This window comes from Adhaeribacter soli (assembly GCF_008727925.1).
GTDB classification, from domain to species: domain Bacteria; phylum Bacteroidota; class Bacteroidia; order Cytophagales; family Hymenobacteraceae; genus Adhaeribacter_A; species Adhaeribacter_A soli.
The window spans coordinates 576,507-634,177 of record NZ_VTWT01000002.1 but is presented as its reverse complement, the minus strand read 5'-3'; the positions used below and the strand labels follow the sequence as shown (position 1 = coordinate 634,177).

Below are 57,671 nucleotides of genomic sequence, written 5' to 3'. Positions count from 1 at the left end.
ATACGTGTACAACTCCGGGAACCTCTTTTTATGTACGTACGCCTGTAAAGTCAAAGCTTTCCTGGGGGCCATTCGTTGGAGTTAATTCTTCGAATCTTAAAATAACGGGAGATATTTACTTAAGTAAAGCTGATTCTTATAAATCTAAAATAAGTTATCATGGTGGACTTTTTTTCAATAAAACCCTTCCCAAGGTAAATGAAAAAATCTCAATTCAAGTAGAAGCTTTATTTACCCGCAATAAATATATAGCGACGTTTGCTGAACAAGGGAACTTTGGTAGAATGAGCAATTATGACATCACTTTTGATATCAGTTATTTAAACTTCCCTTTATTAGTTCGATACAGAGCCGCTTCAGGAAAATATAAACCTTTCCTGAATGTAGGCATTGTAAACGGATTTGCTATTAAAAATAAACAGGAAGAAGTAAAGACGAGCACCTTTGGAAGTTCTTCCTATACAGACAGAAATCAACCTTTTAAAGAATTTAGAAACTATAGTCAGGCTTTAGCCTTAGGAATTGGAAGTTATGTGCCTATGGCTGGAGCCGAAAAGCTCAACCTTGAATTAAGGTATGAGATTGGAAACGGCTTTTCTAAAGCAACACAGATAAAAACAGCTGTAAATACTCTTTCAGTTAACTTGGGCTGGCAGTTTTAATTTATCCGCAAGTTTAGCAATACTGTAAATGTGGGTAAGCCTGATTGCAAGTTTGTAACTTGCGGAATTTTGGGGGTGCTGCCCAGGATATTGCCGAACTGCCTTCTGCAAACGTTTTGCCTTTCAGGCAAGGCCAGTTACAAACTGGCCAATTTGAAATCCACAAGTTACGCTGTCGCTAAACTTGCGAAATGCTTAAATATAATTCAATTCGCTGCCACTTTCTCCAACTTCCAACTTTACTTTTCTGCCGCAAACCAAGGCTAAATTATGCGCTTCGTGGCCGACCGGGAAATCGAAGCAAACGGGGTAGTTGTATCTGGCGGTGTGTTCCCTGATAATTTCGTAAGCGTTCCGGCCGAAAGGAATAGTGTTGTCTTTCATGTCGCTCATGTGGCCGATGATGAGACCGGCCAGATTTTCGAGCTTGCCGCAACGGTCTAAATGTACCAGCATGCGGTCGATGTGGTAAAGGTATTCGTCTAGGTCTTCTAGGAACAGGATCTTGCCGCTGTAATCGAAGTCGGAGCGGGTGCCGATAATGGTGTGCAGGATGGATAAATTGCCGCCTACGAGTTCGCCTTCGGCCGTGCCAAACCGGTTAAAAGGATGAATAGGAGCATTATAGCTGATCTCATCTCCGAATAAAATGCGGCGGAGGCTTTCGATGGCGGCTTCGCTGCCTTCGCGCGGGAACAGGATGGGCATAATGGCGTGCAGGCTTTCGAAACCGAGCTTGTATAAATGCGCGTGCAAAGCCGTTACGTCGCTGAAGCCGATAATCAATTTTGGGTTTTGCGCAAACTTCGTGAAATCCAGATGATCCAGAATACGCGCGGTGCCGTAGCCGCCGCGGGCACAGAGAATGGCTTTAATGGAAGGATCGTCGAGCATGCGCTGCAGGTCGTTTCTTCGGAGTTCATCCGGGCCGGCAAACTGGTGGAAGTCAGCGCCGACCGTTTCGCCTAAAACTACTTCCAAGCCCCAGCTTTGCAGCACGGAAATAGCGGACTGCATTTCTTCCGAACTTACTTTTCGGGCTGTGGAAACGATCGCAATTTTATCGCCGGGCTGCAGGTTTTTCATGGTTTTAGTAGAAGGATGAAAGTAGAAAGAGGAAGGATTGGAAAAAGTTTAATTACCACGATTGTCATTCCGGAGGAAGCTTTGGGCTGAAAAGCACAGAAATCACAAGGTTCTTTCAGAATGACAGAAAAACATGGAGGCTTCAGCATTAAATTTATTTGGTTTCTTATAAAAGCTGAAAGTAAAGTGCTTCCTGACAAATTACCGGCGTTTTTTGAAAAAGAGAAAGTAGATTCCCAGTACCAGCGAGGCCAGGATCATGGCGTAGTAGTAAAGCGGTTCGCTTAGTTTTTCATGGGAAATATCTTTGATAGTGGCATACAGGTTGAAGGCGAAAATAAGCAGAAGCAGCACGCCGAGAACTTTGTAACGCATAGTTGAAAACGGTAGGGTTTGGGGTAAAAAAGGAGGAACGCACCGGGGCGCGTTCCTTTGTATTTTGCAGCCGAAGCTACGAGAAACTTTAAACTTACTAGAACGACATCAGCAAACCGGCCAGCGTGGCTGACAGGTAAGAAGCCAGCGTACCACAAATTAAGGCGCGCACGCCGAGCTTGGCCAGGTCGGTGCGGCGGGTTGGGGCAAGTTCGCCGATACCGCCGATCTGGATGGCAATCGAGCTGAAGTTCGCAAAACCACAAAGGGCAAAGCTGGCGATCAGGAAGGATTTCGGATCGAGCTTTTCTTTCATGGCTGTCAGGTCGAGGTAGGCTACGAATTCGTTCAGCACCATTTTAGTACCCATTAAAGAACCGGCATCGAAAATATCTTTGGTTGGCACGCCCATAGCCCAGGCAAAACCGGAGAAGATCACACCCAGGATGGTTTTCATGCTCAGCAGGCTCAGGTTAATACCGATACCACTCAGATCTACGCCAGCTGCTACTAACAAATGACCGATAGAACCTAAAATATAATCGAGGAGGGCGATGAGGGCGATAAAGCCTAAGAGCATGGCAATTACGTTCAGGCCGATGCGCAACCCTTCGGAACAGCCGTGCGAAATGGCTTCGAGTAAGTTGGAGTGCGCTTTGGTTACTTCCAGTTTTACTTTGCCTTTGGTTTCAGAAGGTTCGGTTTCCGGGTACACGATTTTGGAAATTACGAGCGCCGCCGGAGCTGCCATTAAGCTGGCTGCAATCAGGTATTCGGCTGGTACGCCTAAGGCAATGTAAACCGCCATTACGCCACCCGCAATACAGGCCATACTACCGGCCATGGAAGCTAATAATTCCGAGCGCGTCATGCCGGCCAGGTAAGGCTTGATCATGATCTGGGCTTCTACCTGACCCACAAAAGCACTGGCCACGTTGCTCAGCGCTTCGGAACCGGAAACACCCATCAGCCAGTGTACGCCGCGGGCAATAACCGCTACCACGCGCTGCATCAGGCCGATGTGGTAGGCAATATTCACAAGCACCGCTACGAAAATAATGGTAGGGATAATGTTGAAAAAGAAGATAAAGCTGTTTTCCGGGCCAAAGATCTTCGCCATCAGGTCGCGGTTTACGAGCGGACCGAATACGAATTCCGCGCCTTTACTCGAGAAATCGAGGAGCTTGGTTACGCCGGCGCCGATCTTGCCGAAGATAACTTTCCCGATAGGTACTTTCAGAATAAAAACCGCCAGCCCTAACTGGACAAGCAACCCGACGCCAACAAGACGGTAGTTAATGGCTTTGCGGTTATTCGATAATAAAAAGGAGATGCCCAAAATAAGCACCACGCCAATCAGCCCGGTAAAACGGTCCATACTAAATTGTTGAAATAAGAATTAATTTGCCGCTGCAGAACCAGATACCCGGGTAAAAAAGAAATGCCCCGGCAGGAAAATTTGGTTTTTTAGCCGTCAAATATAACAATATTTCTGTACTCCAACGGTGCTTTATAGATCCCGAAGCGGCGGAAATGGAAAATAAAAAAGTCTTCCGGCTTTCACCAGAAGACTTTTTAGCTGAAATTAATACGGTTTGCTTATTGGCCGCTGTATAAACGGTTCACTTCGTCCCAGTTAATGATGTTGAAGAAGGCATTAATATAATCCGGACGACGATTCTGGTAGTTCAGGTAATAGGCGTGTTCCCAAACGTCCAACCCCAGAATTGGCGTGCCGCCGCAGGTTTGTGCATCCGGCATCAGCGGATTGTCCTGGTTAGCGGTAGAGCAGATCTGCAGGCTGCCGTCTTCCTGTTTGCATAGCCAGGCCCAGCCGGAACCAAAACGGGTTGTGGCTGCCTGGGTAAATTGGGTTTTGAATTCTTCGTAAGAACCAAAGGAGTTGTTAATGGCAGTTGCAACATCCCCGGTTGGATCGCCGCCGTTGTTCTTCAATAATTTCCAGAAGAAGGTATGGTTCCAGTGGCCGCCGCCATTATTCCGAGTAGCCATAGACAGACCAGACTGGCGCATTATTTCATCCAGGCTTTTACCTTCCAGATCGGTGCCTTTTACGGCATTGTTCAGGTTGGTTACGTAGGCCTGGTGATGCTTGGTGTAGTGAATTTCCATGGTGCGCGCATCGATGTGCGGTTCCAGGGCATTATAATCGTAACCTAATGCAGGTAATTCGAAAGGGTAATTCGTTACGCTCATAGTTTTATTGTTAAGGTTGTACAATTAGTTTTTACTGAAGAGCAGGTTTAATTTCTGAAGTTTAATTTACAACAGAATTTAAATCCGCGCTCTTTCAAAGGTATACTAAATTCGCTTATTCTGAAAAAAAGAGGTCATTAAATTCGCGCACTCATGCTGCAGAATACCCGTTTCCAGTTCGGTTTTGGGGTGCAGCAAATTGCCGAACCGCCGGTAACCCCGCTTCGGATCGCCGGTAGCATATACCACCCGCTTTATCTGCGACCAGTTCAAGGCGCCGGCGCACATGGGGCAAGGCTCTACGGTTACGTAAAGCGTGCAATCGTGGAGGTATTTATTTCCAAGATTATTAGCTGCCGCCGTTATGGCCAGCATTTCGGCGTGGGCCGTTACGTCGTTCAGCTTTTCGGTCTGGTTATAAGCTTTTGCCAGAATTTTGTTGTTGCAAACCACAATGGCCCCAATCGGGATTTCGCCTTCTTCCAACGCGTATTGCGCCTGCTTAAAGGCTTCTTTCATAAAGGTTTCGTCGGAATAAAGGCTAAGCATAATGGTAATTCAGGTAAGCAAAAAAGTAAGCGTAATGGTTATGAACGGAAAGCCAATGTAAGCGTTGACCTGCCGGTGGTTTTTGTTCTAAAATAATAGCGTTTTATTGGCAGTCCCAAATGCCGTTGGCAGCAGTAAGGATTACGGGCTCCCCATCGGTAATTAAAATGGTGTGTTCGTGCTGCGCCACAAAACCGCCTTTGTTGCCAAGTAAGGTCCAGCCGTCCGGTTGTTCCTGGGCAATAGTAGAACCGGTGGAAATAAACGTTTCGATGGCTACTACGGAGTTCTTTCGAAAGCGCTGATTATTAAATTTTTCATAGTAGTTCAGTATATCATGGGGTGCTTCATGCAGGCTGCGGCCAATGCCGTGCCCGGCCAGATTCTTAATTACTTTATAACCGGCTTTCCGGGCTTCGGTTTCGATGAGTAAACCAATCTCAGAAATTTTTACCCCGCCTTTTATTTTGCTGATGGCCTTGCAAAGGATCTGGTTAGAGGCATTTACGAGCGGCTGGTGGTTGTGGACGTCTTGGCCCAGCACAAAAGAACCGCCGTTATCAGACCAGAAGCCGTTCAGTTCAGCCGATACATCGATGTTCACCAGGTCGCCTTCCTGCAGAATTTTTTGAGCAGAAGGAATTCCATGAGCGATCTCGTTATTCACGCTGATGCAGGTATGGCCGGGAAATTTATAAGCCAGTTTTGGTGCAGAACGGGCACCGTATTTATTCAGGATCGCGCCGCCCAAAGCATCTAGTTCCCTGGTGCTCATGCCTGGCTGGGCGTGTTCGCGCATTTGCTTCAGCGTAAGGCCAACAATTTCGCTGATCTGCTGCATCCCCAATAATTCCGATTCTGCTGTAATCGACATATCTCCTGTTTTAAAGCTTAATGATCGTGAAAAAACAAATTAATTGATCTTCACGGAGTTCATGATCTCCTGGGCTAGCGGCTGCCATTTGTCTTTCAGCAGGGCCGGGGAATTGAAGGTGAAAATGGTAACGTTTCCGCCTTTCAGGTAATACTGCACAATGGAATACTTTTTAATAGGCGCTTTGTTGCTGTTCGGGTTTTCGTCTTTTACAGTAGAAACGAACTCGAATACGATCATGTCCTTTTTGTTGATCGTTCTGATCTCGTCGCGGATAAACTGTACATCGCTGAACATGCGCAAAATAGACGCTTTGTAAATGTCTTTTACCAGGGGCAGGTCTTTGGGAATAAAGGTGGTCGGTTTTTCGGAAACACTGAAATCGATCTGGCCGTTCGGGCTGGTGTACACGCCTAATGGTTTACGGGCAGCCGGGTATTTACTGGCAATGCCTTCGTCGGGCATTACGGTGAAGTCTTCGGGCACCGAAACGGTTATTTTTTTGGCAATGGTAACTTTTACGAGTTTAGCAGGTTTTTGCGGTGCGCCGTACGTTTTTTTCTGGGCATTGGCGGTAAATACAAAAAGCAGGAAAAAGCCGGAAAGCAGGTAAAGGAAATTTTTCATGTTAAATTAATTGAAGCGGCAAGTTAGCCAACAAACGCGTAGTTTTTAAATTTCGCGTTTAACCGTTCAACAAATTTCTAGCCAATTGCAGTTCGCTGCTTTTATAATTACTTTTTCCGGGTTTTGGGGTACTGTTTTGTGGGGATGGGGAATGGGTTTTCTGATAAAAACGTTGGCTTTCTGACTGGGGAAATCGGGAAAGAAAAAGGGCGCCCACAAGGAGCGCCCCTACCTTATTGTCCGGTATCTAATTGATAATTTTAATTTGACCGGATTCTATGCTTTGGTGACTGCTTTCAGGTTGTCGTCCGGGGTGCGGTCTATTAATTTGTTGTATGGGTCTATGCCGGCTTTGCTTGGCTTTTCTTTTACGAAAATCTCCAGTTTGTTCTGGCCGGATTTCAGGCGTTTCTTTTCGAAATAAACCGGAACATCTTTGCCTTTGGCGGCGCCTTTTTCTTTTTTGTACGTAAACACCGCCACATCTACAAAGTCATTCATTTTGGCTTCTTTTTCGTTGCCCAGGCTGTCGGCGTAGTATTTTTTAGCGTCCAGAGTCAAGGTTACTTTGTAGCGGCCGTCTTTGAGTTGGGTGTAGGTTGGTTCGTTGGCTTTGTTTTCGTAGAGGGTAATGTTCTCGAACATATCCTTTACTAAATACTGCAACGAATCCGGCGTGGCTTTTTTAATGTGACGCAGGAAATCGAGGGAGGTAGTGTAAGGCGCCTGCTGGAATTTTACTTCCTGCAGGTATCCTTTAATTGCCGCGTTCAGTTTGTCTTCGCCTAAGTAATCAGCCAACGCATACATTACTATACTGCCTTTCTGGTAGTAAATGTAGTCCTGGCCTTCAACTTTATACAAGGGTAGTTCTTTCTGGCTTTCTCCGGCCCGGCCACTTAAATAACGGTCCATTTCATACTTCAGGAATTTCTTCATCCGCTCGTTGCCATAGGTCTGTTTCATTACCATTAAAGAGGCGTACTGGCTCATGGTTTCGGAAATAAGCTGGCAGCCTTGTACGTAGGCGCTAACCGCCTGGTGTCCCCACCATTGGTGGGCCACTTCATGGGCGGTAACTTTAAACGGATAATCCACATCTTCTTCATCGGTATCGTCAACATCGGCAATAAAACCAATGCTTTCGGAGAACGGAATGGTATTCGGGAACGATTGCGCGAAGCTGGAATAGCCGGGGAATTCCAGGATCCGTACCTGGCGGTGCTGGTACGGGCCGAAATTTCTGGTGTAATAATCCAGGGACGCCTTCATGCCCTTCATCATCCGATCGAGGTTGTATTCGTGGCCCTTGTGGTAATAAATTTCCAGGTTTACATCATTCCATTTTTCTTTCTTCACCTGGTAGTCGGCGCTCAGGAAAGAATAAAAATTCAGGATCGGGGCGTCCATTTTATAATGGAAATACCGGCGGCCTTTGTCAGTCCATTCCTTTTGCAAATAACCCGGTGCCAGGGCGATCTGGGTTGGAACGGTACTTACAATTGCCTCGAACCTGATCCAGTCGGAATCGCCGGAAAACATGTTCTTGCTGTAAGCGGAGGTGTCGTAAACGGAGGGCATGGATTTTTTAGGAGCCAGGCCGTACTCTTTGCGGGTTTCATCGTCGGATATTTCGTCGTTGCTGCTATAGCCAATGCTTGGGAGATAACTGCTATTAAAGAATGAACCGTTATGAACAATGTGGTTATTGGGGTTGCTGTTTACAAAGCCCTTCGATTCATAGAACAGGTCCATGAGGAGTTTAATGGAATCGCCGGGTTGCAGCGGTTGGCCAAGGCGGTAAATGTAATAGCCCATTTTCTCGTCGCGCCATACATTTTTGTACGAGCGGTCGAAACCCAGTTGCCTGATGTCCAGGTCGGTAAAGGCGTTTACGTGAATGGAATCGATCGCGACTTTGGTTTTGTTTTTCAGCCAGAAATACCCTTTAAAACGGATATTGCGCTCTTCCGGAAAAATATCGACGTTCAGGCTGGCAGCTACAATGCGTGGTTGGGGAATGCCGTCGTATTTTTTATAGGCTTTTTCGAAATCTGCAATGGCTTTTTGTTTCTCTTTTTCGGGCTTGTATTTATTCAGCACATTGGTATTGTAGAAAATAAAACCTCCGGAAGTAAGGAAAACCAGAATAGCCAGAGTTGAAATTAAACCCGAAGAGCGGCTGAATTGCGTACGGGCTACTTTTAAGCGCCATTTCATGAGCGTTTCCGTGCCGCGGATCCAGAATAAATTGGCTGTCAGGGCCAGCAAAATGGCAAAAGCGCCCCAATAGATTTTAAACAGCAGGAAAGGCGTAATAAAATGCCCGTAGCCGTTCATGTCAGAATATATTACCGTTGGGCTGGCGTTAAATTTCAGTAAGTTATGCTCTATGCCCATTTGCCCCTGAAATAAGGTGTACAGGTAATAAGCGATCATAATGAAATGCCCCAGATATTTGTTGTTCACAATTACCTGGATAAGCATAGCGAGCACGCAAAGAAATAATAAGCTGGGTAATATTAATCCAAAAAGTCCTTTTAAGTAAAGGGCTGGCTCAAGATGGAAATAGCCTTTGGAAAGCTGAATAATAATGCCACAAACCATAACCAGAGCCAGCAAAACTACCTGCACCAGCATTAACGCCGAAAGTTTGGAAGCAAAAGGAACCCAGTTGGGAATAGGCAGGGCATCGTAGATCTGGTTCATGCGGTTATCGCGTTCGCGCCAAACCAGTTCACCGGCATAGTAGGTAATAATAATGAGCTGAAATAAACCAAATTGGCTGATTAACCCTTTGATCATCTGAGCAGTAACCGGGAAGGTGGTGGTGTCATACCATTTTCCGATCTGGGAGCCAAAGAAGAAAAGGGCAACCAGGCCGGCAAACAAAATGGCAATAAAATAAACGCTTTTTACAATGCCTTTAAATTCCAGGTTTACCAGACGAAGGTATTGGTTCAGGCTTAACCCGAACGAAAAAACGGGCTTTACAACCGGCAGCAGAAAGCGGGTGGCAGGCGCCAGGTTGCTCTTTTTTTCCAGGGTTGGTTTATAGGCTGCTTTGCCTTCGGAAGCGAAAAAGGAAAAACTGAAACGGAAATAGCAGAAAGCCAGCATCATTAATCCGGTGCTCAGCCAAAGGGCCCGGTTAAGAGCAATCTCCAGATTAAGCGGCAGCAAGCTGTTGTTTTGTTCGGCTACGGTCCAGTACTTGGTAGTGAACTCCATGGCAGCATATCCCATCGGGTCGAGCAACGTAACCAGAAACTGGTTATCCAGGTCCCGGGCAAAGCTTTGGGATATACTGTACAGTACCAGGAAAATAATGGAGCCGATATACGTGGAAAGTACACTTCGGGTAAGCGTAGCCAGGGTGAAGAAAATTGCTCCGAGGAACAGGATATTCGGCCAGATAAAAAGCAGGTAGGGTTGCAGGTAAGCCATAAAGTTGAAAGGCCCGAATTTTTCCGGCTGCAGCCATGGCCACGGAATTTCTCCTGCCATTAAGCCCAGGCCAATTCCCGACAAAACCAGCAAGGTTATTACCAGCGAACCCAGGAAACGGCCGCCAAGGTATTCCCACTTTTTTATGGGCGTAGTGAAAAGCAGAGAATGGGTGCGGTGCTCAAAATCGCGGTAAACGGCGTTACCCATTAAAGCCGATATTATAAGCACTCCGGGGAAAGACAGGTAAAGCATTATATTACTCAGGGTGGCCGGGGCGTTGACCTTCACTTTGTTGCTCATTACAGCGGTAGCACTGCTAAAGGCGCCGCCCATCGTGTTTATTACCAGGAAGCCCATTAAAAACAGCAGGGCAAAATAGATGTAGGTAGCCGGGCGTTTGAGGCGGTACTTTATTTCAAAGCGGAATATTTCTGAAAACATGATCTTATTCAGTTAAAAGTTATGAGTTAAGCGTTATGAGTTTAAGTCCGGTTTGGATACCGTTTTTGCGATTAGTCACCTTTCGGAGGGGTAGGGGAAGACAGGAGAATTATTTTATATCTCTTTCCAATATTGTAGAACCTCTCCCTGCCCCTCCAAAGGGGGACTCCTTTAAGCTTAACTCATAGCTTTCAGTACCTCATTCATGCCCGGGGCAGCCGCGGCGGCGGTGATCTGGGAAAAGTAAACATCCTCCAGGCCGGGTTGTACCATTTCGAAGGAATAATCGGGACGCTGGTCGCTGTAAATATGGATCAGGGTTTTGCCGGCAAACAGGCGGGAAGAAATTACGTTGTATTGCAGCTGGTATTCCATGAGCTCTTCTTTGCCGATCATTTTCTTCCAGATCTTGCCGTTAAGGTCGTTCATTACGCGGAGCGGATCACCGGTAAGCAGTACTTCGCCTTTGTTGATGATGGCCATCTGGCTGCACAGATCACTCACGTCGGAAACAATGTGGGTAGAAAGGATTACCACGCGGTCTTCGCCGATCTCGCATAATAAGTTGTGGAAACGGTTGCGTTCGGCCGGGTCGAGGCCCGCGGTGGGTTCGTCTACAATAATGATCTTCGGGTCGCCGAGCAGCGCCTGGGCAATGCCGAAACGCTGTTTCATGCCGCCGGAATAACCGCCCAGGTTTTTCTTGCGCACCTCGTAGAGGTTGGTTTGCTGGAGCAGCGCCGCTACTACCGCATGGCGTTCCTTTTTATGGAGAATGCCTTTTAAAACGGCCATGTGGTCGAGCAATTCTTCGGCCGTAACCTTTGGATAAACCCCGAATTCCTGGGGCAGGTAGCCCAACACTTTCCGGACCTCTTTTTTCTCCTTCAACACATCCAACTCGCCGAGCGTTATACTGCCGCTATCTGCTTCCTGCAGCGTGGCAATGGTGCGCATGAGCGAAGATTTTCCGGCACCGTTCGGGCCCAGCAAACCAAACATGCCGGACGGAATAGTAAGGTTTACATTTTTGAGCGCCTGCACGCCGTTAGAATAGGTTTTGGAAAGATTGCGGATCTGTAGTTCCATAAATTTCAAGGCAATGGTTTCGGTTTAAATTTTGAAGGCGCACGTATTTTTCCTGCAGATGCAAAAAGAAACTGATCCGTTGCCTGGGCTTCGAAAAATTACTTTTTGGTTGAGGAATTGTGCTTTGGAAAGATAAAAATAAAAGTGGAGATGATCATAACAATAGTGTAATTATTTTGTTAATTGCCCATTTTTCGGGTAAATGCTAAAGACGAAAATGGGGAGGATGTTCTTCAGGGAGTACAAATTGATGCAGCTTATTTCAAATTGCTTTCTATTTATGTTATAAAACTTCCCGCAATTGTTATATCTTTTATTTCCATTTATATGAAGTTATAACTAATACAAATCCTAATCTAATTGGCTCTTTTGCTGCCATAACTAATTTGTTATCAATTATATGTATAATTTTAATATTTTTTGTATCCTGTTTTGGTTATAATTACTTAGTTTTGCTCTTTCTAATTATTAATTCATTATGAGTAATCTTCCTCGCATTACGTTAGCTAAGGGCAAAGAACATTCCTTATTGCGTTTTCACCCCTGGGTATTTTCGGGCGCAATAAAGAAGAAGGCCGATGGCTTAGCCGATGGCGATGTTGTAGAAGTGTATTCTGCACAAAACGAATATTTGGGTACCGGGCATTACCAGCAGGGGGGCTCCATTACGGTCCGTATAATTTCTTTCGAGCAAATAGAGCCCAACCTGGAATTCTGGGAAAGTAAAATTGCCAAAGCGTACCAGTTCCGGACGGCCATCGGGTTAACCAATGGCACCGATTCCGATGTTTACCGGCTGGTTTTTGCTGAAGGCGATGGTCTGCCTGGTCTGGTGGTGGATGTTTACGGCGATACGGCCGTTTTCCAGGCGCATACTGTGGGCATGTACCGCGCGCGCCACGAAATTGCCCAGGCCATTAAAAACGTGATCGGTGACAAGCTGAGCGCGGTGTACGATAAAAGTGCTGAGTCGCTTTCTCAGAAATCCGGCATTGAGGCGGAGAACGGTTTCCTGATCGGGGAAAATTCCGGCGAAACCATTGTGCAGGAAAACGGCAACCGCTTTTACGTAGATTGGGTAAACGGCCAGAAAACGGGCTTCTTTATCGATCAGCGGGAAAATCGGGAACTGGTAGCGCGTTATTCGGCAGGTAAGAAAGTGCTGAATACGTTTTGCTACACCGGCGGCTTCTCTATTTATGCCCTGAATGCCGGCGCAACGGTTGTGCATTCAGTAGATTCTTCGAAACGGGCCATTGAACTGACGGACCGCAACGCCGAACTTTCCGGCCACGCCGATAAGCACGAATCCTTTGCGGTAGATACCTTCGATTTTCTGAAAAACCCGCTGGAAGATTATGACATTGTAATTCTGGACCCTCCGGCCTTTGCCAAGCATTTAAGTGCGCGCCACAACGCCGTAATGGGCTACAAGCGCCTGAACGCCGAAGCGCTGAAGAAAATGAAATCGGGCAGCATCCTGTTCACGTTCTCCTGTTCGCAGGTGGTAGATAAATACCTGTTCGAAAACACGCTGATGGCAGCTGCCATCGAGGCCGGGCGTTCCATAAAGATCATTCACCAGTTATCGCAACCAGCCGACCACCCGGTAAGCATTTTCTGCCCGGAAGGCGAATACCTGAAAGGCCTGGTGCTGTACGTGGAATAATTTAATATTTAATTGCTGATTGTTAATTGCTGATTGATTTTATCTGATTGCTTGAACCACTTGCTGTGTTTTTTCCTCCGGGTCATAGCGTTTAAGGAATTAAACTAGAAGCTATCTAAAAAATGGGTGTCATGTTGAGCGAGAGCGAAACAACTCGTCTGCTACTGGTAAAGCTGTTAAATCTGGCTTTGGTGCTGAGAGCTAACGAGGTCCTTCACTAGCGCTCAGGATGACAAGTGGGTTTTTGAGATAACTTCTAGCAATTACCAATAAACAATAAAAAAGCATCCTGCTATTAAACAGGATGCTTTTTTATTTCTTCATGTCCGTAATGCGAGGAATGGCGCTAAGGCTTTTTTTAGAATTCGTCGTCGTCGTCCACGTTCGAGAATTCGTCATCCTCGTCGTCGAAATCATCCAGATCGTCGAGGTCATCCAGATCGTCTACGTCTTTGAAGTCGTCACCTTCGTAGTCATCATCTACCAGCAATTCTTCTTCAAAATCATCGTCATCGAGGTCTGCCGCATCATCGTCCAGGTCATCGTCATCGTCGCCACCGGGCATGGCTTGCATTGCCGGGTAGGTCATCATCATGATGTTCGCATTAACTTCGAACGGGTTGTTTAAGCTGGTGTTGGTGTACATAGTCTTCGGTTGAAAATTATGGGTTAGGTCTTGGTTTTTCAGTCGCAAAATTAGCAAGTTGAACTTACAAAAAAATTGCTGTAAGCCGCCGGAGCACGATTTTTAAGGTAAATACGCAAATAATTTCCGGACCGCTGCCACTACTTAAAAAAAAATATTTTATGTGCAATAGCACGGCCGGGCGGGGAATCTGCCTATACCGGAAAAATAAAAATGGGTTTCAAATTCCACCGGAAATACTTTTCTGCTTACTGCCGATACTGTTTTTTTTCGGTTTAAACTGCTTTAGTAAAATCCGCGCCCGTGCCTGTATCGCAAAACTTTCGTGTTCCAGGGCTGCTTCCAGCATTTCGGTAACTTCGGGTTGGAGCCAGCTATGTTTTAGAGCCAGCAGGGCAAGCGTTTGCAGACAATTCACTTTTACGAACTTGTGCGGAACGGAATCGAGCCAATGGAAAAGTTTGTTTACCGCCAAAGCCAGATCGTCGCCTTCCGGGTTTATATAGCCCAGCAGCAAAGCCACATGCCAGATAGCTTCGTTGTTCAGCGGTTTGGTTATGGCTTCCAGCATTTCAGCTCTGAAGGGCAGCAGCAAGGCAGGGTTCTTCCGGGCAGCTTTTTCTACCGCATTACCCGCCCGTAACCGTATCTGGCTTTTCGGGTTGTCCATCATTTCCCGGAAAAGTATCGGGAAGAGCTCCGGGTTTTGTTCGAGCAGGTTGTAAAGATGGGAAACGGTGCCGGTGAGGTCGTATTCGGTAAGGGTTGAAGTTTGCGTAGCGGAGTTCATTTAATGAAAAAGAGCATGGGTTGACCTGTTATTAGTGGCGTTGAGAAAGCAGGATTGTCTGAACACGATTTTATGGATTGATAAGATAGACAGGATTTTTATTTTGAAAAAGAATTAATTCGAATCCGGAAGAAAGGCAGGGTGGGAATAAATAAAAGCGAGGCACTTCAGATCAGCAATTCCAAAAGCGTTTTAAACCGACGCTGCACTTACTAAAGCAGTTTCAGCTACTCTGAAGCCCTTCTTTTTTAATCCACTTTGGGTTCATAGTATTCCTTTTTGGCGAAGAATCATATGCATCTTTTAATCCTATAAATCATAGTTCAGACATACTGCCTGGCGTAACGTCCGTTTATAATTTCATGGCTGAAAATAAATTCTTTTCGAGTAACAGGCAAGATAAGTAAAAGAACAAAATTGGTTTCATACTACCCATATTGTCATTCTGGAAGAAATTTATGAGTTCAAAGCTCAGAATTCACAAGATCCTTCCAGAATGACAGAAAAGGGATGGATATTATTATTCAACTAAATTCGTCCACTTGCTTAGGAACGATCCTTACTTATGCGCGTCCAGCAAATCCAGCGTATGCTGCAAAGCGCTGGTGCTGTTCCAGCTTTGGTGACCGGGCACTACCACTTCGGTATCCGAAAATACAGATTTTAACCTTCTTATCGCAAAGGGCCATTGGTACAGGTCGGCATCGGCAACGTTGCCCAGGTCTTTGGCCTGGTTACTTTTTACAAGGCAGCCGCCAAACAGTACTTTTTCCTGCGGAAACCATACGGTTATGTTTTCGCGGGTGTGGCCGGGACCCGGATAATACGTCCGGATGGTAGTATCGCCGACCTTAAAAGTGGTATCGGCAGGCAAGATGCCTTCCGGCGAAGGAAAGCCGGCCCTTACGGCTTTGGTGGCTGTAGGGCGGGTACTGAGCACGCGGATGTTTCGGTTCTGGAGTACTTCTATGCCGCCCAGCCGGTCGTCGTGGGAGTGGGTTACAATGCAGTAGGCTACCGGCTGACGGAGGTTTTCTTCCACCCACTCCAGAATCTGCCGGGTAGGTTTTTCGCCCCAGCCGGTATCAATCAAAACTACGCCTTCGGTGGTATTTACAATTAAGCCGTTGGAAGGAAAGGGTGCGCCGCCCAGCATTTTATAGGAGGTGTGCACGTAAATTTCTGAAGTAAGCGGCGTGATCTTTACTTTCAGCTTTTTTCTGCTTTGCGCCGGGCAAATGCTGGTTATTAAAAGGAAAAAGAGGGTGGTGGAGAGCAGCTTTTTCATGAGCGGGGATTTTAGAGAGACAAACGTAAAAAGAAAACGCCATGAATTAATTACGGGAACCCGGTTTTTCAGGCCGAAACGCTACCGTTGTTACACTAAAAAAGTACAGTTTCCGGCTAATTCGATTAACGCCAACTCTTCCAGCTTCCGAAACTATGCTTACCTTTGCTTTCTTAAAGTTAACAGGAATTTACCGAACGAATTTATATGTTACGAACGCATACCTGCGGCGAGCTCCGAATTGAAAATGCTGGCCAGGAAGTAGTTTTAACCGGTTGGGTGCAGCGCTCCCGCGACAAAGGCGGCATGCTCTGGATCGATTTGCGCGACCGTTACGGCATTACCCAGCTCTCTCTGGAAGAAGGCGTAACCGCGCCGGAAGTGCTGGTTGCCGGCCGCGAACTGGGCCGCGAATACGTGGTAAAAGCAACCGGTACCGTAATTGAGCGCGAAAGCAAGAACGATAAAATGGCTACCGGGGCGATCGAGATCCGGGTAAGCAATCTGGAAATTCTGAACGCGGCCAAACTGCCGCCTTTCCTGATAGAAGACGAAACCGACGGCGGCGACGACCTGCGCATGAAATACCGTTACCTGGATTTGCGCCGCAACCCAGTGCGTAAGAATTTAGAGTTGCGCCACCGCATGATGCAACAGACCCGCGCGTATCTGGATTCCCGCAATTTTATTGAAGTGGAAACGCCGGTGCTTATTAAGTCTACCCCGGAAGGTGCCCGCGATTTTGTAGTGCCAAGCCGCATGAACCCGGGTGAATTTTATGCCCTGCCGCAAAGCCCGCAAACCTTCAAGCAATTGCTCATGGTTTCCGGCTTCGATAAGTATTTCCAGATCGTGAAATGTTTCCGGGACGAAGACCTGCGCGCCGACCGGCAGCCGGAATTCACCCAGATCGACTGTGAGCTTTCGTTTGTAACCCAGGAAGATATTCTGAACACGTTCGAAGGCCTGGCGAAGCATTTGTTTAAAACCGTACGCGGGGTTGAAATAGATACTTTGCCGCGCATGACCTACGCCGATGCCATGAAATACTACGGCAACGACAAACCGGACACCCGTTTCGAAATGAAATTCGTGGAACTAACGGAGGTAGTGAAAGGCAAAGATTTCAAGGTATTCGACGAAGCGGAACTGGTAGTGGCTATTAACGCCAAAGGCGCTGCTTCCTATACCCGGAAACAATTAGATGAGCTTACCGAATTTGTAAAACGTCCGCAACTGGGCGCTACCGGCTTGATTTATGCCCGCGTAGAAACCGACGGCAGCGTAAAATCTTCGGTAGATAAATTCTACAACCAGGAGGAGCTAACCAAATGGAAAGCTGCTTTACAGGGCGAACCGGGCGACTTGTTCCTGGTGTTGGCCGGCCCGGCTGATAAAACCCGCAAGGCTATGTCGGAGCTGCGTTTGGAAATGGGTACAAAACTTGGCTTGCGCGATAAGAATGTATTCAGTCCGCTGTGGGTGGTAGATTTTCCTTTACTGGAATGGAACGAAGATGCCCGGCGCTTTTTTGCCATGCACCACCCGTTCACTTCGCCGAAACCGGAAGACATGCACCTGATCGAAACCGATCCGGGAGCCATCCGGGCCAATGCCTACGACATGGTAATTAACGGCGTGGAAGTTGGCGGCGGTTCGATAAGAATTCATGACCGGGAGCTGCAAAGCCGCATGTTTAAACTGCTGGGTTTCTCGGAAGAAGAAGCGCAAAACCAATTCGGCTTCCTGCTGAACGCGTTTGAATACGGCGCGCCGCCGCACGGTGGTATTGCTTTTGGTTTTGACCGGTTATGCTCTTTATTCGGCGGTTCCGAATCGATTCGCGATTACATTGCCTTCCCGAAAAACAATGCCGGCCGCGATGTAATGATCGATGCCCCATCGGCGATTGCACAGGAGCAGCTCGATGAATTGCAGATAGACGTGAAAGCATAAGAAGAGGCATTTTCAGATTCCGGCTTTCATTTTTGATCTCAATAGGATAAAGCTCCCCGAAAACGGGGAGCTTTATTTTTTTATAAATTTTATTCCTGATAATCAGGTTGTTGTAGGTTTTTTATGGATTTTTAAAAAAGCCATGCAACGGTTTGGACGAGATCCTTGTCTGCTTGAATGTGAGAGTTTTATTGTTTGTCAACCAGCAGGAAAATTGCTCTGAAATGGCCTCCATGCCGCGTTTGGAATCGTTTCAAAGCAATATTTCCTGTTGATTCTCGCCTCTTCGAAGTTTTTCCTGTTTTATTTCATTTTCTTCATAGTTGAAAAGCCCCGTCGCCCCGGGGCTTTTTCTTTTTTTAGCCCAAAGCATACCGTTTTAGATTTTTTTCAGCTTCAGGCAACCGTTTGCTTGTAGTGCTGGTCTAGTGGTTTGTAAAAGTGTTATTCATTAAACAGCAGGAAAGCCGCTACTCGATAAGTTCGTGTCCTGAGCTTTTTGCCGGAGGGGTTAATTCCTGCTGTTTTCTAAAACGCTGCCTTTGGTAAAAAACAGTTCATCTTATTCCGTTTTTGTAAAAGGCATTGCCCAGCACTGGCTTATAGTTTACCCTCAGAACAGGAGCGTTCTTCAGAAGCAATATCGGTTACATGAAAAAAACTGACGGCATAAGCAGCCGTTTTTTTGTTTCCGGGACTTAATACAAGCCTGGAAATTATTTTCTGGAACTCAGGCAACCATGTTATTAAAATTCGGGTCTAGTTGGTTAAATGGAACAGGCCATGGGTAGGTAAGGGCGGGAGCTAGGCTTGTGAAGCTTTTCAGACTTTGAAGAAATTAATCAGGAATATCACGCATCTAAACCCTTCAACCTTATGGCTCCATTACGCTACCGAAAACAAATTAGTGTCATTGTATGCTGGATTCTGTTCCAGGCTTTCTTTCTGCTGCCGGAAGTTCAGGCGCAAAGCTATTGCACCACTAACCTTTATACCAACGGGTGTTCAGTTAACGACAGGATCGATCTGTTTACCTTCGGCACTATCAATAATCCGACCTCCACATGCGGTACGGATGGCTATTCCGATTATACCAATCTGGTGGCAAACGTGAACAAGAACGGCATCTATAATATGAGTATGCGCGCCAATGCAGCTTCTGCTCAAGGCTTTGCGGTATGGATCGATTATAACCAGGATAATGATTTTGACGATGCCGGGGAAATGGTTTACAGTACAACCACTACCGGAACGCAGACATATTCTACAACGGTACAAATCCCGGGAACAGCTTTAACTGGTGCCACCCGTTTAAGGGTGCGCTCCATCCGGGGCGGGCTGCTGATTGCAAGCAGTTCCTGTACCCAGTTCTCTTACGGCGAAACGGAAGATTATACGATTACAATTGCAGCGAATACCCAATATTGCACAACCAATCTTTATCAGTATGGCTGCGATACCGATAATATGATCTATGAAGTACGATTTTCCGGAATAAATACTTCAGATGGTTCTTATTGTAACAGTTACAATGGCTATGTCGACCGCACCAATCTTACTACTACTGTTCAACTGGGAAATACTTATGCTATAACGGTTAAGAGTAAACCAAATGGGGGCTATATTGGGGTATGGATAGACTATAACCAGGATAAAGATTTTGATGATCCCGGGGAGTTTGTTGCCAGTAATGGTCACAGCAGTACACTCAATGCCAGCATCAGAATTATCCAGAATGCGTTGCCTGGCCCTACCAGAATGCGGGTAAGGTCTGCTTCGATGGCGTTTCAGGCTGCGGATGCCTGTAAAAGAATGAACGGGGGCGAAACGGAGGATTTTACCTTGAATATTACCGGTAGTCCCCAATATTGCACCGTAAACCTTCATAATAATACATGTGGAAGTTCCCTGGCCAGAATGATTACTTCATTTAGTTTAGGTAACTTTACGAATACCAGTACATGCGCCACAAATAACTACGAAGACTTTTCAGCTTTATCTGCTTCAGCGGTCAGAGGGCAAACGTATCAATTATCTATTACTGCCAACAAGAACATGGGGTTTGGTATCTGGATTGATTTCAACCAGAATCTTAATTTTGAGAACACCGAGGTTGTTTATCTCTCGCCGGTAAGTAATAGTCCAACCGTAAATACAACAATTACACTTCCGGCAACAGGTCCGCTAGGAACTTTCCGGATGCGCGTGAGAGGGTTGGAGAACCTGGTGCCTACGGGTACAGAAGGCTGTATTCTTCATAGTTATGGTGAAACCGAAGATTATACTATTCAGGTAAGTGCTCCTCAAAGCCCTGTAGATGCCGGGGTCACCGCTATTACGAGAGTAAAAAGTTCGTGTGGATTAGGCGCCGCCGAAACGGTAGGCGCAATTGTAAAAAACCTGGGTACCACCACCCAAACGAATTTCCCGGTAAGTTTTGCAGTTAACGGAACCGTAATCGGTACAGAAACAGTAACCAAAACACTAGCCCCCGGCGATACCACAGCCATAACTTTTACCGCAAAAGCGAACCTGAGCGCCGTTCAGATCCATAAAATTAAAGTCTGGACCAGCCTGACCGCAGATAACCAGCTTGCAAACGATACCACTGCTGCTCAGATAACTAATTTTGGTAACGGCATTTCCACTTTCCCGGCATCCGAAACTTTTGAGTCTTTTGTAGCACAGTTAGATGGGATGGGAAATAATATTGTACCTGGCCTTTTTAAAAACGGGTGGAGTAACATAAACGGTGATGCCGGCGACTGGATGGTTTCCGGGCCGGTAACCCGGGCAAGATTGAACCCCAGTGCCTCCGGCGATCATACTACCGGTACCGGTAATTATCTGAATTTTTTCAGTTATGGTTCCAATACCGGCATTGCCGATCTGGAATCGCCTTGTATTACGTTAACTTCCCTGCAAACGCCAACACTGGAATTCTGGTACCACTTATTTGGCGGCACCAACGGCTCCTTAGCGGTAGATATTAATGAAGGCGGAAACTGGAACCTGAACGTTTTTACGTTAACCGGCAGTCAGCAGTCCGCTAAAACTGATCCGTGGCTGAAAGCACAGGTATCTTTGGCTGCCTACGCCGGTAAAAGCATTCGCCTCCGGTTCCGTGCCACGATCGGGAGCTCCAATTCCCCGGCTATCGCCATCGATGACATCCGGATCCTGGACCTGACGGCAACCTTGAGCGATGTAGGGGTAAGCAGTATTGTAAGCCCGCAAACAGGTTGCGATCTAAGTGCAAATTCAACCGTTTGTGTTACTGTGAAGAACCTTGGCAATACCGTTTCCAGGAACTTCCCCATAGCTTATAAGATCAATAATCTGGCTGTAGTTTCAGAAACGTTTGCCGATTCGCTCTTACCCGGCCAGACCAGGCAGTTCTGTTTTGCGACAAAAGCAAATCTGGGCGCCGCCGGAACCTACAGGCTCAGAACATTTACGCAATTAACCGGCGATCAGGATCTGGTAAACGATACTGTTAAAGCAACCATAACCAATACGGTTTCATTGGCAAACTTTTCTTTCTCCAATACAACCAGTACTACTTACCAATTTACCCCCCAATGGATAAATACAGGCGCTTTTATTAAGTGGTATTTCGGAGACGGGGATTCGACTACTACCATGATGCCTACTCACCAGTATCAGGCTCCCGGCACTTATACCGTAACCATGAAGGCCATAAATTTCCAGGGATGTTCTGTAACAATCCAGAAAGTGGTAACGGTTACAGGGGGCACAGCCTTACACGATATTGGCGCGGTATTAATTACCAAACCTGCTTCCGGAAATCACTGCAGCCTTACTGCTAACGAACAGGTATGCGTAAATCTGACCAACTTCGGGAACGTGAAGCAGAAGAATTTCACAGTGTCCTACAAAGTTAACAACCAGGCAATCGTTACCCAGCAGTATACCGACTCTTTAATGCCGAACCAAACGAAGCAATTTTGCTTTTCCGCTAAAGCTAATTTAAGTGCCGCCGGAACCTATTCCATTAAAGGCTTCACCAATCTGCCAAACGACCTGAACCGGAATAACGACACCGCAAGGGTAAGCGTAACGAACAAAGTGCCGAATTTAGCCTTTACTTCTACTGCTATTTCGCCAACAGGCTTTCTCTTTTCGCCCCAAAATTTAAGCGCCACAGCTCCGGTAAAATGGTACTTCGGTGACGGTGATTCTGCCACTACGGCTTCTCCAACGCATTCGTATGCAGCACCAGGAACTTACACAGTAATATTAAAAGGAACCGACCAGCAAGGCTGCCCGGCTACGGTTCAGCAAACAGTAACGATCCTGACCACCGGTCTGAAAGAAGAAGCGGCCAACGCTTTTAAACTTTATCCGAACCCGGCTACTGCCACTGTAATCCTGAAGTTTTCTGAAAGCAAGTCAGCTAAAGAAGTTGAAGTCGTATCCGTTTTAGGCCAAAAAGTAAAGTTGCAGAAAGTAGAAGCGGGTGCAGAAGAAGTAAGAATAAATGTACAGGAGCTTCCGGCCGGAACGTATCTGGTGCGGATCACGGATGCCGGTCATACGTTTGTAAAACCGCTGGTTATTCAGAAATAGCATTCGATCTACTTTTCACCTCCCAAACGCTACAGTTTTTAGTGATAAACCCCGGCCGCACCAACAGCCGGGGTTTATTGTTTCCGGGGCTTAATAATAACGCTGGAATTAATTTTGGGGACTGAGGCAACCATGTAATAAAAATGCGGGTCTGGTTAAATAATTGGAGCAGGCGCTTTGTAGGTAAGGGCAGGAGCCAGGCTTATAAAGCTTTTCAGACTTTGAAGAATTTAATTAGGAACGATCTCTCATCTTAACCCTTCAACTCTTATGACGCCATTATTCTACAGGAAATCAATTAGTACCATAGTCTGCTGGTTGCTGTTCCAGGCTTTCTTTCTGAAACCTGAAGCACAGGCCCAAACTCAATATTGCACTACGAACCTTTATACCAACGGCTGCTCAGCCAACGACCGGATCGATCTGTTTACCTTCGGCACTATCAATAACCCGACCTCTACTTGCGGTACTGATGGCTATTCCGATTATACTTCTATTAGTGCAACTGTAAGTAAAGGTAGTACTTATCAGGTCAGTATGCGCTCAAATGCCGCTTCATCGCAAGGGTTTGGCGTTTGGATCGATTATAATAAGGATTTTGATTTTGATGATGCAGGTGAGATGGTTTACAGCACGACTACTACCGGGACCCAGGTTTTCAGCGGTTCCGTGCTTATTCCAGGTACCGCTTCTACCGGTGCCACGCGTTTAAGGGTGCGTTCTATCCGGGGAGGATTGTTTATTGCCAGCAGTTCCTGTACGCAATTTTTGTTTGGCGAAACCGAAGATTATACCATCAACATAGCTGCGCCACAACAATACTGCACCACCGGACTTCACAGTGGGTATTGCTCCGGAGGGACTGATAATTTAATAACAAATGTAACTTTCGGGACTATTAATAACACCACCTCCAGTTGCCCGCCCAGTAGCCGGTATTCCGATTTTACCAATGTTAGCACCACGGTGCAGTTGGGCACTACTTATCCGTATTCCATTTCAACTCCCAGTTCCGGTACAGGCCAGCAAACTATCGGAATCTGGATCGATTATAACCGTGATTTCGATTTTGATGATCCGGGCGAATTCCTGGGTACCGATTACCCGAACTACACGCATACCGGTTCTATCACCATTGCCCAATATGGCACGCCCGGACCTGTTCGCATGCGCATCCGCTCTGCCCCTTATGTTTTTAATTTAACAGCCGGGCAATCGTGTGTTCAGTTAAATTCCGGCGAAACTGAAGATTATACCCTGAACCTGGTGGGAAGCCCTCAATACTGTACCCTGAACCTGCATAATGATTACTGCGCTTATACAACGAATAACTTCATAATTTCAAACGTTAGCATGGGAGGTTTTACCAACAGCAGCGGGTGTGGCGCGAACGGGTATCAGGATTTCAGCAATTTAACCGCCAGCCTTGTACGTGGACAGGCTACTTCTTTAAGTATAACTGCCAATTATACTATGGGATTTGGTGCCTGGATAGACTTTAATCAGGATCTTGTTTTTAGTGATGATGAATTTGTTTATCAATCTCCGGCCAGTAATACCCCAGCGGTAACTTCCATTTTAACGCTGCCAGCTACCGGGCCGCTTGGTACTTTCCGAATGCGGGTACGTGCTTTTACCAATCAGAAACCACTTAGTACCCAGGCGTGTACCTTCCACACTAGCGGCGAAACGGAAGATTATTCTGTTACAATCAGCGCACCGCCCAGCCCAATAGATGCCGGGGTTACGGCCATTACCAGGGTGAAAAGCGCCTGCGGGCTGAGTGCTACCGAAACGGTAGGCGTAATTCTTAAAAACCTGGGTACCACCCCGCAAACTAATTTCCCGGTTTGGTATTCGGTAAACGGTACTACCATGGGCAGCGAAACCATAACCAAAAATCTGGCCCCTGGCGATACCACCGCCATAACCTTTACGGTTAAAGCCAACTTAGGCACAGCTCAGGTTCATACAATTAAAGCCTGGACCGCGTTACCCCTCGATGCCCAACCCTTGAATGATACCGTTACCGTCCGCATTACTAATTTTGGTAACGGCATAACTTCTTTCCCGGCAACTGAGACCTTTGAAAGCTTTGTTCCTCAATTAGACGCTTTAGGAAATAATATTCTCACGGGAGCTTTTAAAAACGGGTGGTACAACGCTACCGATGATACTCAGGATTGGTTTGTTTCCGGAACGATAACCCGGGCAAAAGTAAACAGAAGCGCTTCCGGCGATCATACTACCGGAAATGGCAACTATCTGAACTTCTTCAGCTATGGCTCAAATGCCGGTACAGCCAACCTGGAATCCCCTTGTATTACGTTAACTTCCCTGCAAACACCAACGCTGGAGTTCTGGTACCACTTGTATGGCGGCACGAACGGCTCTTTAGCCGTAGATGTGAATGAAGGAGGAAACTGGAATCTGAACGTTTATACTTTAACCGGCAGTCAGCAAGCGCTGCTAAATGATCCCTGGCTGAAAGCACAGATTTCGCTGGCTGCTTATGCCGGGAAAAGCATTCGCCTCCGGTTTCGGGCAACGATCGGAAGCGCCAATACCCCGGCTATCGCCATCGATGATATACGGATCCTGGACCTGGCGGCAACCTTAAACGATGTGGGAGTATCCGGGATAAACAAACCCACTACCACAGGTTGCGACAAATCAGCAACGGAAGAAGTGTGCGTAAACCTTACTAATTTTGGTAATACCGTCAGGAAAAACTTCCCGGTAGCTTATAAAATCAATAACCTGGCTATGGTATCAGAAACGTTTGCCGATTCACTTTTACCTGGTCAAACCAAGCAGTTCTGTTTTTCGACAAGAGCAAATCTGGTGGCCGCTGGAACCTACACCTTACGAGCCTTTTCCCGCTTAGCCGGCGATCAGGATCTGGTAAACGATACGGCGAAACTGTCAATAATTAACAAAGTTTCAATGGCAAACTTTACCTTTACCAACACAACCGGCAGTACTTTCCAGTTTACTACTCAATATGTAAATACAGGAAGTTTTATTAAATGGTATTTCGGCGACGGCGATTCCACTACTACCATGATGCCGAGCCATACTTATCGGGCACCGGGTACTTACACCGTAACTATGAAGGCAGTTGATTTTCAGGGATGTCTCACCACAGTTCAGAAAGTAGTTACTGTACTGGGCGGTACGGTTTTAAACGATATTGGCGCGGTAGCTTTCACCAAACCTTTAGCCGGAAATCACTGCAGCTTTACTGCTACTGAACAGGTATGCGTGAATCTAACCAACTTTGGCAACGTGAAGCAGAAGAATTTCACAGTGTCCTACAAAGTTAACAACCAGGCAATCGTTACCCAGCAGTATACCGACTCTTTAATGCCGAACCAAACAAAGCAATTCTGCTTTTCCGTTAAAGCTAATTTAAGTGCCGCCGGTAATCATGCGATCAAAGCGTTTACCAATCTGCCAAACGACCTGAACCGGATTAACGACACCGCAAGGGTAAGCGTAACGAACAAAGTGCCGAATTTAGCTTTTACTTACAGCATCAATTCTCCCTTAACAGTTCTGTTTACCCCCCAGAATTTAAGTATCACAGCTCCGGTAAAATGGTACTTCGGTGATGGTGATTCTGCTTCTACTGCTTCCCCTACGCATTCGTACCCGGCACCAGGAACTTACACGGTAATATTAAAAGGAACCGATCAGCAGGGCTGTCCGGCTACGGTTCAGCAGACGGTAATGATCCTGACCACCGGCCTGAAAGAAGCGGCTGCCAACGCTTTTAAACTTTACCCGAACCCGGCAACGGCCTCTGTAACCCTGAAGTTTTCTGATAGCAAGTCAGTGAAAGAAGTCGAAATCGTATCGGTTTTGGGCCAAAAAGTAAAAGCTCAAAAAGTAGCAGGCGGGGCGGAAGAAGTAAGCATACATGTGCAGGAGCTTCCGGCCGGAACGTATCTGGTGCGGATCACGGATTCCGGTCATACGTTTGTAAAACCGCTGGTTATTCAGAAATAGAATTCGATCTACTTTTCACCTCCCAAACGCTATTGTTTTAAAAGAAAAATCCCGGCTGCTATAATTGCGGCCGGGATTTTTCTTTTAAGCTTGATTCAGATTATTGACCGATAGCAGCCGTAAATCGAACTACTTTATTTTCTTTGGCCGGCACGGTTTGCAGGTAAGCGTAGATGGCGCCTAAGTCTTCTTCCGTCATGCCGGCATACATGGTCCAGGGCATTACGGTCTGGAAACCGCCTTTTGCAACCGGTTGCGGCGCGTTGGCGTGCATTTTAAAGCGGTTAATAAAAGCTTCGCGGGTCCAGTTGCCGATACCGGTTTTTGGATCCGGGGTGATGTTGGGCGAACGCAGGACATTACCATCGGGGAATCTGAATTCCATGCCGCCGGCGTATTCCATGCCCGGAATATTTTGGCCTTTGTCCTTTTGAGTGTGGCATTCCACGCAGGCGCTGGCCGTGATCAGGTATTTCCCATAAGCAACCTGGTCGGTTTTAGCTGGTATGGTCTGGAAATGCGGCGCCGAAGGAATGGTGTTGATGATAAAATTCATCGGGAAATCGGGGGTAGAAGCGGCTACCTGATTTTCGATAGGGGCGAGGGTGCGCAAATAAGCAATAATGGCTTTGATGTCTTCCTGGTCGAGCTGGCCATATAGGTGGTGCGGCATAACCGGGAAAAGGGCGCTGCCATCTTTGCTTACGCCGGCCGTAATGGCCCGGAAAATTTCGCCATCGGTCCAGTCGCCTAAACCAGCCGGTGTAATGTTTTTGGAATAGAATACACCCGGAAAGCCAACGCTCTGATCGAATTTCTCGCCGCCTTTGCCATAGGTGCCGGCCACCGGCGGACCGGAAAACTTCGTCCAGTCGCGGGAGGAATGGCAGTCGATGCAAACGGCTACGTGATTGGCCAGGTAGCGGCCCCGTTCTATTTGAGCCGTCGTGTTTTCGATCTTTAATTCCGGAGCCGGACCCACATTTGGCAAAGCCGTTTTCAGGTAAATTAGTACGCCGGCAAAAAGCAATACCACGGCCAGCACAAGGCCGCCCAGAATCTTCGGTAATTTTCTTTTCATAAGTGTAGGAGTTTAGGTGAACAAGTCCGCAATATATAAAAAGTTGTATGTGTTTATAACATACCTTTAGGAAAGCCGGCTTATTCCTGAGGGAAGGATGCTGGTTGCAAAGCTGACCACAGCCTCATGCTGGTGCGAGCCTCCGGCTCGTATCTGTTTTATTGGATTGGGTTATGTGTGGGATACGAGCCGGAGGCTCGCACCAGCGATTGAAGTGGCCTGTCTTTTAAGAAAAAGGTAAGAAGGCTTGATTCAGACGCGAAACAAAAAAGCCGAACGAATTCGCCCGGCTTTCCTTTTTTATGAAAATTGGTATTGTTTTACTTACAGCAGGTTGTTGAATAAACCCGGAGCCACCCCCATCAGAATGGTGAAAATGCTCAGCACGATCAGCATGAAAGCAGCAAACGGATCAACCGCAATTCTTTCGCCTTCGGCATCGCGCATATACATGGCAATAACCACCCGGAAGTAATAGTAAATGCTAACTGCTGACATTAAAATAGCAACCACTACCAACCAAACCGCGCCGGCATCGATGGCAGCTCCAAAGATGAAGAACTTGGCAAAGAAACCACCGGTAAGCGGAATGCTGGCCAGGGAGCACATTGCTACAGTCATCGAGAAAGCCAGCAGCGGGTTGGTTTTACCTAAGCCGTTGAAAGCTTCGTAACCTTCTTCCCCACGCTGGTCGGAAACCAGTTTCAGGACGCCGAAAGCGGCTACGGTGGCTACGGTATAAGCCAAAGCGTAAAACAGGATAGCATTTTCAGAACGGTCGTTGAAGGAAGTAAGGGCAATTAACAGGTAACCGGCGTGCGCAATACTGGAGTAAGCAAGCATCCGTTTAAAGCTGTTCTGCACGGCCGCACCCACGTTCCCGATAACTAAAGTCAGCACGGTAATAGCAACCAAAGTAGGGTACCAGAATTCGTTCAGACCCGGGAAAACCGACCAAACCAGTTTGTAGAAAGCTGCAATACCTGCCGTTTTAACTACGGTGCTCATGTAAGCCGTGAAAATGGTTGGCGTTCCTTCGTACACGTCCGGGGTCCAGAAATGGAAAGGCGCGGCGCCGATTTTAAAGCAAACCCCGATCAGGATCATCAGCACGCCTACTTCCATCATTGGCAGTAAACCGGCAGGCTGGGTAGAAGAAAAAGAAGCAATGTCGGAAATGTTGAACGTACCGGAAGCGCCGTAGATCAGGGCAATGCCGAAAAGTAAAATACCGGTAGCAAAAGAACCCATCAGCAGATACTTCAGGGCTGCTTCGTTGGAGCGGAGTTGCTTTTTATGGCTTCCGGCCAGCACGTACATGGCAATGGAAAGGATCTCGATTCCCAGGAAAAGCATCAGCATGTTCTCGTAGCTCACCATCATGATGGCGCCTACCAAAGAGAAAAGCAGCAGCGAGTAAAATTCAGCTAAATGCGGGTTCTCATCGGTTACATAGGAGCGCGAAAACGGCAGGATCAGCAACATGGAAAGCACCATAACTGCAGCGAAGGCTACCGAAAAATTGTCGATAACCAGCATGTTGTTGAAGTGGGTTTGCGGGCCCTGGTTCCAGTCGATGAAATTCACCCCAAAAACAATGGCCAGAAAAACGACCACCGCCGGCATTAAGATCCGGTTCGACTTCAGGAAGCCCAGGAAAAGGTTAATGATGCCGAAAACTGATAAAAGAATTATTGAAGTCATTTTTTATTTCGATTTTTCGATTGTTGGATATTCGATTGTTCGATTTTCTCTTTTAAAGATCCTGAACAAACCGTTTTCTTCAACCGAAGCTCTTTTAAGCTTATTTACTTTTATTTCCAAATCGGACTTTCAAAAACTCGAGTGTCGAACAGTCGAATATCGGAAAGTCGAACTATCTTTTTATAATCGTCAGCAGGTCTCTTACGGCTGGTTCGGAGATTTGCAGGAATGTGTTCGGGTGCAAACCGATCCAGAAGATCATGATGATGATCGGGATCAGAACGGCCATTTCGGTAGCGGTCAGGTCGGTGAATTTGGAGGTTACGTAGTTGGCTTCGCCGAACATGACGCGCTGGAACATGCGGAACATATATACCGCCCCCAGAATAATGGTAATACCTGCTACGCCACCCATAATGTAGTTGTACTGGAACACGCCGGAAAGCAGCAGGAATTCACCTACGAAACCGTTGGTCAGTGGTAAACCTACCATGGCCAGCAACACCACCATAAAGCAAATAGTAAAGGCTTTGCCATATTGCGTAATGCCACCCAATGCTTTGATTTCTCTGGTACCCAAGCGACGGAAAATAATATCGATCAGGAAGAAGATACCTACTACGTTAATACCGTGGCTCAGCATCTGGATCATGGCGCCCTGCAGGCCCTGCATGTTCAGGGTGAATAAACCCGCGGCAATTAAACCCACGTGCGAAATAGAAGAGAAAGCCGCGAGGCGTTTCATGTCGTTCTGACGAATGGCAATGATGGCTCCGTAGATAATCCCGATAATGGCAAGTACCAGTACCACATCCGCCCATTGCGCTACCCCGGCCGGAACCACCGGCAGTAACCAGCGAATCACCCCGTAAATACCCATTTTCAGCATGATACCGGAAAGAAGCATGGTACCCGTAGTTGGCGCTTCGGTATAGGTGTCAGGCTGCCAGGTGTGGAACGGGAAAACCGGCATTTTAATGGCAAACGCTAAGAAAATGAACCAGAAAACCCAGCTCTGATTTTCCGGAGAAAGCGCTAACTGGTAGAATGCGGAAAGATCGGAAGTGTGCGTGCCCGGGGTCTGGAAGTAAAGGTACACGAACCCAACCAGCATGAACAACGAACCGAAAATGGTATAGATAAAGAACTTAAAAGTAACCGGCACGCGGCGCTCACCACCCCAGATACCGGCAATAAAGTAGATCGGAATTAAAGCAACCTCCCAGAAGAAATAGAACACAAACGCATCCAGAGCCACAAACGAACCGATCATGCCGGTCTGCATGAAAAGGATAAGGGCATAGAACGTGCCGGGGTTGCGGTAATCGTGTTTAAAGCTGGCCAGAATAATTAAGGGCACCAGAAATGCCGCTAAGAAAACCAGCAGCATGCTGATACCATCCATACCGATGTGGAAGGCGATACCGGCATTTTCGATCCAGGGCAGGTTCAGTTCGAATTGGGTTCCGGCGTTCGGGTCGAACTGCATCATGGCGTCAACTACGGCCAAGAATTCGATAACGGCTGCTCCCAAAGCCACTTTTTTGGCGGCTTCCCCGCGCATTAGCAGAACCAGTAAACCGGCAAGCGCCGGCCAGAAAAGTAAAAAAGCTGTTAACATTTTATATTGTTAATGTTATTCAGACACAAGTATCAAGACACAAGTATCAGGACTTTTAATTTTATTTCTGACACAAGTATCAAGACACAGGTATCAGGACTTTTTATTTATCAGACACAAGTATCAAGACACAGGTATCAGGACTTTTTATTTGAAAACGACAGCGTTTCGGACTGTACGTTTTTATGAATTCTACTTTCGAATTTTCAATTCTTCGATCTGAATTTTCAAATCTCCAAATCTTCAAATCTTCAAATTTCCAAATCTTCAAATCAGGCTTAGCGCAAGATAAAGTTCAGCACCAGGATCAGGATAATGCCTACCACCATGGTAAGCAAATAAGAACCGATCGCGCCGCTCTGCAGCACGCGCAAACCGCGGCCGCCGCCCATCGTAACTTTACCAAACCCATTCACTAACGGATCGATCAGGCCTTTTTCCACGAAGCGGTACAAGCCGGTGGAAAGGCTCATGATCGGTTTCACAATAATGGTATCGTAAAGCTCGTCGATGTAGTATTTGTTGTAAACCACTTTGTGAATTCCCGTTTCAGTGCCTTCAGCAGCCGGAACCGATTTTTTACTCACATAAATTACATAGGCAATAATCGCGGCAACCAAAGCAACGGCTACCGAAATACCCATCAGCATAAATTCGGTGGCGTGATCCATGTGGTGGCCGAATGCCTCCGGATTAACCTGGCGGGAAGCCTCAAACAATGGCGCTAAGTAATTGGCAAGCGTATGGTTTTCGGAGAATACCGGCGGCAGACCCATGAAACCGCCAATGGTAGAAAGCACGGCTAAGATGATCAAAGGAATGGTCATGCTGGCTGGCGATTCGTGCAGGTGGTGGCGTTGCTCTTCCGTGCCACGGAAACTTCCGAAGAACGTCAGGAACATTAAGCGGAACATGTAGAAGGAAGTCATGAAGGATGCCAGTACGCCGAAGCCCCACATAATTTTGTTGTGCTCGTACACGTGCGCCAGCAATTCATCTTTGGAGAAGAAACCGGCAAACGGCGGAATACCCGAAATGGCTAACGTACCGATGAGCATAGTAATGAACGTGATCGGCAAGGCTTTCCGTAAACCACCCATGCTACGCATATCCTGCTCGCCACTCATGGCATGAATAACCGAACCGGCACCCAGGAACAAGAGGGCTTTAAAGAAAGCGTGCGTAAGTACGTGGAAGAAAGAAGAGGAATAAGCCATTACGCCCAAGGCCAGGAACATATAACCCAGCTGGGAAACGGTTGAATAAGCGAGTACTTTTTTGATGTCGTTCTGGAAAAGGCCGATGGTTGCCGCAAAAACGGCGGTAGCCAAGCCAATAATGGCAACCACTTCCAGGGTTTCCGGCGCCATGGTGTAAAGAATATTCGAACGCAATACCATGTAAATACCGGCAGTAACCATGGTTGCCGCGTGAATGAGGGCTGAAACCGGGGTAGGACCGGCCATCGCATCCGGAAGCCAGGTATAAAGCGGAATCTGGGCACTTTTACCCATCGCACCCACAAACAGGAGCAGGGTAATAGCGGTAATAACTTCGGAAGAAACCGGAATGGTAGCGGCTTTGCCGAAAACTTCGGCGTAACCTACGCTGCCGAAAGTCATAAAGATCAGGAAAATACCTAACAGGAAGCCTAAGTCACCTATGCGGTTCATGATGAAGGCTTTCTTGGCGGCGTTGTTGTATGGCGTTACTTTGTTCCAGAAACCGATGAGCAGGTAGGAGCAAAGACCTACACCTTCCCACCCGATGAACATCATTACGTAGTTGGCGCCCATTACGAGCAGCAGCATCGAGAAAATGAAGAGGTTCAGGAAAGCAAAGAATTTACCGAAACCCGGATCGTGGCTCATGTAACCCGCCGAATACACGTGAATTACGAAACCTACACCCGTTACCAACAGTAGCATAATAAGCGAAAGCTGGTCGATCTGGAAAGCAAACGGAATGCTTAAGGTACCTACCTGGATCCAGTTGAATACTTCGGTAACGTAACCGGCGCTGCCGGACTCGAAGCTGAAAAACAGGTAAATGGAAAGGAGGAAGGAGATCAGCACGCTGCCGCAACCTACCAGGCTTACCAGCGATTTCGGAAGTTTGCCGTTGCCCAGGCCGTTGATCACAAAGCCGATCAGGGGCAGCAACGGAATCAGCAGGCAGAGAAGCGCCATGGCTGGATTGTTTTCCGGTACTTGTATTTGTTGCATTTAAAAGATTTTAAAAATGAACGTTATAGTTTTCGGGCGCAAAGCCCTACCATTTTAATTTGTTGAGCAGGTGCACATCCGTACTCTGCAGGTTGCGGTAGATCATTACAATAATGGCCAGGCCCACGCAAACCTCGGCTGCCGCCACCGCCATAATGAAAAACACGAATACCTGCCCGTTCGGGTCGGAACGGTACGATGCAAAGGCCGCTAAAAGCAGGTTTACCGCATTCAGCATAAGCTCGATACACATAAAAATGATGATTGCATTGCGCCGGAGCAGTACGCCCGTTACGCCGATCACGAATAAAGCCGTGCTCAGGAAAAGGTAATAATTCAGCGGAATGGTCCGGATGACCTCAGGAATTTCGTTCATAAGTAATAATCGCTTGCGCGGTTACCCAGGATTTAACTGTTGCAAATTAAGCCGCAAAGTTATCCGCATTTTTCAATTTTACACAATTATTAGGCAATCTTCTTTCGGGTGAACAGCTTTTTTCAGTGGGTGATTGGTTTGAATTCGGGTGCAGTAAGGAAGGCAAACCCGTGTTTTACCCCTGCAGTATCGTCCCTGGCTAAAGCCTACATACTGGTTCATAGCCAAAAGCTGGCAAAGGGATTGCTAAGTTATGCTGTTTCATTGCCGTCTGCTTTAGCTGACGGTTCACGAAGTTTATAATTTTCGGCTTTAGCCAAATGTTTCCTGGCTTTAAAATCCTGAACAGCAATAAAATTTAAGCTAAAGCCATTCAAAATATCGCCTCTTATCCGTCAGCTAAAGCAGACGGCAATGAATTTTTTTAATTCAATATTCTATGGGGTAGGATCAGGTTCAGCTAAGGTGTAAATAAGCTGCTATTCGATGGCTTTATGGAGGCTTGTCTAATTGGTTCACCTTGGCCTGTATCTCTCTACCCCGGCCTGTCCCCTGACAGGCCGGAAGCACTGCAGTATTGAGCATTGTGCAGACGCTTCCATTAAGCCGTTAATAAAAGTAAATCGTCTGGTGGGTTGACTACCCGAATGGAGCATCGATAGTCCGGCCTGTCAGGGGACAGGCCGGGGTTTACGGCAAACATTGGGGGGAAACGTTATTTGGTAAAATCAGCAAGTTTAAACACTCAGCTTTATGCTCAAGGGGAGAATCCGCCAAAATAAAACAGCCGTACGGGTCAGCTTCGCCATAAATGAAAAAGCCGGTTACTTTTCAGCAACCGGCTTTAATTCGTTTGTATTTATCTCTTAGAAATGACGTTCGCCGGTTTCCTTTTTGCCCAGCATTACCGCACCAGCCATGGCCACTAAGAACAGCACCGAAGCCAATTCGAACGGTAGCAAATAGTTTTTGAAAAGTACCATGCCCAGGTTCTGCACCATCCCGATCTGAGAGTTGAAACCTGCTTCGGTATACGTTCCGGCATCAACATCTTTCAGGGCTGCCACCATTACTACCATCAGAAGTCCCCCCGCAATTACGGCGGCAAATTTCGATATATTCGATTTTTGGGTTTCCGTTTCTTTGTTCAGGTTCAGGAACATGATCACGAACAGGAACAGTACCATGATCGCCCCGGCGTACACAATAATGTTTACCGCCGCCAGGAACTGGGCATTCAGCAAAATATAGTGGCCCGAGATCGAGAAAAAGGTCAGGATCAGGAATAGCACCGAATAAACCGGGTTGCGGGAAAACACAACCATACAGGCACTGATCAGGGTAAGAAAAGTAAGAAAGTAGAAAACGTTCTGGATCATCTTTTTAGTGATTAATGATTAGTGATTAGTGATTAGTAGTTAATAAGTCAGGACATTTTAAAACTTGAAAACGCTAAGATCTAGGGCCAAAAAGTCTAATTTAATATCTGAATTACTAATCACTAATCATTATTCACTAATCACTATAGTTAATACTGATAGTTGATATTGTCTTTCGTGTTTTTGTGCGTTTCGGTGTTGAGCGGCTCCAGTAGACGGTCTTTGCCGTAGATGAATTCTTCGCGCTCGTAACGCGGCGGCGCAATTTTGTTGTTCTGCAGGAAAACCGCTTCTTTCGGGCAAGCTTCCTCGCACAGACCACAGAAAATGCAGCGCAACATGTTCACCTCGTAGGTAACCGCGTATTTCTCTTCCCGGTACAAATGCTCTTCGCCTTTCAGGCGCTCGCCGGCCACGATCGTGATCGCTTCCGCCGGACAGGCTACGGCACAAAGACCACAGGCCGTGCAGCGTTCGCGGTTCTGCTCATCGCGCTTCAGCACGTGCAGGCCCCGGAACACATTGCTCATCGGGCGTTCTACTTCCGGGTACTGAACGGTAGCTTTTTTCTTGAAAAAGTGGCGTAAGGTAATGGAAAGTCCCTGGAAAATGGCCGGTAAATACGCGCGTTCCGCGAGCGTCATCGGTTTCTTTTCCAGCTTTTTTACTCTATTCGATAAAGGTTGCATAATGCGCCTTTCAGGTTAAAATTTAAAACATTGCTTTCAGTTGCGGCCAGAACAGGATCGCTGCTCCGGTTAGCACTACGTTGATCATCGCCAACGGAATCAGTATCTTCCAGCCTAGGTGCATTAACTGGTCGTAGCGGAAACGTGGCAAGGTCCAGCGCACCCACATAAAGAAGAAGATGAAGGCGAAGATCTTACCGAAGAACACCACCGTACCGATAATCGTTACCAGGTTGTGCGCCAGAGTAGGGTCGGAGGCAATATTTGCTCTTAACCACTCCTGGCCCGGGAAGTTGAATCCACCGAAATATAGCACGCTCATTACCGCCGAAGCCACAATAATATTCACGTATTCCGCAAACAGGTACAAGCCCAGTTTCATGGCCGAATATTCGGTGTGGTAACCGCCGATCAGCTCGGTTTCGCATTCCGGTAAGTCGAAAGGCGTACGGTTGGTTTCGGCAAAAGCACAGGTTAAGAAAATAATGAAGCCCAAGGGCTGGTAGAAAATATTCCAGTCCAGGCCGGAGATTCCTAAGAAACTGCCGCCTTGCTGCAGGGTAATTTCCCGCAACGAAAGCGAACCCGACATCATCAGAATGGCAATAATGGAAAGGCCCATGGCCAGTTCATAACTGATATTTTGCGAAGCTGCCCGGATAGCGCCTAATAAAGAGAACTTGTTGTTCGAAGCCCAGCCACCGATCATGATGCCATAAACGCCCAATGCCACTACACCAAAAATGTACAGCATGCCGATGTTTACTTCAATGCCCTGTAAGCGAATTTCGCCAACACCATCAATTATTAAGGTATTGCCGAACGGAATTACCGCCGAGCTCATACAAGCCGTAAGCATTGCCAGGGAAGGACCCGCTACGAACAGGAACTTATGCGCATTGGCCGGAATAAATTCTTCTTTGAAGAACATTTTTACGGCATCGGCCAGCGGCTGAGCCAGACCAAGCGGCCCCGCCCGGTTCGGACCAACGCGGTCCTGAATAAAGGCTGCAATCTTCCGTTCCGCATAGGTGCAGTAGGTAGCAATAAACAGCGTTAGCCCGAAGATCGCCAGGATGATCAGGGCATTTATGGAGAATGGGTTTAACAGGAATTCCATACTTTTTTATGATAAAGGAAGAAGGATAAAAGTAGAAAGATTAATCTTATTAAAATTGCCGATCATCTTTTATCCTTGCTCTTTTTACTTTATTCTATTTTACTGACCGGGATTGCTGGTTGGAATACTGGCAGGGCCAGCCGGCGTATCAACTACGTGTTCCGGCAGATCAGAAACTACGTGCGGGTTAATTACCGGCAGTTCGTAGTGGTTTGCCGCAATTACGGAAGCACGGGCAATGTGACGCGGTCCTTCCACGGTCCAGTCGCTCATTTCCTTTTTATCGAAGCGGCAGGTATTGCAGATGAACTGTTCTACTTCGCCGTATTCGTTTTTGCGGGCCGTTACGCGCAGCACTTCTTCGCCGCGGGTCCAGAGCACTACTTTGCCGCAGCATTTCGGGTCTTCGCAGTTGCGGTGGGCATCCAAAGGCTTCGTAAACCAAACACGGTTCTTAAAGCGGAAAGTCTTATCCGTTAAAGCGCCTACCGGACAAACATCGATCACGTTCCCAATGAATTCGTTTTCCAGGGAGTTCTCGATGTACGTTCCGATCTCAGCGGCATCGCCGCGGCCCAGTACGCCGTGCACGCGCTTATCCGTTAACTGATTGGCGGTGTACACGCAACGATAGCACAAAATGCAACGCGTCATGTGCAGCTGGATCAACGGACCGATATCGATCTTGTCGAATGTGCGGCGTTCTTCTTCGTAACGGGTTCCGGAAGTGCCGTGCTCGTAAGAGAAGTTCTGCAGGTCGCACTCGCCGGCCTGATCGCAAACCGGGCAATCGAGCGGGTGATTGATCAGCAACATTTCCACCACGCCTTTGCGGGCTTCCAGTACTTGCTCAGAAAGCGTGTTTTCTACCACCATACCGTCCTGAACCGGGGTTACGCAGGACGCAACCAGTTTCGGCATCGGGCGCGGGTCTTTGGCAGAACCGGCGGTTACTTTTACAAGACAGGCACGGCATTTACCGCCACTGCCTTGTAAAGGCGTATAGTAGCACATGGCAGGCGGTACCACCTTGCCACCAATCTGGCGGGCAGCATTCAGGATCGTGGTGCCATCCGGCACTTCCACCTCAATACCGTCGAAAGTTATTTTAGCCATTTTTTATTCGTTGTTCGTTGCTCGTTATTCGTTGTTCGAAATCTTAACCCGAACAATTTCCTAACGGCAAAACTGTAATCTATTTATTTAATCTGCAGTAAGCTCTTTGCTTTCTCAGCACCAAACCTACCGTTTTTCTTTGTAAAACTAACCTTTAACTATTTTCTGTCATCCTGAGCGCCAGCGAAGGACCTCGTCGGCAGCCGGTAGTAAGCTTTCTACTAAACTCCGACGAGTTTCTTCGCTAAAGCTCAGAATGACAAGTTTAATAACTGCAGTACGGATGTTGGTGAAAACACCAACATCGGCAAATGACAATCTGGTTAAGTTTCGTTTTACTTTATTTCTTTAAACCAATACCCCGGCTTCCTTGCGGAAAACGGCACCAGGTTTAGCAGCTTCTTCCGGATGTTTCACGTGCCACTCGAATTCCTCGCGGAAGTGACGCACCGCACTGGCAACCGGCCAGGCTGCTGCATCGCCGAGTGGGCAAATGGTATTTCCTTCAATCTGTTTTGAAATGCTAACCAGAAGATCAATATCGTGCATGGAGCCGTGACCGTGCTCTAAACGGTGAAGCACTTTTTCCATCCAGCCGGTACCTTCGCGGCAAGGCGAGCACTGGCCGCAGGACTCGTGGTGGTAGAAGCGGGAGAAGTTCCACGTGTTGCGCACAATACAGGTAGTATCGTCCATTACAATGAAACCGCCGGAACCGAGCATCGTGCCACTCACAAAACCACCTTCGGAAAGCGATTCGTAGGTCATCACGCGCGGCGTACCTTCCGCCGTTTTCAGGAATAATTCACCCGGTAGGATCGGCACCGAAGAACCACCGGCCACTACGGCCTTGAATTTCCGGTTTTTCCAGATACCGCCACAATATTCGTCGGAGTACAGGAATTCTGCTACCGGTAAGCCTAATTCAATTTCGTAAACGCCCGGTTTGTTGATGTGACCCGAAGCAGAGATAAGCTTCGTTCCGGTGGAGCGGCCTACGCCGATTTTTGCGTATTCGTCGCCGGTGTTGTTCACGATCCACGGCACAGTAGCAATGGATTCCACGTTGTTTACCACGGTCGGGCAACCGTAAAGGCCCCAGACGGCCGGGAAAGGCGGTTTGTTCCGTGGGTTACCGCGTTTACCTTCCAACGATTCCAACAAAGCAGTTTCCTCGCCGCAAATATAAGCGCCACCACCCGGGTGCACGTGTAAGTCTAAAGAGTAACCGGAACCCAGAATATTTTCGCCCAGCATACCATTTGCATACGCTTCGGCAATTGCTTTTTCCAGAATCCGCAACACGAACATCAGCTCGCCGCGGATGTAGATGTAAGAAGTTCTGGCGCCCAGTGCATAGCTGGAAGTGATCATCCCTTCAATCAGCGCGTGCGGGATCTTTTCCATCAGCACGCGGTCCTTGAAAGTACCCGGCTCCGATTCGTCGGCGTTGCAAACGAGGTAGCGCGGCTTGCCTTCCGGTTTTGCCAGGAAGCTCCACTTCATACCCGTCGGGAAGCCTGCACCTCCACGACCACGCAGACCGGATTTCTTCACCTCTTCCACCACTTCTTCAGGCGTCATGGTTTTCAGGGCTTTTTCCACCGAGCGGTAACCTCCCATTTTGCGGTAGGTTTCGTAGGTGTTTATTCCCGGTACGTTAATATGTTCGGTTAATATTTTAAGTCCCATTGTTTTCGCGGTGCTTAGACACAAGTATCAGGATACAAGTATCAAGACTTTAAAATTATATTCAAATTTTCCCTGCCGGGAATTCAGTTTTAAGTTTTTCGGTTGAAAAGGCTACTGTTTTCAGGTAGCTTTTCTGGTTTGCTGAAAACGATATCGTTTCACTTTTCCGCCGTTGTTGGTGTTTTCACCAACAACTCACTTTTTCAGCTTAAATGCTAGCGTTTCCTCGCAAAATCTGGTCTCATAAGTTCCCTCGACAAGCTCGGGATGACCAGTAATCGGATGGCCAGCAATATTAAAATCCTGCTACCTGATACCAGCTACCCGAACTACTGCTTCCGCAGATCGTCGAGCAGTTTGTCCATGCTTTCCGTATCGAGGTTTTCGTAATATTTTTCCTGAATCTGAAGCATCGGGCCCATGCCGCAGGCGGCCAAGCATTCCACGGTTTTCAGGGTGAACATGCCATCCGGGGAGGTTTCGCCAACTTTGCAGCCAATGCGGTTCTCGATGTGCTCGATCAGCTGATCGGCGCCGCGCAGCATGCAAGGTCCGGTGCGGCAAACTTCGAGTACGTGCTTGCCAACCGGCTTTAAATTGAACATGGTGTAGAAAGTAGATACCTCGTACACCTCGATCGGTTCAATGCCTAAAATCTCCGCTACCTTATCCTGCACGGCCGGGCTTACCCAACCGCCAAACTCTGCCTGGGCAATGTGCAGCACCGGCAGCAACGCTGATTTTTTACGATCGGCAGGGTAGTGGCTGATGTAGCGTTCTATTTCTTTTTGAGCGGCTTCAGAAAACTTTACGTCCGCTTTATCTTTAATTTCAACCATTTTTATTAGTTATGAGTTTAGAGTTAAAAGTTATGAGTTGAAGATCTAAGGATTCAGGAATCAATAAACTTTAAACTCATAACTCTTAACTCATAACTATTATTAAGCGTCTAATTCGCCGGCAATTACGTTCATCGAGCTCAGGATCACAATGGCATCGGACAGCGAGGTGCCAACCACCATCTCCGGGTAAGCCTGATAGTAAATATAGCAAGGGCGGCGGAAGTGCAGACGATACGGGGTACGGCCGCCGTCGGAGATCAGGTAGAAACCTAATTCGCCGTTGCCACCTTCCACCGAATGATAAACTTCGCCAACCGGCGCCTCGATTTCACCCATCACGATTTTGAAGTGGTAGATGAGGGCTTCCATGTTGCGGTAAACCTGCTGCTTGGCCGGTAAATAATATTCCGGCGCATCGGCGTGGAAAGGTCCTTCAGGCAGGTTATCCAGGGCCTGGTTTATGATGCGTAAGCTCTGCCAAACTTCTTCGTTCCGCACCATGAAGCGGTCGTAGGTATCGCCGTTGCTGCCCACCGGAATGTCGAATTCGAAATCCTGGTAAGAAGAATACGGGTTCATTACGCGCACATCGTAGTCTACCCCGGCAGCGCGCAGGTTCGGTCCGGTAAAGCCGTAGTTCAGGGCGCGCTCCGCGGTAATCGGACCTACGTTTTGCGTACGGTCCATGAAAATGCGGTTGCGGTTGAACATGGTCTCGAACTCGGCCCACACTTTCGGGAAATCTTTCAGGAAAGTACGGAGCTTGGCAATAGCCGCCGGCGAAAGGTCGCGCTCCATACCGCCGATGCGGCCCATATTGGTAGTTAAGCGGGAACCGCAGATCTCTTCGTAAATCTCGTAGATCTTTTCGCGTTCCTGGAACACGTAAAGGAAGCCGGTAAATGCTCCGGTATCCACACCCAGAATGGAGTTACAGATCAGGTGGTCGGCAATCCGCGCCAGTTCCATGGCAATAACCCGGATGTAATCGGCCCGTTTCGGCGTTTTTACCCCCAGCAGTTTTTCTACCGTCATCCACCAGCCCATATTGTTGATAGGAGCGGAGCAGTAATTCATGCGGTCGGTAAGCGGCGTGATCTGGTAGAACGGACGTCGCTCGGCAATTTTTTCGAAGGCCCGGTGAATGTAGCCGATCGTGGGCACGCCCGAAACGATCTTCTCACCGTCCATCTGAAGAATATTCTGGAAAATACCGTGCGTGGCCGGGTGCGTTGGCCCCAGGTTCAGCGTGGTAAGTTCGTTATTAAAGGAATCGGCAACCTGAAGCGAACCGTGCACCGGATTGGCCGGATGCTTTACTTCTGCTGCTTTTTTAATTTCTGCCATTTTTGGGTTCGTTATTCGTTGTTCGTTGTTCGTTGTTCGTTATTCGGATTCAGAAATTTCTTAATGCTTCAATCTGAGTAACTTTCAACGGCTAACTAACTTTACTTTTCGTTCTAAACTTGCTCCTGCTTCGGTATTGGTTTTTCAAAAAAAATCGAATAACGAACAACGAGCAACGAAATTACCTTCCGAAGAATAGGTCTACTTTATCTTCCCGGGTGCCGTCTTCCAGCGGATAGTGGCGCAGCATCGGGTGGTAATCCATGTCTTCCACATTCAGGATCCGGATCAGGTTCGGGTGACCTTCGAACTTAATGCCGTAGAAATCGAAAGCTTCGCGCTCCATCCAGTTGGCGGCGGCGTAAAGCCCGGTAGCCGTTGGCACAACCGGATCGGAGATCGGGAAGAATATCTTGATGCGCAGGCGCACGTTATGCACGAGGCTGTGCACGTGGTAGATCAGGCCGAGCTCTTTGTCTTTGTTGCTTGGGTAATGAATGCCGCACATGGTAGTGAGGAAATTCATTTGCAGATCCTGGTCCGCATGCAGGAATTCCAGCATCGGAATGATCTGATCGCGGGTGGTGGTAATCGTTAGCAGGCCGTATGGCTCTTCCACATCGGAAATAAAAGCTCCGAATTTAGATTGTAAGCGCTCTAAAACTGCCTGGTTGGTTAGTTCGGCCATGCTTATTTAATGTTGTAAGATGCTAAAAGTGCCTGGTATTCCGGAGAATTTCTGCGGCGGAGCGATTCGTTTTCGGCCAGGTCCTGTACGCGCATTAAACCGTCTAAAACGGCTTCCGGACGCGGCGGGCATCCCGGAATGTACACGTCTACCGGAATAATGCGGTCGATGCCCTGCAGTACCGAGTAAGTATCGAAGATACCGCCCGACGAAGCGCAGGCGCCCATGGCAATTACCCAGCGCGGCTCAGCCATTTGTTCGTAAACCTGTTTCACCACCGGCGCCATTTTCTTGGCAATGGTACCCATTACCATTAAAAGGTCGGCCTGGCGCGGCGAGAAGCTCGGACGCTCGGAACCGAAGCGGGAAATATCGTAGTTGGCGCCCATGGTAGCCATGTATTCGATGCCGCAGCAGGAAGTGGCAAAAGGCAGCGGCCAAAGGGAATGTTTCCGGGCAATGCCCACTACTTTCTCCAGGGAAGTAGCAAAGAAACCAGCGCCTTCAATGCCGTCCGGGGCTTCTACTAATTTAATATTGCTATTCGAATTGCTCATATGCTTGTAAGCTTTAGTCCAAATTCAGGTTTAAGAATTACCTTCCTCTCAACACCAAGCCAATTTTAAAAGTTTAATCCTATTCCGGTAGTTTCTTTGGGTTTATTCCCACTTCAGGATACCCTTTTTGATCACGTACACAAAGCCGGTCATCAGCAGGCCCATGAACGTAAGCATCTGGATAAAGCCTTCGGTACCTAATGCTTTGAAGTTAACGGCCCACGGATACATGAAAATGATCTCGATGTCGAAAAGTACAAAGAGGATCGCGGTCATGAAGTATTTATAGGAAACCGGCGTACGGGCGTTTCCTACGGTTGGAATACCGCATTCCCAGGCTTCATCCTTTACTTTGCTGTGGCGTTTCGGCCCGATCATGTGGGTTAAACCCATGGCGAAGGCTACGAAACCGGCCGCGGCCAGAAACTGCACGATGATCGGCAGGTAATCGTAAGGTATATAGTTCGGTGTTTCCATAAAACGTGTTCTGTTGCAAAATTTGGGAACAAAATTAGAGATTAATCTACAAGTTTCAAAGTTGCCGCCGCTTGTATAGACTATTTCTAAACAAACGTGCGTTGTTGGTTTTTATTTCTGTTGGATAGAAGATAAAAATTGAAAAAGTATAAAAGGTGTTTGTGTCTGTTATGAATTTGATCGGGTTGGTTTTCAAGTAGATAGGTTTGGTAATTAGGGAAGAGGTTTGAATCGGTTTCTTCTAAAAATAAAAAGCTACCGCCTTTCTCAAAACGGTAGCCTTTCGGGTAAAAATTCGGAAGTATCTATTGCTTTATTATTTTCTGAACGGAAGTGCCTTTAGCCGTTTTCAGTTGCAGGAGGTAAATGCCTTTTGGCAGCGCTTCTATGTTCAGTTGTTTTGGTTCGTTGGCATTGAATTTTTGTGTGAGCCAGGTTTTGCCGGTTAGGTCAGATAAAGTTGCCGTTGTGGCTGGACTTTTTTCCGAGGAGGTTATATTGATAATGTTTTGTGCCGGGTTGGGGAAAACGTTGAAAGCAGGAGTCGCTTTTTGATTTTCATTTGTACCTAAAGCACGTTGAAAGTACTGGAAGTTGCTGTAAACGTATTTATATTGATCTACTACTGGTCCTGTCATTTGGCCACCAACAATTTGAGGCCATCTGTAAGTCATAGAAGTAATTTCAAATAAACTATTGTAAGTAATCAAAACCTGATTTTCAGCCTCTGGTTCCCACCCACCAGCGTAGATTTCTTTTAAATATCCGGTATAATTTCCTTTTGAATCGTAATACTCATTAATTCTATAATAATTTACCCAGGCATTATTCTGGTTTAATTCCACTGTGTAAATGCTTCCTCCGTTGCCTGTTAAAGAAATGGTGTTTCTTGAACCTGGCGACCATTGATTAGTTGCTCTGTCATAAATATAACGTATATATGATGCCGGATTAACGTTTGCCAGATGCCAGGAAGCATAAACATATTTTTCCATTTTTTGCCAGTTTGCACCACCAGGAACGTCATGTTGAACTTCAGTTATCAGACCATTTGCCCAGGAATAAGATCTTCTGTTGGAGAGATTCCAGTTTCCGTTTACCAGCGTTGATCCTATTTCTTCTACCTTATTCCCATTCACGTCATAATTGTATTCAGTTTTCCTCACTTCCCAAATGCCATTTTGAATATCTTTTTTTATTCGAATTACAACTCTGTTATTGGTGTCGAAAATCAAAGTATCTTTCCAACCGTGTGTTACTACCCAAGAGTTATTTTGCCATTGGTAACTTAAGTTACTGCTAGGTTCCCCAGAGACGTGATATGTCATTTCGTTTTTAGAGATATTCTCATTGGTATTCGGATCTAAGCTTAGCTTTGTTAATTGGTTTCCGTGAGAATCATAAGTGTAAGTGGAATTTGCAACATGAACCCAATTGGTACCATTATGGTCAAAATCCTGACTGGAGCCCGGTTTAGAGATAGTGGTCATGGTTTGAGCTACTACCTTTGTTAAAAGGAATCCGTTTAATATAATGAAGGCTAAAAAGGCTTGCCAGTTTTGGCAGAAAGTAAATTTTATTTTCATAATAATCTTCCTTTAGTTCTGTATTATTCAGGTCGTAACAATTATTTAAATCGTTGCCTTTATTACTAAATAAAAAAGCTACCGCCTTTTTCAGAACGGTAGCTTTTTGGGTAAAAATCAGGTTAGCACTATTGCTTTATTATTTTCTGAACGGAAGTGCCCTGGGCCGTTTTCAGTTGGAGCAGGTATATGCCTTTGGGCAGCGCTTCAATGTTCAGTTGTTTTTTCTCTTTCTCAGTAAACGATCTTGTCAGCCGGGCTTTTCCGCTTAAATCTGAAACGGTAACTTGCAAGGCTTCCTGCTTGTTTTCGGGAAGTTCCACGGTAATAAGATCCCGGCCGGGATTGGGATAAAGGGAGAACGCAAGCTTTGTATTCTGGTTGTTAGTGTTGTCCGGTGCCTGGTTGAAATACTGAAAATCGCTGTAGATATATTTAACGCCATCCTTTATTGGACTGCCCATTATTGAATGATCCTGGTACTTCATTAATAATTGAGTAACATCAAATTTATCGTTGTAAGTATAAATGCTTGGCTTTTCATCATAAAGCTGGTACTGGCCGGTCGAGTCTATATATCTTTCACTTTTTTGGTTTGTAAGGTTCCCTCTGAAATCCTTAACATTTATTACGCGTACTTTTTTTTCATACGAGCCTTTAAGTGGATTGTAGTCATCATACCAGGTAGTATCTCCGCCATTCGGCCCTAAGGTTACGGTAACTCGGCCTCCATCGCTTGTGTAAATGGCAGGAGAAATGTTTGGGACGTGCCACGCATAATAATCGATTGTTTTGCCTAAGTCCCAACCGTAGGTACCATAATTGCGACCGAAATATTGCACTTGGGTTATTATACCGTTTTGGTCGTATTTTATATTTTTTCTCGAGATATTTAGCCAACCTCCTATATAAGCATCCTCAACGTAAAAATTTTCCTGAATACACAAACCATTGGAATCATATAGAAAATGCGTGCGGTTTTCGTTCCATTTATAACCATCCCAGGAGAAGCCATACAGGGAATCCATTTTGCCGCCGCTATAAAAAGGAATAGACCTGCCACCCTTGTAAGTATGCCATCTGCCACTTACCCAAAGGTACTCTATGTAACTTCTTAAAATTCCCAGTGAATCGTATTCGCTAACGTTCCGGCCAACATTCTGATTTGTTTGCGGATCACGTTGATAATCTTCCAGTTCCTGCCCGGCAACATTATAGGTGTAGGTGCTATTTGAACTATGAATCCAGGTGGTGCCGTCGTGGTAATAATTCATGCTCTTTCCCGGTTTCGAAAAGGGCTTATCGCTTTGGGCATTTGCGTTTTGCGTTAACATGCTTACAAACAGGATCAGTAAAAACCCTGATTCACACCAAAACTTCTTCGTAATTTTCTTCTTCATAGCAGCATGACTAACAACTTGCAGGTGTAAAGATAGGTGAAACCGTTATTTGAAATAACAACAAAAGCTATCGTTTTTTTTTTATCAGCAAACGATAGCTTTTCGGGATCAGCAAACGATAGCTTTTCGGGTAAAAGTCCAGAAGTATCTATTGCTTTACAATCTTCTTCACCAAAGTGCCTTTTTCAGTTTGCAGGGTCAGGAAATAAACGCCGGCCGGCCAGGATTCAAGCTTTAAAGTGATGCTGTTACCCCGCGTAATTTCCTGAACCAGCCTGATCTTTCCGGTATAATCCGACACGGAAATCGTTCCTTCTTTCCCGGCAGCTTCATTTAAGGCAATGGTTACCAGATCGGAAGCTGGGTTCGGGTAAACGTTCACCTGCATTTCAGGCATGAGCTTGCTGGTTCCGCTGATCAGTTGAAAATCATAGAAGGTAATTTTCAGCTCATTTTCCAGTTGGTTGGTGGCTGCTTTCCAGCGTCTTTCTATTACCTCGGTCAGGCGGTTCTGCGTGTCATAAGTTCGCTGGGCTTCCTGGTGGGAAACTTTCACCCAGTTGTTGTTCTGCCAGTCAAAGACCTGATAGCCGGAAGTATTGGTGGCCGGATCTTGCAGGGAAACTACTTTTAAAGAGTTTTCCCAGTTGCCGTTCAGGTTTCTTTCCGTAATGTTGGTATAGCCGCCCGTTGCATCGTAGGTAAAGGTTTGGCGACTCTTGTCTTGCCAGGCGTTATTTACCCAGTCCTGAACCTGGTACCCCAGCGTTTTATTGGTTACCGCATCGTAGGTGTAATTATGAAAGCGGGAAAAATTCTGCCAGGCGTTATTCACGTAATTCTGCACCAGATACTCCGAAAGCAGGTTGTTCTGGTAAACCGAGGTGCGCTTTACCTGATACGCCCAGGCGCCCTGCTGCCAGAAACTGATCTTCTCTTCGGTCGGCTGACCGGCGGTATTTAAAACATACTCGTGCCTGGCTTTATTTTCCCAAAGGCCGTTCTGCCACTCCTGCACAAGATCTTCCGTAATCAGGTTATTGGCGTTGTAGGTTAACAAGTGCTTTTGTCCGGATTGGGTTTGCCACTGGCCGTTTACCATTGTCTGTACCAGGCGCTCGGTCTGGGTATTATGGGCATCGTAAACGTAAAGCCACTGCTCCATAAAAGCCCCGGTTGCGGCATCGATCATTACGGTTTTGAGAATGTTGCCTTGGGTATCGTAGGTGTTTTCCGAGCGCGAGTCGGCCACCCAACCATTATTCCACGTGAAATAATCTGCTTTGCCGGGTTTGTCGTTACTGGCAAGGCGTTTGGTATTTGCTTCAGCCTTGATGCCGGAAACTGAAACTACCGGGGTTTGAGGAATTTCGAACGCCTGAGCTGAAGCCTGTAAGCTGCATCCGAAAAATATAGCAAAACCGGCAATAGCCGAAAGAAAGGTAAAAGAGAACGATATTTTTTTCATAGTTTTTGTTGCGTTGGCCGCGTGCAGCGGTTAACAGGTTTGGTTGGAATTCGAAAAGGGTAGATGCAGGAAAAAGCCCGGACGTTGCACATGTCTGAAATTAAATGCTGTTTTTTTTACAGATGTTGCTTTTTGCATAGGCAAAGAAAAAGCTACCGCTTTCTTCTTCAGAAAACGGTAGCTTTTCAGACTGAAAACCCCTTCAGGTATTTATTGCTTCACTACTTTTTGGACCGAAGTACCTTTGGCAGTTTTCAGTTGCAACAGGAAAATGCCTTTGGGAAGCGATTCCATGTTTAGTTGCTTCGGCTGGTCGGCTTTAAAGTTTTCGGTTAGCCAGGTTTTGCCGGTAATGTCCGATAAGGTTGCCGTTAAAGCAGTGGCGCTATTTTCCGGGAAGTCAATTGATATAATATTGATAGCCGGGTTAGGATATACATTTACTGCCTTTTCAGAATGGGTTTTATTTATTCCCGAAATGGTAAAGGACTGGAAATTACTGTACACCTCTTTAGCGCGGTCTTGCAGCACGCCAGGGGCGTAAGATTGGGAATCCTGAAAAATTCGTTCCGTTATATCGATGCCGGAGTAAGTTAAGATCTGGCGCTCTGCGCTTGTGGTTTCCCAGGCGTTGGTCATGATACTCCAGGTTTCATTTTGCCTGCCGGTATAGTTTCTATTAAAATCGTAGCTTTCGGTTACCCGCAATGAATTTTGCCAGGTGCTACCCGTCCAGGATTGGGAAGTGCCTACATGACCGCCATTCTGATCGTAAACTGCAGCGTATTTTTCTTCTTTTACCCAGGTGTTGTAGTAATAAAATTCCATTTCATAGGCTAATGGGATTTCGTAGAGCACATGCCAGGTCAGGTTCAGCATTCGATTAACATCCTCCCAGGTGGTGCCGTTGTGTTGCTGCATAAGGGTACTGGTTGCTACCCCGCCGGTATTGTTCAGGATTACGCGTTCGCTTAATTTCCAGGCCGTACCAAACCAGGTAGAGTAGGTAAGGGAGGTCATCAGGTTGTTGGTATCGTAGGCTATTTCTACGCGGTCGCCCTTCACCCATACGCCATTCAGATGATCCCAATTCCCATAAATTATTTCAGTTTTATTGCCTATGGAGTTGTAGGTTGTAATTATTCTATAACCATCTACCAGGTTCCAGGCGGTGCCGTTCCATTGTTCTTTTCGGTATTCCGCCTCATTGCCCATCAGGTCGTAGGAATAAAATTCGCGTGCTATATTCTGATTCGAGTTTGGCAAAGTGTAATAGCGTGATAGCAGGCGGCCCTGGGTATTGTATAAGTAAGTACTTTGCGTTTGGAGCTGCCAGTTCCCGGAGCTGGTCGCAAGAAAATCCTGACTGTTCCCTGGTTTCGAAACCAGGGCATTAATTTTAGCGCTGCTGCTATGAGGATTTTTTGCTGCTTGATTGCCTGTGCGGAACAGCGACATTTTTGCCTGACCTGAAGCCGCATTGTAGGCGCCGGCCAGTACCAATAAGATTAGGGCAGCAGCTAAAAATCTGGTAGTAAAGTTTCGTCCCATGAAGGTGATTTTTTAACCCTAAAAGTAAAGAAACGCTTTGTGAAAACAAAAGATAGTGTGTTGTTCGCTTTCAGGCATTCCTGATCGTTGTTTTGGAAAGGTTAAGCATTGAATATTAGTAATTTAAAAAGGGTATTCAGTAGGCTTAAAAAACAAAGTAAAGGGCGCTGATCTCAGGTGTTCGTAGCAATGGCTAAATAGGACTGCAGGTTGTAGTGTAAAGGCGAAAGAAGAAGAGCGCTTGAATAAGGGGTTCCCAGTGCATGGAGCACGTTTAATACCACTTAGGATTTTTAAAGTTTTTATGGAATTGCAGTAAGGTGGTTGAATGTGAAAAACGTAGGAAAAACGGTCGCCCGCAATGGCCAAATGAGAAGGAATACCGCATTCTTATTTATCGGAAAACGATAGCTTTTCGGGCCGAAAAGTAGCGTGTTTTACTGCTTTATTATTTTCTGAACGGTTATGCCTGATTCAGTTTGCAGGCTCAGCAGGTAAATTCCGGCCTTCAGATCTCCTAAATCCAGCTGTATGGCTTTTGTTTCTTTAAAGTACTCCTTCCGGATCATTTTTCCGGAAATATCGGTAAGTATTACTAAGCCAGACCGGTGTTTGGCTGCAAATCCGATGGTTAGGCTGTTCCGCGTAGGGTTAGGAAATACGTTCAGGAATTCTGGCTTATTGTTTGTTCGCGTTAAGCCGGAAACAGAGGTGCAGATCCCAATATTTGAAGTGCCATGGCCGGTTAATACCGCGTTCACAAAGCGCCTGGAATAAATAGTATAAAAGGAAGGTTGTGGTGTAGCAAAGCGTATAGGCAATTTAAACGGCGATAAAACGGAAAAACCGGGCCCTTCCTTATAATGTATACGGATCAGTAAAGAGTCATTCCGGTAAATATGCCTCACAGAATCAAGCGTATAACCTGAATGATAATGCATGCCCGATACAGTTACCGTAAAGCTATCGGCCTGGCAGACATAAGGCAAATTTCTGAGGGTGTCATTCTCAAGCATAACTTGCGCTTTTGCAGAGGAATTAAAACCTAACAAAATGAGTAACAGACATAGTAATTTTTTCATAGTCGGAGCGTTTACAGCGTTAAGTCGTAACATATCGTTAATTCGTTGCTTCTGAAATAAAAAAAGCTACCGCCTTCCTCGCCGGAAAACGGTAGCTTTTCAGGTAAAAATGCACGAAGCACTATTGCTTCACGATTCTGGAAGTGTAAGTTCCCTTACCGTTTTGTACGTTAAGCAGATAAATGCCAGCTGGTAAAGCCGAAACATCGATGCGGGAGCTGCCCGCTGGCAATACTTCGGTGCGTACCACACGGCCCGTTAGGTCAGCTACTTTAACGGTAGCAGTCAACTGCTCTTCCAGCTGAATATGGAGTGTTCCGGAAACCGGATTCGGATAAAGTCTGGCGTTCAACTGCGGAAGTTCTTTGGGAGTGCCGGAAATCCGCAGGAAGTTGGAATACACTTTTCTGGAAGTAGCCATTAAGGTACTGGTTTGGGAATCCCAGTTCTTGAAAGTAGTTTCGGTTATGTCATTGGTAGCGTTATACGTGTGGAGTTGCTGATCCTGGTAAGTGGTTTCCCAGGCGTTATTTACCCATTCTTCAGTCTGATACCCGGTATAAATCATCTGGTTGTCGTAAGTTTCCGTATAGCGGTTTTCGTTTACCCACGCATTGTTCATCCAGATCTCGCTGGTTTCTACATAACCGCCATTCGCAGGATATACGCTGGTACTTTTGCTTTCATTTACCCAGGCGTTGTTTTGCCATACTTGTCCGGTATGGCTCAGGGTTTCCCAATTGGCAAAGTTATGCCACACAATATTTATGACCCGTTCATCATTTACCCAGTTTCCGGTCAGGTTCATTTTCTGTAAAACAGCTTCGTTAGGCGTGGAAGCCCCGGCGGCATACAGATAAGTGCCTTTATTGGTAGGTACCCAGGCAGAACCTACCCATTCGTGGAATAGTTCTTCGGTAAGCTTCCCATTCGTATAGGTGTAAGTAAGCTTTTCTAAGCCTTCCCAGGCATTGTTTGTCCAATCGTAATAAGTTTCTTCCGTCATGTTGCCGGCTGCATCGTAAGCATACACGCTTTTGCCGGAGTTTTGCCAGGCATTATTGCTATAATACTCAGCGATATGTTCTGTAGGTTTGCCGGCCGCATTGTAGGTGCTGGTATAGCGGGAGCCATGGCTCAGTTCCCACACGCTGGAAGTTGGATTCCAGTAATGGGTTCCCTGAAAAGCTTCCTTGCCCTGCGCATCATAAGCAGTAGAATCCCACACCAGATTCTGGTTCGTGGATATATGCCGCTCTACCATAGACGTTAAACGGCTAGCGGCATTGTATACGTATTTGCTTTTGCTTACCAGCACCAGGTTGCCGCTTTGTTGCGTATCATAATAATTGTCGCTGTTTTGCGGCAGCGATTTTACCGAGGCCTGGCGGGCATGCGCTGCCGTTTTAGCCGGTTGCTGGTTTGTTCTGGTTTTCTTATGCTTTAAGAAGTTTTGCGCTGCGCTTTCGGTAGAGGCACCTAAAAGGAGCAGGCCGGCCGCTAAAGTAGCTCTTAACAGGTTTGCCGGAATTAACGATGAGTAAGGGTTTTTCATATAAGTTGGTTTATTTAGTTTTTAAGAATATTTGCGTGAAATTAACCATGGAATTTAAATGCTGAAATACCCTGTTTTAGGTATTTAAGGGATATAAAAACATCATTTTTAGAAAATGCCACCGGGTAAAAGTAAATAGTTAGGCCTGCTGAATTCTTCCGGAAAATAAAATCACAGCTTCAGCACATTCCGGGTACTGCTGCCGTCCGGCTTTTGCAACTGCAGCCTGTAAACTCCCTTCGGAAACGGCCTGAGATCTATTTTTTGGTTAACAGTTTCGTTTACTTCCTTGTTTAGTAAAATCCGTCCTAAGGCATCTGTAAGCAACAACCGGCCGGAAACGGGGCGTTCTGTTACCAGATAGATAAAGTCGGTTGTCGGGGTCGGGTAGACCTGAAAAGCTGGAGTTTGGGGTAGTTCTGAATTAACGGAGGCAATGGCCGAGCAGACCGACAGGCTGGTAGAAATGGTTTTATGCAGCTGTCCGTCGTAAAAGCCTTGTACCAGCACGTGGTAACGGCCAAAATTCGGCGCCGGAATAGTTATTTGCCGGTGCAGCGGGTAAGGCATAGCCGGTCCGGCCACGGAATTAGAATAGAACTGCACATAAACCGTATCGTTCCGGACAAAATATTGCTGGCCTCCGGAAGTTACTGCCATGCTTGAATACCAGCCGAAAACTTCCACATTAAAAACGTTGGCCTGGCAAATATAAGGCGGTGCGGCAATGCTGTCGAAGGTGAAATAGGTTTGCGCCTGGCTCAGGCGCGAAATACCAAAGCAGAGAAAAAAGAAAAGTAAATACTTTTTCATAGGCAGGTCAGGCTTTGTTTACCTGCCTGAAGACGCCAGAAAGGTGGTAAAACGTTGCCTGGTGCCCCAACTATTTTTTTTGAAAGCATAAACAGGCATTGGGCCAAAAAAGGCTACCGCTTTCTTTTCCGGAAAACGGTAGCTTTTGAGCTTTAAAAGTATAATGACTTACTGTTTTAGAAACTTTGAAATGTAAGTACCTCTGGCATTCTGAAGGCGGATGATATAGGTGCCTTTGGCCAGCGAAGCAATATTAAGCTGCCGATCAGTTGGTTTCAATTCGTGTTTATAGACAGGCCGGCCGGTTAAATCCGAAATAAGAACCGTGGTTTGTAATGGCGTTTCCATTTGAATAGTTACCCTGTCCGAAGCCGGATTTGGATAAAGCTGAACATGTAACGGCAAAGAAGCTTCTTTTATACCGGAAATACGGGTGAAATTGTAATATACTTGCTTTTGGAAGGAACGATAGGAATTGGTTGCCTGGTCCCATTCACGGTAAATACGCTCGGTAATATCGCCGTTGGCATTGTAGGTAAGAATTTCCTGGTAATCGGTGTCTAAACCCCAGGCATTATTCTGCCATAATTCATTCTTACTTCCTATAAAATTCCTGTTGTTGTCAGTGGAATGCAGGTGGCGTCTGGCGTTTACCCAGGCATTGGCCGAAGCATCCCAGTACTGAGAGGTTGATACAAATCCCCCAAGATTATCATAAACAGTGGTATCGCTGGAGAGGTTTACCCAGCCATTGTTGCTCCAGGTCTGGCTTCTATACCCGTGAACCTGAAAGCTGCCAAAAAAGCCGTCCTTCTGAAAGTTATTAAAGTTGTACCAGGAAATAGAAAACAGCCGCTTTTCATTCACCCAGATGCCACCCATAAGCTTCTGATACAGAATGCCATCAGGAGTGTTTCCGGAAGTTCCATACGTATAAATTTCCTTTCGGGTAGGTTCCCAGGCATTACTCCGCCAGTTGTAGAAAACCTTTTCCGCCATGTTTCCTGCCGAATTATAGGAAGTAGTATCCTTATATGCGTTTACCCAATTCCCACCCTTAACCGACTGCGATATTCTTGCTGTTACCTGGCCGGCGCTATTTTTCATTACCAGAGATTTATACCCGTACCACAACTCCCAGGCATTGTTTGCCCATGAATAGTTCTCATAGAAACTTATATTCCCTGAAGCATCGTAGGCCATGGTATCTTTCACCTGGAACTGTCCGCTGGGCATTGTTCTTACCACCCGTGCTACCTGCTGGCCGGCTGCATTATAGCGGTATGTACTTTTGGTATCTAATCCCCACCCGCCACCCTGCGGGCTATAATCATCGCTATTGCCAGGCAGCGAATTGTTGGAGGCGAACCGGGATGCCGTTGATGTAGCATGCAATTCTTGAGCGGAAGAAAAAGCAGGAGCATCCTTTCTGAATTGGCCAGCTGCATCAGTCAAAAAAGTTAGCATCAGGCCACCTGCGGCAGCTATTTTAAGCGCTTTACCTGATAGCAGATTTTGTAGACATTTATTCATAAGTTTTACGGTAAGGTTGTGGTTGAAAAAAAATAGAAAGTAAAGTAACATCTTAGAAAGTAAAGAAACCTACGTAGTTCATCGTATTTTTTGTAGTTATTGCCTAAACAGGATGCTGAAAATCGTCATAATGTTGCTGTTGTAATAAAAAAAAAGCTACCGCCTTCCTCTCCGGAAAACGGTAGCTTTTCAGCTTTAAAAGTAAGACTTTAGTTTTTAATGATTCTCTTCACTGTATTTCCTTCAGCAAATTGCACCGTGAGCAGGTAAACGCCAGGCTTAAGGCTTTCCAGATTTAATTTAGGTGCTTCTGAAGGTTTAAAATTCCGCCTTAGGATTACCTTCCCGGTTAGATCGGAGAGCTGTGCAGATACACCAGTCGATTTTTCCGTAAGTTCAATGTTCAGTTGGCTATGGGTTGGATTAGGATAAATAGTAACGTTTTCCGGGGTATCTAATGGTTTAGGAATGCCGGTAATCCGGTTGTTGAAATAAACTTCCTTTAACTCATCTGTCCAGCCCAAATTGCTTAAATTATAAAATGCCCAGAAACGGTAAACGCGTTCGGTAACCTGATCGGACTGGTTGTAAGTAAGTGCCTGTACCGATTCTAATCTTCTGTGCCAGGTTCCATTGATCCATTCTTCATCTTTAGAACCGGTATAATTTCCTTTTGCATCTATGGTTGCCGACTTACGCAGAGTATTTTCCCAGTTGCCGTTATACAATTCCTGGTAAGTATAAACAAAGCCCCCCAAGGAATCAAAAGAGCCTTGCATCCGGGCTATATCTTCCCACGCATTATTAACCCAACGCTTGGCGGTTAGGTCGGCGGGTTGCATTTTGGCAAAGTTATGCCAGGTAAAATTTACGTGTTTCTCAAAATCAACCCAGACCCCGTTTACCTGTTTTTGGAATGTAATTTCGGTAGCAGACCCTCCCGGCAATGCATAAGTATAGATAGTTTTAAAATTCAGGTTCGGATTATTTTGGTAGCTTTCGGTAAACTCCAGTAAGTCACCGGCAGTATTATATATAGACAAATCGCTTTTATAAAACTGCCAGCTCCAGTTGCTTTGTTGAATATCCTGGTACATGGCTAGGTTTTCCTTGCCATTCGGAAGATAAGAGCGCACAACCCTGTATCCGGCGTCTGGAATCCAGTTGTTAATGCTGCTGTTCCATTTGAATTTAGCGTTAATCAGTTCTTTGTTGTTCCGGTCGTAAGTGATCGAATCTTTTTCAACTGCCGTGTTGCCAAGGTCGAAAACGGTGCGGGAATTATACCGGCCTAAGGAATCGTAGGTGTAAAATCCCCGGTTAGCCAAACGCCAGCCCGTACTGCTGGTATCAGGCAAATAAATATCGCAATACGGGAGGTGGGAAGTTGCGCGCTTTTGGCCGGAAACTTTCCTACTATTTGTTCCGTTCTGGAGCTTTTGAGAATTATGCTCTGAGCTTAAACCAAAATAATGACTAAAGATGCCTGATGTGCTTCTTTGAGCAGCAGCAGGAAAGAAAGAACTGAAAACCGCCAGAAAAGAGCAGATCAGAATTTTGTAATATGAAAAAGGAAATAGGTTTTTCATAGATGGATTGCCGGATTAAATGATGGATTGCCGGATTAAATACTAGGTCGCCGAAATTTCTAAAACAGTTGCCTGCCTTAACAAATAAAAAAAGCTACCGCCTTCCTCTCCGGAAAACGGTAGCTTTTGAGCTTTAAAACCCAGAAAAACTTATTTCGCCAGGAACGGATAGCGGTAATCTACCGGCGGCACGAAGGTTTCTTTTATCGTGCGGGTAGAAGTCCAGCGGATCAGGTTGAACACGGAACCGGCTTTGTCGTTGGTGCCGGAAGCGCGCGCGCCACCGAAAGGCTGCTGCCCAACCACGGCGCCGGTTGGTTTGTCGTTGATGTAGAAGTTGCCGGCCGAGTGGATCAGTTTCTTCGTAGCCAGCTCGATGGCGTAACGGTCGGAAGAGAAAATAGCCCCGGTCAGTGCGTACGGCGAAGTCGAATCCACCAGCGTGAGCGTATCTTCGAATGGCGTATTTTCATCGTACACGTAAACCGTTAATACCGGGCCGAAAAGCTCTTCGCACATGGTTACGTAAGCCGGATCGGAGCTCTTGATAATGGTTGGCTCAATGAAATACCCTTTCGATTTATCGCATTTACCACCCGCAATAATTTCTGCTTCCGGATCATTGGCCACGTTATCGATAAACTTCTTCAGCTTGTCGAACGATTTTTCATCGATCACCGCGTTAATGAAGTTGCTGAAATCTTCCGGATCACCCATTTTAAACGATTTCAGGTCGGCAATAAGGTAATCCTTAATTTCTTCCCACAGGTTAGAGGGGATATACGCTCTGGAAGCTGCCGAGCATTTCTGGCCCTGGAACTCGAAGGCCCCGCGGGAAATAGCCACGGCCACTTCTTTGGCATTCGCCGAAGGGTGCGCCACGATAAAGTCTTTTCCGCCGGTCTCGCCCACAATGCGTGGGTAACCACGGTAGCGGTTCAGATTTTCGCCAATGGTTTTCCAGATGTTGTTGAATACGCCCGTAGAACCGGTAAAGTGAATGCCGGCAAAATCGCGGTGCTTGAAAATTACCTCACCCGCCGTCGGACCGTCTACATAAACCAGGTTAATTACCCCGTCCGGCACGCCGGCAGCCTTGAACAATTCCATCAACACATTGGCCGAATAGATTTGCGTGTTGGCCGGTTTCCAAACCACTACGTTACCCATCAGGGCAGGAGCGGCAGGCAGGTTACCCGCAATTGAAGTAAAGTTGAATGGCGTAAGGGCAAATACAAACCCTTCCAGCGGACGGTGTTCCATGCGGTTCCAGATGCCCGGCTGACTTTCCGGCTGGATCGCGTAAATATCCGTCATGAACTTCACGTTGAAACGGAAAAAGTCGATCAGCTCACAAGCCGCATCGATCTCCGCCTGGTAAGCGTTTTTGCTTTGGCCCAGCATAGTCGCCGCGTTCATTTTTGCCCGGAAAGGACCAGCCAGTAATTCAGCAGCTTTCAGGAAAATAGCCGCCCGGCTTTGCCACGGCATGTTTGCCCATTCTTCACGAGCCGCCAGTGCCGCATTAATGGCCTGGTTCACGTGGTCTGCATCGCCCTGGTGGAAATGCCCGATCACGTGTTTATGATCGTGCGGCGGCGCAATGGCAACGGTATTGCCCGAGCGCACTTCCTCGCCGCCAATATGCATAGGAATATCAATTTGCTGGCCTTTCAGCTCTTTATAAACGCGCTGCAGTTCTTCTCTTTCTTTCGAGCCGGGCGCATAAGCTTTTACAGGCTCGTTTACTGGCATCGGTACATTAAAAAATCCAGACATTCTTATTATCAGTTAAGAGTTATGAGTTTAAAGTTAAGAGTTTCTCCTGAACTCCCGGCAAAGGTACCTATATTTTCGAAT

At 46.7% G+C, this 57,671-nt stretch carries 42 protein-coding genes (1 of these 42 only partly in view); 5 read left to right on the top strand and 37 right to left on the bottom strand.

Going from position 1 to position 57,671, the window contains the following annotated elements; all coding sequences use genetic code 11:
* Positions 1-662, top strand: partial view of a porin family protein gene (locus tag F0P94_RS05990; RefSeq protein WP_150902903.1) — the 3' portion only. It extends 559 nt beyond the left edge of the window; 662 of the gene's 1,221 nt are visible here — the last part of the coding sequence; the start codon falls outside the window, past its left edge; the stop codon is at positions 660-662.
* A gap of 195 nt (positions 663-857) precedes the next feature.
* Here F0P94_RS05990 and F0P94_RS05985 read toward each other — a convergent pair whose 3' ends face one another.
* The 9 genes from F0P94_RS05985 to F0P94_RS05950 all read right to left on the bottom strand — a co-directional run bounded on the left by F0P94_RS05985 (position 858) and on the right by F0P94_RS05950 (position 11,370).
* Entirely contained in the window at positions 858-1,748 is an 891-nt protein-coding gene (locus F0P94_RS05985) for a S66 peptidase family protein (protein ID WP_150902902.1), read from the bottom strand.
* Between the two features lie 201 nt (positions 1,749-1,949).
* Entirely contained in the window at positions 1,950-2,123 is a 174-nt protein-coding gene (locus tag F0P94_RS19610; protein ID WP_191906937.1) for a hypothetical protein, read from the bottom strand.
* Positions 2,124-2,220: 97 nt separating this feature from the next.
* Positions 2,221-3,501, bottom strand: coding sequence for a NupC/NupG family nucleoside CNT transporter (locus F0P94_RS05980; RefSeq protein WP_150902901.1), 1,281 nt, complete (start codon positions 3,499-3,501; stop codon positions 2,221-2,223).
* A gap of 221 nt (positions 3,502-3,722) precedes the next feature.
* Entirely contained in the window at positions 3,723-4,340 is a 618-nt protein-coding gene (locus F0P94_RS05975; RefSeq protein ID WP_150902900.1) for a superoxide dismutase, read from the bottom strand.
* 105 nt (positions 4,341-4,445) lie between these two features.
* Positions 4,446-4,889, bottom strand: a complete 444-nt coding sequence (locus F0P94_RS05970; RefSeq protein ID WP_150902899.1) for a nucleoside deaminase — start codon at positions 4,887-4,889, stop codon at positions 4,446-4,448.
* Between the two features lie 103 nt (positions 4,890-4,992).
* Complete coding sequence (gene map / locus F0P94_RS05965) at positions 4,993-5,763, bottom strand: type I methionyl aminopeptidase (RefSeq protein ID WP_150902898.1); 771 nt, start codon at positions 5,761-5,763, stop codon at positions 4,993-4,995.
* 39 nt (positions 5,764-5,802) lie between these two features.
* Complete coding sequence (locus F0P94_RS05960) at positions 5,803-6,390, bottom strand: hypothetical protein (RefSeq protein WP_150902897.1); 588 nt, start codon at positions 6,388-6,390, stop codon at positions 5,803-5,805.
* Between the two features lie 276 nt (positions 6,391-6,666).
* Complete coding sequence (locus F0P94_RS05955; RefSeq protein ID WP_150902896.1) at positions 6,667-10,281, bottom strand: ABC transporter permease/M1 family aminopeptidase; 3,615 nt, start codon at positions 10,279-10,281, stop codon at positions 6,667-6,669.
* Between the two features lie 177 nt (positions 10,282-10,458).
* Positions 10,459-11,370, bottom strand: a complete 912-nt coding sequence (locus tag F0P94_RS05950; protein WP_150902895.1) for an ABC transporter ATP-binding protein — start codon at positions 11,368-11,370, stop codon at positions 10,459-10,461.
* A gap of 478 nt (positions 11,371-11,848) precedes the next feature.
* Between F0P94_RS05950 and F0P94_RS05945 the strand changes: the two genes are divergently transcribed.
* Positions 11,849-13,039, top strand: a complete 1,191-nt coding sequence (locus F0P94_RS05945; protein ID WP_150902894.1) for a class I SAM-dependent rRNA methyltransferase — start codon at positions 11,849-11,851, stop codon at positions 13,037-13,039.
* A gap of 358 nt (positions 13,040-13,397) precedes the next feature.
* On the opposite strand, the gene F0P94_RS05940 is transcribed toward F0P94_RS05945, so the two are convergent.
* The 3 genes from F0P94_RS05940 to bla form a co-directional block, all read right to left on the bottom strand.
* The gene (locus tag F0P94_RS05940; protein WP_150902893.1) at positions 13,398-13,685 is read right to left on the bottom strand and encodes a hypothetical protein; all 288 of its coding nucleotides are present in this window, start codon (positions 13,683-13,685) and stop codon (positions 13,398-13,400) included.
* A gap of 220 nt (positions 13,686-13,905) precedes the next feature.
* Positions 13,906-14,475, bottom strand: a complete 570-nt coding sequence (locus F0P94_RS05935) for a hypothetical protein (RefSeq protein WP_150902892.1) — start codon at positions 14,473-14,475, stop codon at positions 13,906-13,908.
* Positions 14,476-15,034: 559 nt separating this feature from the next.
* Entirely contained in the window at positions 15,035-15,763 is a 729-nt protein-coding gene (gene bla / locus F0P94_RS05930) for a subclass B1 metallo-beta-lactamase (RefSeq protein WP_150902891.1), read from the bottom strand.
* Positions 15,764-15,970: 207 nt separating this feature from the next.
* Between bla and aspS the strand changes: the two genes are divergently transcribed.
* From aspS to F0P94_RS05915, 3 genes are all read left to right on the top strand, one after another.
* Complete coding sequence (gene aspS / locus F0P94_RS05925) at positions 15,971-17,719, top strand: aspartate--tRNA ligase (RefSeq protein WP_150902890.1); 1,749 nt, start codon at positions 15,971-15,973, stop codon at positions 17,717-17,719.
* A gap of 876 nt (positions 17,720-18,595) precedes the next feature.
* Positions 18,596-22,309, top strand: coding sequence for a GEVED domain-containing protein (locus F0P94_RS05920; protein ID WP_150902889.1), 3,714 nt, complete (start codon positions 18,596-18,598; stop codon positions 22,307-22,309).
* A 270-nt stretch (positions 22,310-22,579) separates the two neighbouring features.
* Positions 22,580-26,320: a GEVED domain-containing protein gene (locus F0P94_RS05915; RefSeq protein ID WP_150902888.1), complete on the top strand. Its 3,741-nt coding sequence runs from the start codon at positions 22,580-22,582 to the stop codon at positions 26,318-26,320.
* A 100-nt stretch (positions 26,321-26,420) separates the two neighbouring features.
* On the opposite strand, the gene F0P94_RS05910 is transcribed toward F0P94_RS05915, so the two are convergent.
* The 25 genes from F0P94_RS05910 to pruA form a co-directional block, all read right to left on the bottom strand.
* Positions 26,421-27,401, bottom strand: coding sequence for a c-type cytochrome (locus tag F0P94_RS05910; RefSeq protein ID WP_150902887.1), 981 nt, complete (start codon positions 27,399-27,401; stop codon positions 26,421-26,423).
* Between the two features lie 324 nt (positions 27,402-27,725).
* Positions 27,726-29,105: an NADH-quinone oxidoreductase subunit N gene (locus F0P94_RS05905; protein WP_150902886.1), complete on the bottom strand. Its 1,380-nt coding sequence runs from the start codon at positions 29,103-29,105 to the stop codon at positions 27,726-27,728.
* A gap of 172 nt (positions 29,106-29,277) precedes the next feature.
* Entirely contained in the window at positions 29,278-30,726 is a 1,449-nt protein-coding gene (locus F0P94_RS05900) for a complex I subunit 4 family protein (protein ID WP_150902885.1), read from the bottom strand.
* A 278-nt stretch (positions 30,727-31,004) separates the two neighbouring features.
* Positions 31,005-32,951, bottom strand: a complete 1,947-nt coding sequence (gene nuoL, locus F0P94_RS05895) for an NADH-quinone oxidoreductase subunit L (protein ID WP_150902884.1) — start codon at positions 32,949-32,951, stop codon at positions 31,005-31,007.
* A 46-nt stretch (positions 32,952-32,997) separates the two neighbouring features.
* Positions 32,998-33,327, bottom strand: coding sequence for an NADH-quinone oxidoreductase subunit NuoK (gene nuoK, locus F0P94_RS05890; protein WP_150902883.1), 330 nt, complete (start codon positions 33,325-33,327; stop codon positions 32,998-33,000).
* Between the two features lie 866 nt (positions 33,328-34,193).
* Entirely contained in the window at positions 34,194-34,706 is a 513-nt protein-coding gene (locus F0P94_RS05885) for an NADH-quinone oxidoreductase subunit J family protein (RefSeq protein ID WP_150902882.1), read from the bottom strand.
* 149 nt (positions 34,707-34,855) lie between these two features.
* Positions 34,856-35,395: a NuoI/complex I 23 kDa subunit family protein gene (locus F0P94_RS05880; protein ID WP_150902881.1), complete on the bottom strand. Its 540-nt coding sequence runs from the start codon at positions 35,393-35,395 to the stop codon at positions 34,856-34,858.
* Positions 35,396-35,417: 22 nt separating this feature from the next.
* Positions 35,418-36,515, bottom strand: coding sequence for an NADH-quinone oxidoreductase subunit NuoH (gene nuoH, locus F0P94_RS05875; RefSeq protein ID WP_150902880.1), 1,098 nt, complete (start codon positions 36,513-36,515; stop codon positions 35,418-35,420).
* 99 nt (positions 36,516-36,614) lie between these two features.
* Positions 36,615-37,631 carry a 2Fe-2S iron-sulfur cluster-binding protein gene (locus tag F0P94_RS05870; RefSeq protein ID WP_150902879.1) on the bottom strand — a complete coding sequence of 339 codons (1,017 nt, stop codon included), beginning with the start codon at positions 37,629-37,631 and terminating at the stop codon, positions 36,615-36,617.
* Between the two features lie 348 nt (positions 37,632-37,979).
* Complete coding sequence (gene nuoF / locus F0P94_RS05865; RefSeq protein ID WP_150902878.1) at positions 37,980-39,323, bottom strand: NADH-quinone oxidoreductase subunit NuoF; 1,344 nt, start codon at positions 39,321-39,323, stop codon at positions 37,980-37,982.
* Between the two features lie 329 nt (positions 39,324-39,652).
* The gene (locus F0P94_RS05860) at positions 39,653-40,162 is read right to left on the bottom strand and encodes an NADH-quinone oxidoreductase subunit NuoE family protein (RefSeq protein ID WP_150902877.1); all 510 of its coding nucleotides are present in this window, start codon (positions 40,160-40,162) and stop codon (positions 39,653-39,655) included.
* Between the two features lie 102 nt (positions 40,163-40,264).
* On the bottom strand, positions 40,265-41,512 hold the full coding sequence (gene nuoD / locus F0P94_RS05855; protein ID WP_150902876.1) for an NADH dehydrogenase (quinone) subunit D: 1,248 nt from the start codon (positions 41,510-41,512) through the stop codon (positions 40,265-40,267).
* 181 nt (positions 41,513-41,693) lie between these two features.
* The gene (locus F0P94_RS05850) at positions 41,694-42,200 is read right to left on the bottom strand and encodes an NADH-quinone oxidoreductase subunit C (RefSeq protein WP_150902875.1); all 507 of its coding nucleotides are present in this window, start codon (positions 42,198-42,200) and stop codon (positions 41,694-41,696) included.
* A gap of 2 nt (positions 42,201-42,202) precedes the next feature.
* A complete protein-coding gene (locus F0P94_RS05845; RefSeq protein WP_150902874.1) occupies positions 42,203-42,757 on the bottom strand; it encodes an NADH-quinone oxidoreductase subunit B in 555 nt (184 codons plus the stop codon).
* Positions 42,758-42,859: 102 nt separating this feature from the next.
* Positions 42,860-43,234, bottom strand: a complete 375-nt coding sequence (locus tag F0P94_RS05840; protein ID WP_150902873.1) for an NADH-quinone oxidoreductase subunit A — start codon at positions 43,232-43,234, stop codon at positions 42,860-42,862.
* A 305-nt stretch (positions 43,235-43,539) separates the two neighbouring features.
* Complete coding sequence (locus tag F0P94_RS05835) at positions 43,540-44,820, bottom strand: T9SS type A sorting domain-containing protein (RefSeq protein ID WP_150902872.1); 1,281 nt, start codon at positions 44,818-44,820, stop codon at positions 43,540-43,542.
* A gap of 128 nt (positions 44,821-44,948) precedes the next feature.
* Positions 44,949-46,154 carry a T9SS type A sorting domain-containing protein gene (locus tag F0P94_RS05830; protein WP_191906936.1) on the bottom strand — a complete coding sequence of 402 codons (1,206 nt, stop codon included), beginning with the start codon at positions 46,152-46,154 and terminating at the stop codon, positions 44,949-44,951.
* A 214-nt stretch (positions 46,155-46,368) separates the two neighbouring features.
* Positions 46,369-47,688 (bottom strand): T9SS type A sorting domain-containing protein, encoded by a 1,320-nt coding sequence (locus tag F0P94_RS05825; protein WP_150902870.1) that lies wholly within the window; start codon positions 47,686-47,688, stop codon positions 46,369-46,371.
* A gap of 210 nt (positions 47,689-47,898) precedes the next feature.
* On the bottom strand, positions 47,899-49,239 hold the full coding sequence (locus F0P94_RS05820) for a T9SS type A sorting domain-containing protein (protein WP_150902869.1): 1,341 nt from the start codon (positions 49,237-49,239) through the stop codon (positions 47,899-47,901).
* Between the two features lie 437 nt (positions 49,240-49,676).
* Entirely contained in the window at positions 49,677-50,255 is a 579-nt protein-coding gene (locus F0P94_RS05815; protein ID WP_191906935.1) for a T9SS type A sorting domain-containing protein, read from the bottom strand.
* A gap of 187 nt (positions 50,256-50,442) precedes the next feature.
* Positions 50,443-51,876, bottom strand: a complete 1,434-nt coding sequence (locus F0P94_RS05810) for a T9SS type A sorting domain-containing protein (RefSeq protein WP_150902867.1) — start codon at positions 51,874-51,876, stop codon at positions 50,443-50,445.
* Between the two features lie 171 nt (positions 51,877-52,047).
* On the bottom strand, positions 52,048-52,689 hold the full coding sequence (locus F0P94_RS05805) for a T9SS type A sorting domain-containing protein (RefSeq protein ID WP_150902866.1): 642 nt from the start codon (positions 52,687-52,689) through the stop codon (positions 52,048-52,050).
* Between the two features lie 168 nt (positions 52,690-52,857).
* The gene (locus F0P94_RS05800; RefSeq protein WP_191906934.1) at positions 52,858-54,084 is read right to left on the bottom strand and encodes a T9SS type A sorting domain-containing protein; all 1,227 of its coding nucleotides are present in this window, start codon (positions 54,082-54,084) and stop codon (positions 52,858-52,860) included.
* Between the two features lie 347 nt (positions 54,085-54,431).
* Positions 54,432-55,811 carry a T9SS type A sorting domain-containing protein gene (locus F0P94_RS05795; RefSeq protein ID WP_150902864.1) on the bottom strand — a complete coding sequence of 460 codons (1,380 nt, stop codon included), beginning with the start codon at positions 55,809-55,811 and terminating at the stop codon, positions 54,432-54,434.
* 150 nt (positions 55,812-55,961) lie between these two features.
* Complete coding sequence (gene pruA / locus F0P94_RS05790; RefSeq protein WP_150902863.1) at positions 55,962-57,590, bottom strand: L-glutamate gamma-semialdehyde dehydrogenase; 1,629 nt, start codon at positions 57,588-57,590, stop codon at positions 55,962-55,964.
* Positions 57,591-57,671 lie beyond the last annotated feature (81 nt).

What these genes read in the sequence shown, in the direction of transcription:
- F0P94_RS05820 (WP_150902869.1), bottom strand. Translation starts at nt 49,239, where the DNA reads ATGGGACGAAACTTTACTACCAGATTTTTAGCTGCTGCCCTAATCTTA.
- F0P94_RS19610 (WP_191906937.1), bottom strand. Translation starts at nt 2,123, where the DNA reads ATGCGTTACAAAGTTCTCGGCGTGCTGCTTCTGCTTATTTTCGCCTTC.
- nuoF (WP_150902878.1), bottom strand. Translation starts at nt 39,323, where the DNA reads ATGGGACTTAAAATATTAACCGAACATATTAACGTACCGGGAATAAAC.
- F0P94_RS05830 (WP_191906936.1), bottom strand. Translation starts at nt 46,154, where the DNA reads ATGTTAACGCAAAACGCAAATGCCCAAAGCGATAAGCCCTTTTCGAAA.
- bla (WP_150902891.1), bottom strand. Translation starts at nt 15,763, where the DNA reads ATGAAAAAGCTGCTCTCCACCACCCTCTTTTTCCTTTTAATAACCAGC.
- F0P94_RS05935 (WP_150902892.1), bottom strand. Translation starts at nt 14,475, where the DNA reads ATGAACTCCGCTACGCAAACTTCAACCCTTACCGAATACGACCTCACC.
- F0P94_RS05860 (WP_150902877.1), bottom strand. Translation starts at nt 40,162, where the DNA reads ATGGTTGAAATTAAAGATAAAGCGGACGTAAAGTTTTCTGAAGCCGCT.
- F0P94_RS05980 (WP_150902901.1), bottom strand. Translation starts at nt 3,501, where the DNA reads ATGGACCGTTTTACCGGGCTGATTGGCGTGGTGCTTATTTTGGGCATC.
- F0P94_RS05915 (WP_150902888.1), top strand. Translation starts at nt 22,580, where the DNA reads ATGACGCCATTATTCTACAGGAAATCAATTAGTACCATAGTCTGCTGG.
- nuoK (WP_150902883.1), bottom strand. Translation starts at nt 33,327, where the DNA reads ATGAACGAAATTCCTGAGGTCATCCGGACCATTCCGCTGAATTATTAC.
- F0P94_RS05810 (WP_150902867.1), bottom strand. Translation starts at nt 51,876, where the DNA reads ATGAAAAACCCTTACTCATCGTTAATTCCGGCAAACCTGTTAAGAGCT.
- F0P94_RS05825 (WP_150902870.1), bottom strand. Translation starts at nt 47,688, where the DNA reads ATGAAAAAAATATCGTTCTCTTTTACCTTTCTTTCGGCTATTGCCGGT.
- F0P94_RS05835 (WP_150902872.1), bottom strand. Translation starts at nt 44,820, where the DNA reads ATGAAAATAAAATTTACTTTCTGCCAAAACTGGCAAGCCTTTTTAGCC.
- F0P94_RS05985 (WP_150902902.1), bottom strand. Translation starts at nt 1,748, where the DNA reads ATGAAAAACCTGCAGCCCGGCGATAAAATTGCGATCGTTTCCACAGCC.
- F0P94_RS05945 (WP_150902894.1), top strand. Translation starts at nt 11,849, where the DNA reads ATGAGTAATCTTCCTCGCATTACGTTAGCTAAGGGCAAAGAACATTCC.
- F0P94_RS05910 (WP_150902887.1), bottom strand. Translation starts at nt 27,401, where the DNA reads ATGAAAAGAAAATTACCGAAGATTCTGGGCGGCCTTGTGCTGGCCGTG.
- F0P94_RS05880 (WP_150902881.1), bottom strand. Translation starts at nt 35,395, where the DNA reads ATGCAACCTTTATCGAATAGAGTAAAAAAGCTGGAAAAGAAACCGATG.
- nuoD (WP_150902876.1), bottom strand. Translation starts at nt 41,512, where the DNA reads ATGGCAGAAATTAAAAAAGCAGCAGAAGTAAAGCATCCGGCCAATCCG.
- F0P94_RS05850 (WP_150902875.1), bottom strand. Translation starts at nt 42,200, where the DNA reads ATGGCCGAACTAACCAACCAGGCAGTTTTAGAGCGCTTACAATCTAAA.
- F0P94_RS05955 (WP_150902896.1), bottom strand. Translation starts at nt 10,281, where the DNA reads ATGTTTTCAGAAATATTCCGCTTTGAAATAAAGTACCGCCTCAAACGC.
- F0P94_RS05840 (WP_150902873.1), bottom strand. Translation starts at nt 43,234, where the DNA reads ATGGAAACACCGAACTATATACCTTACGATTACCTGCCGATCATCGTG.
- F0P94_RS05975 (WP_150902900.1), bottom strand. Translation starts at nt 4,340, where the DNA reads ATGAGCGTAACGAATTACCCTTTCGAATTACCTGCATTAGGTTACGAT.
- F0P94_RS05905 (WP_150902886.1), bottom strand. Translation starts at nt 29,105, where the DNA reads ATGACTTCAATAATTCTTTTATCAGTTTTCGGCATCATTAACCTTTTC.
- pruA (WP_150902863.1), bottom strand. Translation starts at nt 57,590, where the DNA reads ATGTCTGGATTTTTTAATGTACCGATGCCAGTAAACGAGCCTGTAAAA.
- nuoH (WP_150902880.1), bottom strand. Translation starts at nt 36,515, where the DNA reads ATGGAATTCCTGTTAAACCCATTCTCCATAAATGCCCTGATCATCCTG.
- F0P94_RS05970 (WP_150902899.1), bottom strand. Translation starts at nt 4,889, where the DNA reads ATGCTTAGCCTTTATTCCGACGAAACCTTTATGAAAGAAGCCTTTAAG.
- nuoL (WP_150902884.1), bottom strand. Translation starts at nt 32,951, where the DNA reads ATGCAACAAATACAAGTACCGGAAAACAATCCAGCCATGGCGCTTCTC.
- F0P94_RS05940 (WP_150902893.1), bottom strand. Translation starts at nt 13,685, where the DNA reads ATGTACACCAACACCAGCTTAAACAACCCGTTCGAAGTTAATGCGAAC.
- F0P94_RS05805 (WP_150902866.1), bottom strand. Translation starts at nt 52,689, where the DNA reads ATGAAAAAGTATTTACTTTTCTTTTTTCTCTGCTTTGGTATTTCGCGC.
- map (WP_150902898.1), bottom strand. Translation starts at nt 5,763, where the DNA reads ATGTCGATTACAGCAGAATCGGAATTATTGGGGATGCAGCAGATCAGC.
- F0P94_RS05960 (WP_150902897.1), bottom strand. Translation starts at nt 6,390, where the DNA reads ATGAAAAATTTCCTTTACCTGCTTTCCGGCTTTTTCCTGCTTTTTGTA.
- F0P94_RS05870 (WP_150902879.1), bottom strand. Translation starts at nt 37,631, where the DNA reads ATGGCTAAAATAACTTTCGACGGTATTGAGGTGGAAGTGCCGGATGGC.
- F0P94_RS05795 (WP_150902864.1), bottom strand. Translation starts at nt 55,811, where the DNA reads ATGAAAAACCTATTTCCTTTTTCATATTACAAAATTCTGATCTGCTCT.
- F0P94_RS05950 (WP_150902895.1), bottom strand. Translation starts at nt 11,370, where the DNA reads ATGGAACTACAGATCCGCAATCTTTCCAAAACCTATTCTAACGGCGTG.
- aspS (WP_150902890.1), top strand. Translation starts at nt 15,971, where the DNA reads ATGTTACGAACGCATACCTGCGGCGAGCTCCGAATTGAAAATGCTGGC.
- F0P94_RS05885 (WP_150902882.1), bottom strand. Translation starts at nt 34,706, where the DNA reads ATGATCCAGAACGTTTTCTACTTTCTTACTTTTCTTACCCTGATCAGT.
- F0P94_RS05845 (WP_150902874.1), bottom strand. Translation starts at nt 42,757, where the DNA reads ATGAGCAATTCGAATAGCAATATTAAATTAGTAGAAGCCCCGGACGGC.
- F0P94_RS05900 (WP_150902885.1), bottom strand. Translation starts at nt 30,726, where the DNA reads ATGTTAACAGCTTTTTTACTTTTCTGGCCGGCGCTTGCCGGTTTACTG.
- F0P94_RS05920 (WP_150902889.1), top strand. Translation starts at nt 18,596, where the DNA reads ATGGCTCCATTACGCTACCGAAAACAAATTAGTGTCATTGTATGCTGG.
- F0P94_RS05815 (WP_191906935.1), bottom strand. Translation starts at nt 50,255, where the DNA reads ATGCTTGAGAATGACACCCTCAGAAATTTGCCTTATGTCTGCCAGGCC.